At 69.5% G+C, this 56,239-nt stretch carries 52 protein-coding genes and 2 pseudogenes; 37 read left to right on the top strand and 17 right to left on the bottom strand.

Annotated features, from left to right (window positions below; genetic code table 11):
- Positions 1-299: 299 nt before the first annotated feature.
- From ACFVXE_RS14315 to ACFVXE_RS14290, 6 genes are all read left to right on the top strand, one after another.
- A complete protein-coding gene (locus ACFVXE_RS14315; RefSeq protein ID WP_389671434.1) occupies positions 300-1,103 on the top strand; it encodes a response regulator transcription factor in 804 nt (267 codons plus the stop codon).
- A gap of 187 nt (positions 1,104-1,290) precedes the next feature.
- On the top strand, positions 1,291-2,334 hold the full coding sequence (locus ACFVXE_RS14310; protein ID WP_389671433.1) for a LacI family DNA-binding transcriptional regulator: 1,044 nt from the start codon (positions 1,291-1,293) through the stop codon (positions 2,332-2,334).
- A 184-nt stretch (positions 2,335-2,518) separates the two neighbouring features.
- Positions 2,519-3,637: a S1C family serine protease gene (locus ACFVXE_RS14305; protein WP_389671432.1), complete on the top strand. Its 1,119-nt coding sequence runs from the start codon at positions 2,519-2,521 to the stop codon at positions 3,635-3,637.
- Positions 3,638-3,648: 11 nt separating this feature from the next.
- Positions 3,649-3,834 (top strand): hypothetical protein, encoded by a 186-nt coding sequence (locus tag ACFVXE_RS14300; protein ID WP_389671431.1) that lies wholly within the window; start codon positions 3,649-3,651, stop codon positions 3,832-3,834.
- 38 nt (positions 3,835-3,872) lie between these two features.
- Entirely contained in the window at positions 3,873-4,604 is a 732-nt protein-coding gene (locus tag ACFVXE_RS14295; protein WP_389671430.1) for a response regulator transcription factor, read from the top strand.
- Positions 4,601-6,034, top strand: a complete 1,434-nt coding sequence (locus ACFVXE_RS14290) for a sensor histidine kinase (protein WP_389671429.1) — start codon at positions 4,601-4,603, stop codon at positions 6,032-6,034. Before ACFVXE_RS14295 ends, ACFVXE_RS14290 begins: the two co-directional genes overlap by 4 nt.
- Before the next feature lie 14 nt (positions 6,035-6,048).
- On the opposite strand, the gene ACFVXE_RS14285 is transcribed toward ACFVXE_RS14290, so the two are convergent.
- The 3 genes from ACFVXE_RS14285 to ACFVXE_RS14275 all read right to left on the bottom strand — a co-directional run bounded on the left by ACFVXE_RS14285 (position 6,049) and on the right by ACFVXE_RS14275 (position 9,439).
- Entirely contained in the window at positions 6,049-6,942 is an 894-nt protein-coding gene (locus ACFVXE_RS14285) for a phosphatidylinositol-specific phospholipase C (protein WP_389671428.1), read from the bottom strand.
- Between the two features lie 124 nt (positions 6,943-7,066).
- Positions 7,067-7,495: a DUF302 domain-containing protein gene (locus ACFVXE_RS14280; protein WP_389671427.1), complete on the bottom strand. Its 429-nt coding sequence runs from the start codon at positions 7,493-7,495 to the stop codon at positions 7,067-7,069.
- Between the two features lie 96 nt (positions 7,496-7,591).
- Complete coding sequence (locus tag ACFVXE_RS14275; RefSeq protein ID WP_389671426.1) at positions 7,592-9,439, bottom strand: bifunctional metallophosphatase/5'-nucleotidase; 1,848 nt, start codon at positions 9,437-9,439, stop codon at positions 7,592-7,594.
- A gap of 326 nt (positions 9,440-9,765) precedes the next feature.
- Between ACFVXE_RS14275 and mshD the strand changes: the two genes are divergently transcribed.
- The 11 genes and pseudogenes from mshD (at position 9,766) to pstB (ending at position 21,876) form a co-directional block, all read left to right on the top strand.
- Entirely contained in the window at positions 9,766-10,689 is a 924-nt protein-coding gene (mshD, locus tag ACFVXE_RS14270) for a mycothiol synthase (protein WP_389671425.1), read from the top strand.
- A gap of 90 nt (positions 10,690-10,779) precedes the next feature.
- Entirely contained in the window at positions 10,780-11,187 is a 408-nt protein-coding gene (locus ACFVXE_RS14265) for a GntR family transcriptional regulator (protein ID WP_389671424.1), read from the top strand.
- Positions 11,184-12,096, top strand: a pseudogene (locus ACFVXE_RS14260) (ABC transporter ATP-binding protein). The gene ACFVXE_RS14265 and the pseudogene ACFVXE_RS14260 overlap by 4 nt, the downstream one beginning before the upstream one ends.
- Complete coding sequence (locus tag ACFVXE_RS14255; protein ID WP_389671423.1) at positions 12,093-13,058, top strand: hypothetical protein; 966 nt, start codon at positions 12,093-12,095, stop codon at positions 13,056-13,058. Before ACFVXE_RS14260 ends, ACFVXE_RS14255 begins: the two are co-directional and overlap by 4 nt.
- 271 nt (positions 13,059-13,329) lie before the next feature.
- Entirely contained in the window at positions 13,330-15,582 is a 2,253-nt protein-coding gene (locus ACFVXE_RS14250) for an RNA degradosome polyphosphate kinase (protein WP_389671422.1), read from the top strand.
- A complete protein-coding gene (locus tag ACFVXE_RS14245; RefSeq protein WP_389671421.1) occupies positions 15,569-16,600 on the top strand; it encodes a CHAD domain-containing protein in 1,032 nt (343 codons plus the stop codon). Before ACFVXE_RS14250 ends, ACFVXE_RS14245 begins: the two co-directional genes overlap by 14 nt.
- Complete coding sequence (locus ACFVXE_RS14240) at positions 16,597-17,007, top strand: NUDIX hydrolase (protein ID WP_389671420.1); 411 nt, start codon at positions 16,597-16,599, stop codon at positions 17,005-17,007. Before ACFVXE_RS14245 ends, ACFVXE_RS14240 begins: the two co-directional genes overlap by 4 nt.
- A 704-nt stretch (positions 17,008-17,711) precedes the next feature.
- Complete coding sequence (gene pstS / locus ACFVXE_RS14235; protein ID WP_389671419.1) at positions 17,712-18,851, top strand: phosphate ABC transporter substrate-binding protein PstS; 1,140 nt, start codon at positions 17,712-17,714, stop codon at positions 18,849-18,851.
- A gap of 140 nt (positions 18,852-18,991) precedes the next feature.
- Complete coding sequence (gene pstC, locus ACFVXE_RS14230) at positions 18,992-19,990, top strand: phosphate ABC transporter permease subunit PstC (protein ID WP_389671418.1); 999 nt, start codon at positions 18,992-18,994, stop codon at positions 19,988-19,990.
- Positions 19,987-21,072 (top strand): phosphate ABC transporter permease PstA, encoded by a 1,086-nt coding sequence (pstA, locus tag ACFVXE_RS14225; protein ID WP_389671417.1) that lies wholly within the window; start codon positions 19,987-19,989, stop codon positions 21,070-21,072. Before pstC ends, pstA begins: the two co-directional genes overlap by 4 nt.
- A gap of 27 nt (positions 21,073-21,099) precedes the next feature.
- Positions 21,100-21,876 (top strand): phosphate ABC transporter ATP-binding protein PstB, encoded by a 777-nt coding sequence (gene pstB, locus ACFVXE_RS14220; RefSeq protein ID WP_389671416.1) that lies wholly within the window; start codon positions 21,100-21,102, stop codon positions 21,874-21,876.
- 162 nt (positions 21,877-22,038) lie between these two features.
- On the opposite strand, the gene ACFVXE_RS14215 is transcribed toward pstB, so the two are convergent.
- Together ACFVXE_RS14215 and ACFVXE_RS14210 are read right to left on the bottom strand one after the other, a co-directional pair.
- Complete coding sequence (locus ACFVXE_RS14215; RefSeq protein WP_389671415.1) at positions 22,039-23,037, bottom strand: anion permease; 999 nt, start codon at positions 23,035-23,037, stop codon at positions 22,039-22,041.
- A 5-nt stretch (positions 23,038-23,042) separates the two neighbouring features.
- Positions 23,043-23,663 (bottom strand): DUF47 domain-containing protein, encoded by a 621-nt coding sequence (locus tag ACFVXE_RS14210; RefSeq protein ID WP_389671414.1) that lies wholly within the window; start codon positions 23,661-23,663, stop codon positions 23,043-23,045.
- A gap of 200 nt (positions 23,664-23,863) precedes the next feature.
- Between ACFVXE_RS14210 and ACFVXE_RS14205 the strand changes: the two genes are divergently transcribed.
- Complete coding sequence (locus ACFVXE_RS14205; RefSeq protein ID WP_389671413.1) at positions 23,864-24,229, top strand: metal-sensitive transcriptional regulator; 366 nt, start codon at positions 23,864-23,866, stop codon at positions 24,227-24,229.
- Between the two features lie 27 nt (positions 24,230-24,256).
- Here the strand turns inward: ACFVXE_RS14205 and ACFVXE_RS14200 are convergent, their stop codons facing one another.
- Both ACFVXE_RS14200 and ACFVXE_RS14195 read right to left on the bottom strand, forming a co-directional pair.
- The gene (locus ACFVXE_RS14200) at positions 24,257-24,451 is read right to left on the bottom strand and encodes a hypothetical protein (RefSeq protein WP_389671412.1); all 195 of its coding nucleotides are present in this window, start codon (positions 24,449-24,451) and stop codon (positions 24,257-24,259) included.
- Between the two features lie 99 nt (positions 24,452-24,550).
- The gene (locus tag ACFVXE_RS14195; RefSeq protein WP_389671411.1) at positions 24,551-25,489 is read right to left on the bottom strand and encodes a hypothetical protein; all 939 of its coding nucleotides are present in this window, start codon (positions 25,487-25,489) and stop codon (positions 24,551-24,553) included.
- Positions 25,490-25,620: 131 nt separating this feature from the next.
- Between ACFVXE_RS14195 and ACFVXE_RS14190 the strand changes: the two genes are divergently transcribed.
- Positions 25,621-25,815, top strand: coding sequence for a hypothetical protein (locus tag ACFVXE_RS14190; RefSeq protein WP_389671410.1), 195 nt, complete (start codon positions 25,621-25,623; stop codon positions 25,813-25,815).
- Positions 25,816-25,879: 64 nt separating this feature from the next.
- Positions 25,880-27,448: pseudogene (locus tag ACFVXE_RS14185) on the top strand (FAD-binding oxidoreductase); the annotation flags it as partial.
- Between the two features lie 76 nt (positions 27,449-27,524).
- Here ACFVXE_RS14185 and ACFVXE_RS14180 read toward each other — a convergent pair.
- From ACFVXE_RS14180 to ACFVXE_RS14150, 7 genes are all read right to left on the bottom strand, one after another.
- The gene (locus ACFVXE_RS14180; RefSeq protein ID WP_389671409.1) at positions 27,525-28,241 is read right to left on the bottom strand and encodes a phosphatase PAP2 family protein; all 717 of its coding nucleotides are present in this window, start codon (positions 28,239-28,241) and stop codon (positions 27,525-27,527) included.
- Positions 28,242-28,564: 323 nt separating this feature from the next.
- Entirely contained in the window at positions 28,565-29,566 is a 1,002-nt protein-coding gene (locus ACFVXE_RS14175) for an NlpC/P60 family protein (RefSeq protein WP_389671408.1), read from the bottom strand.
- Between the two features lie 101 nt (positions 29,567-29,667).
- Entirely contained in the window at positions 29,668-30,234 is a 567-nt protein-coding gene (locus ACFVXE_RS14170; RefSeq protein ID WP_389671407.1) for a hypothetical protein, read from the bottom strand.
- On the bottom strand, positions 30,231-32,513 hold the full coding sequence (locus tag ACFVXE_RS14165; RefSeq protein WP_389671406.1) for an alpha/beta hydrolase: 2,283 nt from the start codon (positions 32,511-32,513) through the stop codon (positions 30,231-30,233). The genes ACFVXE_RS14170 and ACFVXE_RS14165 overlap by 4 nt, the downstream gene beginning before the upstream one ends.
- Before the next feature lie 265 nt (positions 32,514-32,778).
- Positions 32,779-33,234 (bottom strand): hypothetical protein, encoded by a 456-nt coding sequence (locus ACFVXE_RS14160; RefSeq protein WP_389671405.1) that lies wholly within the window; start codon positions 33,232-33,234, stop codon positions 32,779-32,781.
- Positions 33,235-33,317: 83 nt separating this feature from the next.
- Entirely contained in the window at positions 33,318-35,117 is a 1,800-nt protein-coding gene (locus tag ACFVXE_RS14155) for an alpha/beta hydrolase (RefSeq protein ID WP_389671404.1), read from the bottom strand.
- Positions 35,114-35,503, bottom strand: coding sequence for a hypothetical protein (locus tag ACFVXE_RS14150; RefSeq protein ID WP_389671500.1), 390 nt, complete (start codon positions 35,501-35,503; stop codon positions 35,114-35,116). The genes ACFVXE_RS14155 and ACFVXE_RS14150 overlap by 4 nt, the downstream gene beginning before the upstream one ends.
- Positions 35,504-35,805: 302 nt before the next feature.
- On the opposite strand from ACFVXE_RS14150, the gene ACFVXE_RS14145 reads away from it, so the two are divergent.
- The 6 genes from ACFVXE_RS14145 (at position 35,806) to ACFVXE_RS14120 (ending at position 43,630) form a co-directional block, all read left to right on the top strand.
- Positions 35,806-36,819, top strand: coding sequence for a DUF1259 domain-containing protein (locus tag ACFVXE_RS14145; protein WP_389671403.1), 1,014 nt, complete (start codon positions 35,806-35,808; stop codon positions 36,817-36,819).
- Between the two features lie 241 nt (positions 36,820-37,060).
- Positions 37,061-38,266 carry a cytochrome P450 gene (locus ACFVXE_RS14140; protein ID WP_389671402.1) on the top strand — a complete coding sequence of 402 codons (1,206 nt, stop codon included), beginning with the start codon at positions 37,061-37,063 and terminating at the stop codon, positions 38,264-38,266.
- 697 nt (positions 38,267-38,963) lie between these two features.
- A complete protein-coding gene (locus tag ACFVXE_RS14135) occupies positions 38,964-40,022 on the top strand; it encodes a type III polyketide synthase (RefSeq protein ID WP_389671401.1) in 1,059 nt (352 codons plus the stop codon).
- Positions 40,023-40,390: 368 nt separating this feature from the next.
- Complete coding sequence (locus ACFVXE_RS14130) at positions 40,391-40,807, top strand: hypothetical protein (protein ID WP_389671400.1); 417 nt, start codon at positions 40,391-40,393, stop codon at positions 40,805-40,807.
- Between the two features lie 16 nt (positions 40,808-40,823).
- Positions 40,824-43,103, top strand: a complete 2,280-nt coding sequence (locus ACFVXE_RS14125; protein WP_389671399.1) for a hypothetical protein — start codon at positions 40,824-40,826, stop codon at positions 43,101-43,103.
- The gene (locus ACFVXE_RS14120; protein ID WP_389671398.1) at positions 43,103-43,630 is read left to right on the top strand and encodes a hypothetical protein; all 528 of its coding nucleotides are present in this window, start codon (positions 43,103-43,105) and stop codon (positions 43,628-43,630) included. The genes ACFVXE_RS14125 and ACFVXE_RS14120 overlap by 1 nt, the downstream gene beginning before the upstream one ends.
- Positions 43,631-43,656: 26 nt before the next feature.
- On the opposite strand, the gene ACFVXE_RS14115 is transcribed toward ACFVXE_RS14120, so the two are convergent.
- Positions 43,657-44,139, bottom strand: a complete 483-nt coding sequence (locus tag ACFVXE_RS14115; protein WP_389671397.1) for an ATP-binding protein — start codon at positions 44,137-44,139, stop codon at positions 43,657-43,659.
- Positions 44,140-44,342: 203 nt separating this feature from the next.
- On the opposite strand from ACFVXE_RS14115, the gene ACFVXE_RS14110 reads away from it, so the two are divergent.
- The 10 genes from ACFVXE_RS14110 to ACFVXE_RS14065 all read left to right on the top strand — a co-directional run bounded on the left by ACFVXE_RS14110 (position 44,343) and on the right by ACFVXE_RS14065 (position 54,159).
- On the top strand, positions 44,343-45,188 hold the full coding sequence (locus tag ACFVXE_RS14110) for a helix-turn-helix domain-containing protein (protein ID WP_389671396.1): 846 nt from the start codon (positions 44,343-44,345) through the stop codon (positions 45,186-45,188).
- Positions 45,189-45,199: 11 nt separating this feature from the next.
- On the top strand, positions 45,200-45,388 hold the full coding sequence (locus ACFVXE_RS14105) for a DUF397 domain-containing protein (RefSeq protein ID WP_389671395.1): 189 nt from the start codon (positions 45,200-45,202) through the stop codon (positions 45,386-45,388).
- Positions 45,381-45,626 carry a DUF397 domain-containing protein gene (locus ACFVXE_RS14100; protein ID WP_389671394.1) on the top strand — a complete coding sequence of 82 codons (246 nt, stop codon included), beginning with the start codon at positions 45,381-45,383 and terminating at the stop codon, positions 45,624-45,626. Before ACFVXE_RS14105 ends, ACFVXE_RS14100 begins: the two co-directional genes overlap by 8 nt.
- 335 nt (positions 45,627-45,961) lie before the next feature.
- Positions 45,962-46,618: a DUF402 domain-containing protein gene (locus ACFVXE_RS14095; protein WP_389671393.1), complete on the top strand. Its 657-nt coding sequence runs from the start codon at positions 45,962-45,964 to the stop codon at positions 46,616-46,618.
- Between the two features lie 303 nt (positions 46,619-46,921).
- Positions 46,922-47,236, top strand: coding sequence for a hypothetical protein (locus ACFVXE_RS14090; RefSeq protein ID WP_030924923.1), 315 nt, complete (start codon positions 46,922-46,924; stop codon positions 47,234-47,236).
- Between the two features lie 189 nt (positions 47,237-47,425).
- Complete coding sequence (locus tag ACFVXE_RS14085) at positions 47,426-48,313, top strand: hypothetical protein (RefSeq protein WP_389671392.1); 888 nt, start codon at positions 47,426-47,428, stop codon at positions 48,311-48,313.
- Complete coding sequence (locus ACFVXE_RS14080) at positions 48,303-49,670, top strand: hypothetical protein (protein ID WP_389671391.1); 1,368 nt, start codon at positions 48,303-48,305, stop codon at positions 49,668-49,670. The genes ACFVXE_RS14085 and ACFVXE_RS14080 overlap by 11 nt, the downstream gene beginning before the upstream one ends.
- Positions 49,667-51,217, top strand: a complete 1,551-nt coding sequence (locus ACFVXE_RS14075; protein ID WP_389671390.1) for an SCO6880 family protein — start codon at positions 49,667-49,669, stop codon at positions 51,215-51,217. The genes ACFVXE_RS14080 and ACFVXE_RS14075 overlap by 4 nt, the downstream gene beginning before the upstream one ends.
- Before the next feature lie 19 nt (positions 51,218-51,236).
- Positions 51,237-52,655 (top strand): ATP-binding protein, encoded by a 1,419-nt coding sequence (locus tag ACFVXE_RS14070; protein ID WP_389671389.1) that lies wholly within the window; start codon positions 51,237-51,239, stop codon positions 52,653-52,655.
- 1 nt (position 52,656) lies between these two features.
- Positions 52,657-54,159, top strand: a complete 1,503-nt coding sequence (locus tag ACFVXE_RS14065; protein ID WP_389671388.1) for a type IV secretory system conjugative DNA transfer family protein — start codon at positions 52,657-52,659, stop codon at positions 54,157-54,159.
- Positions 54,160-54,188: 29 nt separating this feature from the next.
- Here ACFVXE_RS14065 and ACFVXE_RS14060 read toward each other — a convergent pair whose 3' ends face one another.
- Positions 54,189-54,617: a DUF5959 family protein gene (locus ACFVXE_RS14060; protein ID WP_389671387.1), complete on the bottom strand. Its 429-nt coding sequence runs from the start codon at positions 54,615-54,617 to the stop codon at positions 54,189-54,191.
- A gap of 59 nt (positions 54,618-54,676) precedes the next feature.
- On the bottom strand, positions 54,677-55,261 hold the full coding sequence (locus ACFVXE_RS14055; RefSeq protein ID WP_389671386.1) for a GNAT family N-acetyltransferase: 585 nt from the start codon (positions 55,259-55,261) through the stop codon (positions 54,677-54,679).
- 84 nt (positions 55,262-55,345) lie between these two features.
- Here ACFVXE_RS14055 and ACFVXE_RS14050 point away from each other — a divergent pair, with 84 nt between their 5' ends.
- Positions 55,346-56,134 (top strand): GNAT family N-acetyltransferase, encoded by a 789-nt coding sequence (locus ACFVXE_RS14050; RefSeq protein WP_389671385.1) that lies wholly within the window; start codon positions 55,346-55,348, stop codon positions 56,132-56,134.
- Positions 56,135-56,239: the final 105 nt, after the last annotated feature.

Here is a 56,239-nt window from a genome sequence, read left to right as displayed (position 1 = left end):
GCTATTCTGCTGGGAAGAGGATCCGGGCAATGCAGCCCCCGGGTCCTTTTGTGCTTTCCGCGCGTTGTTACGACGACGTTTCGACAAGCTCAGCGGTCCCCGGGCGCGGGTCCGCACCGTAAAACCCGTATGACAGCCGTCGTACGGGAGCAGCACGAAAAAACATACGAAGAAGTGCCGCAGATCTCCCCCGGGCCCCACCCGGGAGTGCCCCTCTCGCAGGGAACGAGGAGGACCGACGTAATGGGCGAGCAAAACGTGCACGATCATCGACCGACGACCCGGGCAGGTGGGCGGCGATGAGTTCACTGCTGCTTCTCACGAATGCTCTTCAGCCCTCGACGGAGGTGCTTCCCGCCCTCGGCCTCCTGCTGCACAGCGTGCGGGTGGCCCCCGCCGAGGGACCCGCTCTCATCGACACCCCGGGTGCCGACATCATCCTGGTGGACGGCCGCCGCGACCTGCCGCAGGTGCGGTCGCTGTGCCAGCTGCTGCGGTCCACCGGACCGGGCTGTCCGCTGATCCTCGTCGTGACGGAGGGCGGTCTCGCGGCCGTCACCGCGGACTGGGGTATCGACGACGTGCTGCTGGACACGGCGGGACCGGCCGAGGTCGAGGCGCGACTGCGACTGGCCACCGGCCGTCAGCAGATCACCGCCGACGACTCCCCGATGGAGATCCGCAACGGTGACCTGTCGGTCGACGAGGCGACGTACAGCGCGAAGCTGAAGGGCCGGGTCCTCGACCTGACCTTCAAGGAGTTCGAGCTGCTCAAATACCTCGCGCAGCACCCGGGCCGGGTCTTCACCCGCGCCCAGCTGCTCCAGGAGGTCTGGGGCTACGACTACTTCGGCGGCACGCGGACGGTCGACGTCCACGTCCGGCGACTGCGCGCCAAGCTCGGCCCGGAGCACGAGTCGCTGATCGGTACGGTCCGCAACGTCGGCTACCGCTTCGTCGCGCCGGAGAAGGTGGAGCGGGCAGCCGCCGACGGAGCCAAGGCCGCCGCCGTGAAGACCGCGGAGGAGCCCCTCCCCCGCCGGGAGCACACCGAGGTGTCCGAGGCCGGTGAGGAAGCCCCGGTCCGGTCCGCCAAGAGGTAGCGGCCGGGCCGGTGGACCGGGCCGGACCGGGAGCGCGTTCCGGTGCGTGCGTGCGCGAGCCGGAGGGCCGGGACGACAGGGAGCGCCGGTGCCGGCCGGCAGGCCCCGCGGATGCGCCTGCCGGACCCTGTGAACCCGGCCCGATCCACCTGTCACCCGCCTGGTCCATCCGCGTAGACTGCCGCGCGTGGCCAAGGTGACGCGGGACGATGTGGCAAGACTGGCGGGGACCTCGACCGCGGTCGTCAGCTACGTCATCAACAACGGACCCAGGCCGGTCGCCCCGGCCACGCGCGAGCGGGTACTCGCCGCGATCAAGGAGCTGGGGTACCGGCCCGACCGGGTTGCCCAGGCGATGGCCTCGCGGCGGACCGACCTCATAGGAATGATCGTTCCGGACGCCCGGCAGCCGTTCTTCGCCGAGATGGCGCACGCGGTGGAACAGGCCGCGGCGGAGCGCGGAAAAATGGTCCTCGTCGGCAATTCCGACTACCGCGACGAACGCGAGGTCCACTATCTCCGGGCCTTTCTCGGCATGCGTGTCTCCGGGCTGATCCTGGTCAGCCAGGGCCCCAGCGAGCGGGCCGCGGCAGAGGTGGAGGCGTGGGACGCGCGTGTCGTGCTCCTGCACGAGCGGCCCGAGGCGATCGACGACGTCGCGGTCGTCACCGACGACATCGGCGGTGCGCAGCTCGCCACCCGGCACCTCCTCGAACACGGCAACGAGTACGTCGCGTGCCTCGGCGGCATGGAGTCGACACCGGCGGTCGGCGACCCGGTCGCCGACCACGTCGAGGGCTGGCGGCGGGCGATGCACGAGTCCGGGCGGTCGACGGAGGGCCGGCTCTTCCAGGCCCCCTACAACCGTTACGACGCCTACCAGGTGGCGCTCGGGCTGCTCGCCGGACCGGACCGGCCTCCGGCGATCTTCTGCGCGACGGACGACCAGGCCATCGGGGTGCTGCGGGCCGCCCGCGAACTGCGGATCGACGTGCCCGGGGAGCTCGCGGTGGCGGGCTTCGACGACGTGAAGGAAGCGGGACTGACCGACCCGCCGTTGACGACGGTCTTCTCGGACCGCCCGGCGATGGCACGGGCCGCGGTGGACCTGGTGCTCGACGACTCGCTGCGTGTCTCGGGCTCGCGGCGGGAGCGGCTGAAGCAGTTCCCGTCGGCGCTCGTGGTGCGGCGCTCGTGCGGGTGCGGGGAGCCGACCGCCCCGAGGCGGTAGGACGGCGTCCACGCGCCCCGGGGGTGTCCGCGCTCCGCACGGGTCGGGCGCGTACGGCGCTCCCCGGCAGCCCTTGGACCGACCGGCGATCTTCGGTCGCTCTTATTTCGGGCATACATGGTTCTGCCGGGCTTCTCAGGGCGTGCTCAGGCTCCTCTCATGTTCGGTCGACACAGTCGTAGACATGACTGAGAGCCAGCGCCCGAGCGGCGAGTACCCGATGTACCCCTCGTACGGCAACGGCGACGCGGCCTACCCGCCGCCGCCCGCGTACCAGCCCGCGCAGCCGGTCGTCACCGGCCCCGGAACGGCTGTGTGGCCCGGCAACGGCGGACACGGCGGCGGGGGCTACGGCGACTTCGGTCACGGTCTCCCGCAGCCCGCCCCCCAGCCGTCCGGGCGCCGGGCACGCCGGGCCGGCCGGCCGGTCGCCCTCCTGGCGGCCGTGGCCGTCGCGGCGGCGGTCGTCGGCGGTATCACGGCCACCGCCATCGGCCAGTTCACCGACGGCGGCTCCGGTTCCTCCGCCGGTGGCACGGTCAGCGGCACCACCGTCTCGCAGAGCAGCGCGGGCACCGTGGCCGGTGTCGCTCAGGCGGTGTCGCCGACGATCGTGGAGATCGGCGCGAGCTCGACGGCGGGCGAGTCGACCGGTTCCGGTGTGATCATCACGTCCGACGGCGAGATCGTCACCAACAACCATGTCGTCGCAGGCGCCTCGTCGATCAAGGTGACGCTCAGCACCGGCAGGACGTACACCGCGAAGGTCCTCGGCACCGACGCCGACAAGGACCTCGCGCTGATCAAGCTGGAGGGTGCGAGCGGGCTGAAGACGGCCACGCTCGGCGACTCCTCCGCGGTCAGGGTCGGCGACCAGGTCGTCGCGATCGGTTCGCCCGAGGGTCTCACCGGCACCGTCACCAGCGGAATCGTCTCCGCGCTGAACCGGGACGTCACCGTCGCCAAGGAGGGCGACAGCGGCCAGGACCAGGGTCAGGGGCAGCAGGGCGGCGGCGACTGGCCGTTCCAGTTCGGCGGGCAGCAGTTCAACGGCGACACCGGCGACTCCACCACCACGTACAAGGCCCTCCAGACCGACGCCTCGCTCAACCCCGGTAACTCCGGCGGTGCGCTGATCAACATGAACGGCGAGATCATCGGCATCAACTCCGCGATGTACTCCGCGAGTTCCTCCAGCGAATCGGGCAGCGCCGGCGCGGGCAGCGTCGGGCTCGGCTTCGCCATCCCGGTGAACACGCTCAAGGCCGACCTGGACACGCTGCGGGCCGGCGACGGCTCCTGAGGAGAACAGCCATGAATCACCCCTGCGACATCCCCACCGGCCCGGCCGATCTCGCGCTGCCGCTGCTGCTCGCGGCGGAGTCCGCCGCCGCGGCACGGCGCTCGCCGGAGATCCGTGCACCCGGCCACGCCTCCCACCCCGCCACCGGCCGGCAACGCCGCGCCGCCCGCCGCCGTGCCACGGCCGTGCGAGGCTGAGAGCACCCACGGCAGCAGAGAGAAGAGGACGACCAGCGATGAGCCCCGCCGAAGACGATCCGCAGCGCATCCTGATCGTCGACGACGAGCCGGCCGTGCGCGAGGCCCTGCAGCGCAGTCTCGCGTTCGAGGGGTACGGCACGGAGGTCGCCGTCGACGGACTCGACGCGCTGACCAGGTCGGAGTCGTACGCCCCCGACCTGATCGTCCTCGACATCCAGATGCCGCGGATGGACGGCCTGACCGCCGCCCGCCGCCTCCGGGCCACCGGCACCACCACGCCCATCCTGATGCTCACCGCCCGCGACACGGTCGGCGACCGCGTCACCGGACTCGATGCCGGGGCCGACGACTACCTGGTCAAGCCCTTCGAGCTGGACGAGCTCTTCGCCCGCATCCGGGCCCTGCTGCGCCGCAGCTCCTACGCGGCCGCGGCGGGCGGCGGCGTCCCCGACGACAATGTGCTCTCCTTCGCCGACCTGCGGATGGACCTCGCCACCCGCGAGGTCACCCGCGGCTCGCGCCGTGTCGAACTGACCCGGACCGAGTTCACCCTGCTGGAGATGTTCCTGGCCCACCCGCGGCAGGTGCTGACCCGCGAGCAGATCCTGAAGGCGGTCTGGGGCTTCGACTTCGAACCGAGCTCCAACTCCCTGGACGTGTACGTGATGTACCTGCGCCGCAAGACGGAAGCGGGCGGCGAACCGCGGCTCGTGCACACGGTCCGGGGGGTCGGCTACGCCCTCCGCACCGGCGGCGGTGACGGATGACCGGGACCCTGCGCCGGCTCCGCGCCCTGCCGCTGCGCACCCGGCTCGCGCTGCTGGTGACGATGGCGGTCGCGGTCGCCGTCGCTGCGGTCGCCGCGGCCTGCTGGTTCGTGACGCGGGCGCAGCTGAAGCAGCAGCTGGACGCCTCGCTGCACGGTTCCAAGGTCGACGGGGCCTATCTGACCAGCCTGTACTCCTACTGCCGGGGCACCACGCAGCTGCCGCCCCCGCCCTTCACGGACCCGTACATCGTGCAGCTCATCGATTCCCAGGGCACGGTGTGCATCGCACCCAAGTCGCAGTCGTCGGCGCTCCCGGTGACGCCTGCCGATCTCGCGGTGACCGAGCGGCAGCAGGAATACGCGCTGCACTCGGCCACGGCCAAGAACGGCACGAAGATGCGCGTCTACACCTACCCGCTGGAGCAGCCCGGGCAGCCTCCCGGCCGGACGACCAGCCAGATCGCCGTCTCCATCGCCCGCCCGCTGAGCGAGGTCGACAACCCGCTCTCCACCCTCGCCTGGGTCCTCCTCACCCTCTCCGGCGTCGGCGTCGTCGGGGCGGGTATCGCCGGTCTCTGGGTCGCCCGCACCGGTCTGCGCCCCGTCGACGAGCTCACCGAGACCGTCGAGCACGTCGCCCGTACCGAGGACCTCTCGCTCCGCATCCCGGTCGAGGGTGAGGACGAGATCGCCCGGCTCTCCCGCTCCTTCAACTCGATGACCGCCTCCCTCGCCAGCTCCCGCGACCGGCAGGCCCAGCTGATCGCGGACGCCGGGCACGAGCTGCGGACCCCGCTGACCTCGCTGCGGACGAACGTGGAACTCCTCGCCCGCAGCGAGGAGACCGGCCGGCCCATCCCGCCCGACGACCGCAGGGCGCTGATGAAGTCCGTCACCGCGCAGATGACCGAACTGGCGTCGCTCATCGGCGACCTCCAGGAACTCGCCCGCCCGGACGCGGCCCAGCCGGGCCCGCTCCAGGTCGTCGGCCTGCACGACATCGCCTCCGTGGCGCTGGAGCGGGCCAGGCTCCGCGGCCCCGAGCTGACCATCACCGCGGACCTCGAACCCTGGTACGTCCGGACCGAGCCGGCCGCGCTGGAACGGGCGGTCGTCAACGTCCTCGACAACGCGGTGAAGTTCAGCCCGCAGCGCGGCACGATCGCCGTGGCCCTGCGCGGCGGCGAACTGACCGTGGTGGACCAGGGCCCGGGCATCCCGGCCGAGGAGCTCCCGCACGTCTTCGAGCGCTTCTGGCGCTCCCCGTCCGCCCGCCAGCTGCCGGGCTCGGGCCTCGGCCTGTCGATCGTGGCGCGCACCGTCCAGCAGGCAGGCGGCGAGATCGTGCTGCGTCCGGCGCCGGCCGGTGGCACGGAGGCCTCGATCCGGCTGCCGGGGGCTCCGCAGCCGCCCCCGGCCGCTTCCTGAGCCGTTTCCGGCGGTCAGGTCCCGGGGTTGTGCCGGATCAGTGAGGCGACCAGGTCGGGCCGGGTGGCGGGAAAGTCCAGCGGGACGATCCCGAGCCCGGTCCAGCCGGACGCCTCGGGGCCGTCGAGGAAGGACTGCACCTGCGGGTTGAGCCGGTCCGCGTTCCACCGGGGCGGCATCAGGGCCGCGGTGGACACGTAGTTCATGAAGAGCTTCCCTGGCTGCTGCACCGACCTGCGGAACTGGGCCTCGATCTTCGGGTACTTCCCGAACGGCTCCGCCATGTAGTCGTCCTGGATGTCGAAGAGCGCGGGGTCGGCGTAACGGACCCCGGGCAGGCCACCGTTGTCGGCGAGCAGCACCACCTTGCCGCGGGCCTCGCCCAGCGTGGGCAGGGCCGGGTCGATCCGGAACAGCGGCCGCCAGCCCTTGGTGTCGAGATAGAGGTCGAAGATCCGCCGGAACTCGGCGTCGCTCTCCTCCGAGTACTCCTGCTTGACCCGCATCAGCACGGTCTCGGTGGGGTGCGCCGCCAGGAAGTCCCAGCAGGCGCCGAGCACGTCGCCGAACATCAGGTTCTGGTACGAGGCCCCGTGATGGATCGCGAATGAGTCGCCGGTGACGCGGCACCGCACGTCGAGGAACCTGATGCCGCTGCCGAGCTGCTCGGCGATCGTGGTGTTCTGGCACTCGGTCCACGGGCCGCCGTAGCGGGCGCCGGAGTCGTGCGAACCGGGGATGGTCAGCCGCTGCACAGGGGTGGCGCCGGCGATTCCCGCCATCCAGTCCTGGGTGGTGAACGCCTGGTGGTCCGCAGCGGTTGCGGGGCCCGCGCCGGCCGACGCGGTGAAGGAGACGGCGAGTGCGCCGGCCAGAAAGGCTCTGCGGGTGGTGGTTCCGTCACGCATGCGGGTGCCTCCGTCGGCTGTGTGGGGTCAGCCCTCGGAGTATGACCGGTACACGTCATCACGGGACAGGGGGCGCGGGCCCCGGATGCACCGGTCCGGAAGCATCGCGACGGGTCCGGTGCCCTCAGCCCTCGGAAGCGGGCCCGGTGGCCTGGCGCACCGCGGCCACCGTGCTCGCCTCGAGCGCCGCGACACCGGCGTCGCTCGCCGGCCCGAGCCCGTGACGGCCGGCGAGCCACGAGGCGTCGTTGCAGGTCACCCAGGTCTTGCCGGCGGCGTCCTGCCAGGCCAGCGCCTTGATCGGCAGGTCGATGCCGGCGGTCTGCCGGTCCTGCATCAGATGCGTGCCACCCTCGGGCTTGCCGAAGATGAGCAGCTCGGTCGGCCGGAGTTCCAGACCGGCCCGGGCGGCGTGGTCCGCATGGTCGATCCGCGCGAACACCTGGTAGCCCGCACCGGTGACCGCGTCCCGGAGCCGGTCGATCGTCTCGCGGACGGGCCGGTTGCCGGCGACGGTGACCAGGCCGGCCTCTGCCTCTGCGTCTGCAGTCATGCGTCAGACCCTAGGCGAGACCCGGGCCGGAACACCCCAACGACAGCGGGGTGGTGAGCCATCCGGCCCACCACCCCGTCTGCCCTGCGCGTGAAGTTACTGGACGACCGTGATCCGGTCCGTCACCGGCGGGGCCAGCGGCGCGGCCGCCGTGGAGTGCGCCGCCAGGTACGCGTTGAAGAGATCCAGGTCGGAGGCGCCGACCAGCTTGTTGGTGCCCTGGCCGAGCGCCGCGAAGCCGTCGCCGCCGCCCGCGAGGAACTCGTTCATCGCGACGCGGTACGTCTTGGCCGGGTCGATCGCCGCACCGTCCAGCTTGATCGTGTCGACGACGACGCGGGCCGCGCCGCTCTTCGTCATGTCAAGGGTGTACGTGAGCCCCCTGGACGCCTGAAGGATCTTCGGCGAGGCCTCGTTGGCGCCGCTGACCTGCTGCTGGAGCGCGGCGATCAGCTGAGCGCCGGTCAGGTCGACGACGTTCATCATGTTGGTGAAGGGCTGCACGGCGAAGGACTCCCCGTACGTCACCACCCCGTCGCCCTCACTGCCGGTCGACGTGTACACCAGGTCCGCCCGGATACCGCCCGGGTTCATGAACGCGACGACCGCCCCGCCCTTGTCCGCGGGGGCCAGGCCCTCCAGCTGCGCGTCGGCGATCAGGTCGCCGAGCGGCTTCTCCGGAGCCGTGGAGCCGCGGCCGTTGATGTCGGCGGAGATGTAGCCCTGCGGCTTGCTCGCGATGGGCGCGGCGAGGGTGTTCCAGCGGGCGATCAGGGCCGTCATGTCCGAGGCCTTCTCCTGGTCCCGCGTGACGACGTGGTTCGCCGACTTCGGGTTCGCGGCGCCCGCCGACTTCACCGAGGTGCGCACGATGTCATCGGTGCGACGGTCGTAGGTCAGCGTGGTGTCCGTGTAGAGCTTGCCGAACGACGCCGCCGACGTGACCAGGCGCGGGTTGCCCGCCGGGTCCGGCACGGTGCACACGTACGCCTGGTGCGTGTGGCCCGTGACCAGCGCGTCGACCTTCGGGCTGATGCCCTTGGCGATGTCCACGATCGGTCCGGAGATGCCGTCACCGGCGCCGGGGCTGTCGCAGTTGTAGTTGTACGAGGCGGAGGCGGGGGCGCCGCCCTCGTGGATGAGCGCGACGATGGACTTCACGCCCTGCCGGTCGAGCTCCTTGGCGTACTTGTTGACCGTCTCGATCTCGTCGTGGAACTTCAGGCCCTTGACACCGTTGGCGGTGACGATGTCCGGCGTGCCCTCCAGGGTCACCCCGATGAAGCCGATCTTGACGCCGTTCTTCTTCCACACCGTGTACGGCTTGAGGATCGGCTTGCCGGTCTTCTCGCTCGTCACATTGGCCGCGAGATACGGGAAGTCGGCACCCTCGAACTTCTTCCCCTTCTCGTAGCACCCCTCGACCGGGTGGCAGCCGCCGTTCTGGAGGCGCGCCAGCTCGGTGGCACCCTCGTCGAACTCGTGGTTGCCCACGGACGTCACATCGAGGTGGATCTTGTTGAGTGCCTCGATGGTCGGCTCGTCGTGGAAGAGGCCGGACAGCAGCGGGCTCGCCCCCACCATGTCGCCACCGGCAGCAGTGATGGAGTACGGGTGCCCCTTGCGCGCGGTACGCAGCGAGGACGCGAGGTACTCGATACCACCGGCCGGAACCGACTTCGTCGTACCGTCGGCCTGCGTCTCGGTGACCGTGCCTGCCGAACCGGCCGGAGGCTCCAGGTTGCCGTGCAGGTCGTTGAAGGACAGCAGCTGGACGTCGACGGTGCGCGCGGACTGGTGGTGGCCATGACCGTGGTCATGGCCGGGTCCGCGGTCGCGGGCGTCGGCCGGCATCGCGGCGACGAGCGCTCCGACGGTGGCCAGCCCGGCCGCCGCGGCGAGCACCCGCCGTGACGCGCGGTTCTTCTGCGGTGTCGCTGACATCGGTCCCCTTGTGAGTTCAGCGGGAGGTTTCGGCCCGCAGCCTATGGTCAACGCGCGTAGCGCGACAGGTGTTTGGAGTTACGAACCGGTTGCCTTGTGGTCAGTAAGGGGCCTAATCGGAGCACTGAACCCATTAACCGTACAGAAGCGGCAGAATCGTCGTAGTCGACCGGCTCGCAGGGCCCTTACGCCAGGGAGACCGGCCCGCGCCGGGAGCCGGACCGCGCCGCGAAACGACGTCGTGGAACCGCCGCACTCCGCCGATCGACTCTCGCGACACTCCGCACCGCCCCAACCTCGCCGCCGCCCGCCGTACGCTCGTACGCATGACGACTGATGTACCCCTCCCCGCTCCGGGACGCGAGATCCTGACGCTCGACGTGCTCTCCGCCGACCAGGCCGCGGACGTCCTCGATCTGCTCGACGAAGCGACCCGCGCCGACGGCAGGCCCGCGGTCTCCGAGCAGGGGCGTCTGCAGCTGCGCGGCGGGCGCCGGGAAGGCGTACGCCACCTCCTGCTCACCAGCTCGGGGACGCTCGTCGGATACGCGCAGCTGGAGGACACCGACCCCGTCGAGGCGCCGGCCGCCGAGCTGGTCGTGCACCCCTCGCACCGCGGCCAGGGGCACGGGCGGGCCCTCGGGGCCGCGCTCCTTGCCGCGACCGGGAAGCGGCTGCGGGTCTGGGCGCACGGCGGGAAGTCCGCGGCGCGCCATCTCGCGCAGGTGCTGGGCCTCTCCCTCTTCCGTGAACTGCGTCAGCTGCGCCGCACGCTGAGCCCTCTCGACATCGAGGAGCCCGTACTGCCGCCGGGCGTCACCATCCGCACCTTCGTGCCCGGCCAGGACGACGCCGCCTGGCTGACCGTGAACAGTGCCGCGTTCGCCCACCACCCCGAGCAGGGCTCGCTGACCCAGCGCGACCTGGACGACCGCAAGGCCGAGCCCTGGTTCGACCCGAAGGGCTTCTTCCTGGCCGAGCGCGACGGCGAGCTGATCGGCTTCCACTGGACCAAGGTGCACGCCGAGGAGCAGCTCGGCGAGGTGTACGTCGTCGGCATCCGGCCCGATGCGCAGGGCGGCGGCCTCGGCAAGGCGCTCACCGCGATCGGGCTGCGCCATCTCGCCGCCGAAGGGGTGCCGACCGCGATGCTCTACGTCGACGCGGACAACAAGGCGGCCCTGACGGTGTACGAGCGGATGGGCTTCGCCACCCACGAGGTCGACCTGATGTACCGCACGGAGTCCTGAGCCCGCACAACTCACCCCGGGGCGGCGTCTCTTGACGCCGCCCCTTCTTTGCGACACCCTTTCACTACTCAATTAGTGAAAGGGGTGAACATGGCAGAGTCCGCAGCGGTCGAGTTCCGCATCGACCGGCGCAGCGGCGTCGCCACGTACCTCCAGATCGTCCAGCAGACCAAACAGGCGCTCCGCCTCGGACTTCTGGAACCGGGCGACCGGCTGCCCACCGCACGCGAGGTCGTCGAGGCCACCGCGATCAACCCGAACACGGTGCTCAAGGCCTACCGCGAGCTGGAACGCGAGGGCCTGGTCGAGGCCCGGCGCGGGCTCGGCACGTTCGTGCGCCGGACGCTCGGGTCGACCGCCGCCAACGACACGCCCCTGCGCGGGGAACTCACCGATTGGGCCCGCCGGGCCCGCGAGACGGGACTGGAACGCGACGACATCGCCGCGCTCTTCAGCGCCGTACTGGACAGCACGTTCAAGGGGGACGACCGCACATGACAGGCGCTGCGATCGAGGCGAGCGGCCTCGGTATGAAATACCGAGGCCGGAGGCGGTGGCTGGGCACTGCGCGACTGCTCGTTCCGGCTGCCCGCGGGGCGGGTGTGCGCGCTCGTCGGGCCGAACGGCGCCGGCACGTCCACCCTCCTCGCCCTCGCCGCAGGCTTCCTCCGGCCGGCCGAGGGCACCCTGCGGATCCTCGGCTCCACACCTGCGGAAGCCCGGCCCAGGATGGCCTACGTGACCCAGGGCAAGCCGCTGTACCCGCAGTTGACGGTCGCCGAGACGCTCTCCGTGGGCGCCGACCTGAACCCCGCCACCTGGGACCAGGAGACCGCCGAGCGCGTCATCGGGGACCTCCCGGCGGATGCCCGGGTGCGTACCCTCTCCGGCGGCCAGCGCACCCGCATCGCGCTCGCCCTCGCACTCGGCAAGCGGGCCGAACTGCTGCTGCTCGACGAGCCGATGGCCGACCTCGACCCACTCGTCCGGCACCGGCTGATGGGCCTCCTGATGGCGGAGGCGGCCGAGCACGACACCACCATCGTGATGTCGTCGCACGTCCTCGGCGAGCTGGAGGGCGTCTGCGACTACCTGCTGCTCGTCGACGGCGGCCGGATCCGCCTCGGCGGCGAGACGGAGGACATCCTCTCCTCGCACACCCTGCTCACCGGTCCGGTACGGGACCTGGCACCGCACACCGTCATCGAGTCCCGCACGACGGGGCGCCGGCTGACCGCACTGGTACGGAAGGAAGGTCCGGTGGACGACTCGGGCTGGGAGATCGCGGAACCGTCGCTGGAGGAGCTGCTGCTGGCGCATCTGCGGTCACCGCAGGCACCGGAGCTGCTGACTCCGAGCGCGGCGCACGCCGCCACCGCGCCCGGCGAGGCGGTGGCGGCGCGATGAGCACCCTCGGTCTCCGCGGCCCCGCCCGGGTCGCCGTACGCCGGCACCACCGCACCCTGTGGACCACCGGTGCCCTCGCGGGCGCCGGCGTCGTCGCCGTGGCCGGCACCTACCTGTGGATGAGCTCCGTCTCCGACACGTTCGCGGGCACCGGCTGCTCGGTCGAGCACACCGTCAGCGGCTGCGGCGTCGCCGTCCGCCACGTCCTCAGCAGCGAGCTCGTCTTCAGTCGCCTGCTCAAGTACGCGAGCCTGGTGATGCTGCTCCTGCCCGCCCTCATCGGCATGTTCGTCGCAGGCCCGATGTTCGGCCGGGAGCTGGAGAGCGGCACGTACAGGCTGGCCTGGGCCCAGTCGGTGTCCCCGGCTCGCTGGCTCGCCGCCAACCTCGCGGTGCCCGCCGCGCTGTCCCTGGCCGGGATGTCCGTCCTGTCCGCCGTCTACGCGTGGGCGCGGGCCCGGGCGGACCACACCCACTACCCGTCGGCGTGGTACGACCGGGAGGTCTACGGCTCGATGGGTACCGTCCCCGCCGGTTACGCCCTCTGCATGCTGGCCTTCGGCGCCCTCGCCGGGCTGGTGCTGCGGCGCACCGTCACCGCGATGTTCGTGACAGTGATCGGGTACGGCGCACTGGTGATCGCCCTGAACACCGTACGCAACGATCTGTGGCCGACCCGTACGGGCACGTCCGAGGCCGGAAGCGGTCTCCGGCTCCCCCACGGGGCCTCCGACGCCGGGCAGGGCTGGCTGACCAGCGGCGGCGAACGGCTTCCCGCCGGTGTGTGCCCCGACTCGGCCTCCGACTGCCTGGCCGGGAAGGGCATCACCCTCCGCTACCTCGACTACCACCCCGCATCGCACTTCTGGCCGCTCCAGCTGGTCGAGACCGGCATCCTGCTCGTCCTCGCCGCCGCCGCCGTCGCCCTCGCCTTCCGCGTGCTGCGCCGGCACCACGGCTGATCCGGCCCGATGCGCCGGGGTCCGGGCCGCAGGGAGGGCGACCCGGACCCCGCACAGGCGCCCCGCCGCCGCAACTCCGCACCCGCACACCGCTTCCTGCACGTCATGTCACCGTTACCGGCCATTCAGACGCGCTTGCAACCCTCTCAGGATGCAGCCAGCTGTGCCGACCCCCCGCAACGGGAGAAATCCCGGCAGAGACCCCGGGTTTTCCGCGATCTCCGAACCCTCCGACGCGCCCCAGGAGCGTTCCAGGCGGAACAATAGGGCCATGAGCCAGCAGCCCAGCTCCGAGGTCCCGGTCCAGCCCGTCGTGCAGCCGTCGATCGGCTCACTGGCCGCGCACCGGCCGCACGCCGTCATGTCCCCCTCCGTCGACAACGGGCTCTCCACGGCCGCTGACCTGGATCCCGACCTCGACGCCGACGCGGACGCCTACGAACCCGACGTCGACGGCGACGAGCTTCCCCAGGGCCGGTTCCTGGACCGGGAGCGCAGCTGGCTCGCGTTCAACGAACGAGTGCTGGAGCTGGCCGAGGACCCGGCCACGCCCCTCCTCGAACGGGCGAATTTCCTCGCGATCTTCGCCTCTAACCTGGACGAGTTCTTCATGGTCCGGGTGGCCGGTCTCAAGCGCCGGATCGCCACCGGCGTCGCCACCCGCTCCGCCTCCGGTCTGCAGCCCCGCGAGGTCCTCGACCTGATCTGGACCCGGTCGCGCGAGCTCATGGCCCGGCACGCCGCCTGCTACCAGCAGGACGTCGCTCCCGCACTTTCCGACGAATCCATCCAGCTGATCCGCTGGCCGGACCTGACCGAGAAGGAACAGGCCCGCCTGTTCACCTTCTTCCGGCAGCGGGTCTTCCCCGTCCTGACACCGCTGGCCGTCGACCCGGCGCACCCGTTCCCGTACATCTCCGGCCTCTCGCTCAACCTCGCGGTCGTCGTACGCAACCCGGTCAGCGGCCACCGCCACTTCGCCCGCGTCAAGGTGCCCCCGCTGCTGACCCGGTTCCTGGAGGCGTCGCCGCAGCGGTACGTCCCCATCGAGGACGTCATCGCGGCCCACCTGGAAGAGCTCTTCCCGGGCATGGAGGTCCTCGCCCACCACATGTTCCGTGTCACCAGGAACGAGGACCTCGAAGTCGAGGAGGACGACGCGGAGAACCTGCTCCAGGCCCTGGAGAAGGAGCTCATGCGCCGCCGCTTCGGCCCCCCGGTGCGCCTGGAGGTCGAGGAGTCCATCGACCCGTACGTACTGGACCTGCTGGTCCGCGAGCTGAAGGTGTCCGACGCCGAGGTCTACCCGCTGCCCGGACCGCTCGACCTCACCGGGCTCTTCGGCATAGCGTCGCTGGACCGGCCGGAGCTGAAGTTCCCCAAGTTCATCGCGGGCACCCACCGCGATCTCGCCGAGGTCGAATCCGCCTCCGCCCCCGACATCTTCGCCGCGCTGCGCGAACGCGATGTGCTGCTGCACCACCCGTACGACTCGTTCTCCACCTCCGTCCAGGCGTTCCTGGAGCAGGCGGCGAGCGACCCCGACGTACTCGCGATCAAGCAGACGCTGTACCGGACCTCGGGCGACTCGCCGATAGTCGACGCACTGATCGACGCCGCCGAATCCGGCAAGCAGGTCCTCGTGCTCGTCGAGATCAAGGCCCGCTTCGACGAGCAGGCCAACATCAAGTGGGCACGGAAGCTGGAGGAGGCGGGCTGTCACGTGGTCTACGGACTCGTCGGCCTCAAGACCCACTGCAAGCTCTCCCTGGTCGTCCGTCAGGAGGGCGACACGCTGCGCCGCTACTCGCACGTCGGCACCGGCAACTACCACCCCAAGACCGCACGGCTGTACGAGGACCTCGGGCTGCTGACCGCGGACCCGCAGGTCGGGGCCGACCTCTCCGACCTCTTCAACCGGCTCTCCGGTTACTCCCGCCGCGAGACGTACCGCCGCCTGCTGGTCGCTCCCAGGTCCCTGCGCGACGGGCTGATCTCCCGCATCAACAAGGAGATCGCGCACCAGCGGGCCGGGCGCCCCGCCTACGTACGGTTCAAGGTCAACTCGATGGTCGACGAGGCGATCATCGACGCCTGCTACCGGGCCGCCCAGGCCGGCGTGCCGGTGGACATCTGGGTACGCGGGATCTGCGCGATCCGCCCCGGCGTCGCCGGCCTCTCCGAGAACATCCGGGTCCGCTCGATACTGGGGCGTTTCCTCGAACACTCCCGGGTCTTCTCGTTCGGCAACGGCGGCGAACCCGAAGTGTGGTTCGGCAGCGCCGACATGATGCACCGTAACCTCGACCGCCGGATCGAGGCACTGGTCCGGGTCACCGACCCCGCCCACCGCGCCGCCCTCAGCCGGCTCCTGGAGACCGGGATGGCCGACACCACTGCCTCCTGGCACCTCGGTCCCGACGGGAACTGGACCCGGCACGCCACCGACACGGACGGCCAGCCGCTGCGGCACGTACAGGAAATGCTCATTGACGCCCGGAGGCGCCGGCGTGCGACGCCCTGACCACCAGACGACGACCCGGACCGACGTGTCCGCAGGCGCGGTCCTCGCCCCCTACCTGCAGGAGCAGGCTGCGGAGTTCCTCCGCAGCCTGCGGCTGCACCACGAGAACAGCGCCCCCACGGACGCCGGGACACACGCCGCCGAGAAAGCCGCCGGCGCACTGCGCCGCTCGGCCCGCCGCATCAGCGGCACCCTGCACACCTTCCGGTCGTCACTCGAACCGGCCTGGTCGGAACAGCTCCGTACGGAACTGGCCTGGCTCTCCGGCACGCTGGCCCGCGAACACGCGTACGCGACCCGGCTGACCCGGCTCCTCGAAGCGCTGCACGCCCTGTCCGGCACCTCGCTGCCCTCGCCCCCGGCACCGAGAACCGCCGCCACCGGCACCGGCACCGGCACCACCGTGCCCGACACCGACCACGCCGGGCGGCGCGCGGCGCTCGGCGTCGGCGCGGCGCGCGCCGGGGCGCTGCTGGAACGGCAGCTGACCCTCGCCAGGACCCGCGCCCACTCGGCGGCGCTCCAGGCACTCGGCTCGTCCCGGTTCCACGCGGTGGCCGACTCGGTCGCCCTGCTCGCCTCCGACGTCCCGCTCTCCGCCGCGGCCGCCGCCCCGGCCGTCGAGATGCTGCACGGCCCCGCGGACCGCGCCGAACAGCGGCTGCTCGGCGCGGTGGCCGCGCTCCCGTCCGACGAGACGACCGAGCCGTACAACGAGGCGCAGGACGCGCCCTGGCACCAGACCCGCCTGCTGCTGCGACTGCACCGGTACGCCCACGAAGTGGTACGCGGCACTCCCGACCCGGTCCTGACCGCCCCCGGGCACGCGCTCGACCTGCACCGGGACGCGGCGGAGGCCGCCACGGCCGCGGCGTCGGCGGCCCGCACCCCCCGCATCGCGCCGGCCACCGCCTACGCGCTGGGGATGCTCCACGCCGACCAGCGGCACGAGGTGGAGGCGGCCCGCGGAGTCTTCCGGGAGACCTGGCCGTACGCCGCGGCCGTGACCGCGCCATGAGCGGCACCACCGTACGGGCCGCGGGATGCGTGCTGTGGCGCCGGACGGAACCCTCCGGCGAGCTGGAGATCTGCCTGGTCCACCGGCCGCGCTACGACGACTGGTCGCACCCCAAGGGCAAGCTGAAGCGCGGCGAGACAGCGATCGACGCGGCGCTGCGCGAAGTCCTGGAGGAGACCGGCCACCACTGTGTGCCGGGCGCCCGGCTGCCCACGGTCCGGTACCTCGCGAACGGCCGCCCCAAGGAAGTCACGTACTGGGTGGCCGAGGCGACGGACGGCGCGTTCGTGCCGGGCGACGAGGTGGACCGCATCCTCTGGCTCCCCCTGGACGCGGCCCGCACGCACCTCACCCAGCCGCGCGACCGCGCCCTCCTGGCCGGCGTGTGTCCTGGCGGCCCTTCGTAGTCCCGCCCCGGTCCGGGGTGGCCGGTTCCGTCCTCAATCGCCGACGGGCTCGAGAGTGGTCGCCCGGCAACGGGGTGAGGGGCGCCTTCGCCGGTCGGTGGGGTGGGTGCGGCCCCTCCGGGGCGTCTCCTCGGGACCGGCGCGGAAGCCCGCACCGCGACGGAACCCGGCACGTACGCCGGCCCCTGCGGGGACTCCCCTGCACGGCCCCACCCACACCTCGACCGCGCCCTCGGCCAGGTGGCACTCACCGCACCCGCGAGACGGCCGGTCCGGGGCCGTGCAGGGGAGTCCCCGCAGGGTGACGAACAAAGACCCGGGCTCCCCTCACGGACCCGCCGCACGTTCGTCGCCCGAGGAGACACCCCGGAGGGGCCCCGGACCACCACCCACCGGACAGGGGCGACGGCACCACGACGACCGGGTGGACACCCCCAGCCCGTCCGGCGCTTGAGGACAAAACCGGCCACCCCGGAACACGAGACCCCCCGGACCGGGAGGGGAAACGTGCCCTCCACCACCCCCGGAACCAGGCCGCCCGCCACGGTTCACCTTCCGTTCACCCCGCCCCGCAAACCACTTCACCTGATCTGCCTAATTTCGGCTGTGCACGGTGCGCGGCGAAACGCCGCAGCACCCCACACATCGCACGCCGTCGTAGAACGAAACTGACCTCGGCGGCTCCTGGAAGGAAAACCCCGAAAGTGAAGCTTCAGCGCAAGAACCGGCTTCGTGCCACCGCGCTCGGTGCCCTCGCCGTCTCCAGCGCCCTGGTCCTCACGGCGTGCGGTTCGGACAACAACAGTGGTGGCGACACGGGCGGCAGCGGCGAGAAGACGACCGCCGCCGCGTCGAACATCAAGTGTGACGACGCCAAGGGCCAGCTCCTCGCCTCCGGCTCCAGCGCGCAGAAGAACGCCATGGACCTGTGGGTCAAGAACTACATGGCCGGCTGCAAGGGCGTGGAGATCAACTACAAGTCGTCCTCCTCCGGTGAGGGCATCATCGCCTTCAACCAGGGCACCGTCGGCTTCGCCGGCTCCGACTCGGCGCTGAAGCCCGAAGAGGTCACCGACTCGAAGAAGATCTGCAAGACCGGGCAGGGCATCAACCTCCCGATGGTCGGCGGCCCCATCGCCATCGGCTTCCACCTCGACGGTGTCGACAGCCTGACGCTGGACGGCCCGACGCTCGCCAAGATCTTCGACAGCAAGATCAAGAAGTGGAACGACCCGGCGATCGCGAAGCTGAACACGGGCGTCAAGCTGCCGGACAAGGCCATCCAGGCCTTCCACCGCTCCGAGGACTCCGGCACCACGCAGAACCTCGGCAAGTACCTCGCCGCCACCGCCCCGAACGACTGGAAGTACGAGCCCGAGAAGAAGTGGCCGGCCCCCGGTGGCCAGGCCGCGTCGCAGTCCTCCGGTGTCGCCGCGCAGGTGAAGCAGGTCGACGGCTCGATCGGTTACTTCGAGCTCTCGTACGCCTCGTCGCAGTCCATCTCCACGGTCGACATCAACACCGGTGGCTCCGCCCCGGTCAAGGCTTCCTCGGAGAACGCCTCCAAGGCCATCGCCGCCGCCAAGGTCACGGGCACCGGCAAGGACCTGGCGCTCACCCTCGACTACACCACCAAGGCCGAGGGTGCGTACCCGATCGTCCTGGTGACGTACGAGGTCGTCTGCGACACGGGCAACAAGGCCGAGACGCTTCCCACGGTCAAGTCCTTCCTGAACTACACCGCCGGTGACGAGGGTCAGAAGCTCCTCACCGACGCCGGCTACGCGCCGATCCCGGCCGAGATCAACGCCAAGGTCCGCGAGACCATCGGCTCCCTCTCGTAACCAGAAGCACCACCCGTAACACCAGCAGCATCCGGCGGGCCGGCCCGAAACATCCCTACGGACCGGCCCGCCACCCCGACCCATCCGGTGCACCGCCGCCAGGGGAACCCCCGGGTTCCCCCACACAGACCGGAAAGACCATGGCTTCCACCACACCGATAGACATGCCACCGGCACCGCCGGTGCAGCGCAAGCGCGCCAGGCCGAAGGCCGTCGGACGCGCGGGCGACAAGATCTTCCTGGGCCTCTCGCGGGGTTCGGGCATTCTGCTGCTCGTGATCATGGCGTCGATCGCCGTGTTCCTCGCGTACCGCGCAACCCTCGCCGTCTCCAAGGACCAGGGCAACTTCTTCACCACGCTGGACTGGAACCCGGTCGGCGACAAGCCGGTCTTCGGTATCGCGGTCCTGCTCTTCGGCACGGTCGTCAGCTCGATCATCGCGATGGTCATCGCGGTTCCGATCGCTGTCGGCATCGCCCTCTTCATCTCCCACTACGCGCCGCGCAAGCTGGCCGCGCCCCTCGCGTACGTCGTCGACCTGCTGGCCGCAGTGCCCAGCATCGTGTACGGCATCTGGGGCGCCCTCTTCCTGGTCCCGTACCTGGAGGGCCTGAACCTCTGGCTCGACCAGTTCTTCGGCTGGACGTACGTCTTCGAGAAGACCGAGGTGGGCGTCGCCCGCTCGCTCTTCACCGTGGGCATCCTGCTCGCGATCATGATCCTGCCGATCGTGACGAGCGTCAGCCGCGAAGTCTTCCTCCAGGTTCCGCGGATGAACGAGGAAGCCGCCCTCGCGCTCGGCGCCACCCGCTGGGAGGTCATCCGCCTCTCGGTCCTGCCGTTCGGCCGCTCCGGCGTGATCTCCGCGTCGATGCTGGGCCTGGGCCGCGCACTCGGCGAGACGATGGCCGTCGCCACCGTCCTGTCGCCGAGCTTCCTCATCTCGGCGCATGTGCTCAACCCGGGCGGCGGAACGTTCGCCCAGAACATCGCGGCGAAGTTCGACGAGGCCGACCAGTTCGGGCGTGACGCCCTGATCGCCTCCGGTCTCGTCCTCTTCGTCCTCACCCTGCTGGTCAACGGCGCGGCCCGGCTCATCATCGCCCGCCGCAAGGAGTACTCGGGGGCCAACGCATGAGCCAGGCAGCCAAGACCGGCATACAGCAGCGCCCCACCTCGACGGCGGCCGCTTCCCGGAACAGCCTCAGCAGCCGGGCGCTCCCGCGCTGGGCCCCGGTCGCCTTCGCGGCCGGCGCACTCGTCCTCGGCGTCGGCATCGGCGCGGCGGCGGGCTGGCAGAGCCACATCCAGTGGGGCCTGTTCTCCGCCCTGCTCTTCGTCGTCATCTCGTACGTCACGACCTCGGTCGTCGAGAACCGGCGGCAGGCCAAGGACCGGCTCGCCACCAGCGTCGTCTGGGTGTGCTTCCTCCTCGCCGTCGTTCCGCTGGCCTCGCTGATCTGGACGACGGTCAGCCGCGGCGCCGAGGTCCTCGACGGTTACTTCCTCACCCACTCCATGGCCGGTGTGCTCGGCACCGAGCCGGGCGGCGGGGTCTACCACGCACTGATCGGCACGCTGGAGCAGGTCGGCCTCGCCACCTTGATCTCCGCCCCGATCGGCCTGCTGACCGCCGTCTACCTGGTGGAGTACGGAAAGGGCGCGCTGGCCAGGACCGTGACGTTCTTCGTGGACGTGATGACCGGCATCCCGTCGATCGTGGCCGGCCTCTTCATCCTGTCGATCATGCTGATGGCAAAGCTCCAGCCGTCCGGTCTGATGGGTTCGCTGGCGCTCACGATCCTGATGATCCCGGTCGTGGTCCGCTCCACCGAGGAGATGCTCAAGCTCGTCCCGAACGAGCTCCGCGAGGCATCGCTCGCCCTCGGCGTCCCCAAGTGGCGCACCATCCTGAAGGTGGTCCTGCCCACCGCGATCGGCGGCATCACCACGGGTGTGATGCTCGCGATCGCCCGGATCGCCGGCGAGACCGCGCCGATCATGCTGCTGGTCTTCGGCAGCCAGCTGATCAACACCAATCCCTTCGAAGGCGCACAGTCGTCGCTCCCCTTCTACATCTGGGAGCAGTTCAAGATCGGCAGCGAGCCGTCGTACGACCGCGCCTGGGGCGCCGCTCTGGTCCTGATCGCCTTCGTCATGATCCTCAATCTGGTGGCCCGCGGCATCGCCCGCTGGAAGGCCCCGCAGACCGGCCGCTGACGCGGCACGAAAGAAGCAGTGATTCAGATGGCCAAGCGCATCGACGTCAGCGGCCTGTCCGCCTTCTACGGCTCCCACCTCGCCATCGAGGACATCTCGATGACCGTGGAGCCCCGCTCCGTGACCGCCTTCATCGGCCCGTCCGGCTGCGGAAAGTCCACCTTCCTGCGCACCCTGAACCGCATGCACGAGGTCACCCCCGGTGGCCGCGTCGAGGGCAAGGTGCTGCTGGACGACGAGAACCTGTACGGGGCCAACGTCGACCCGGTCACCGTGCGCCGCACGGTCGGCATGGTCTTCCAGCGCCCGAACCCGTTCCCGACCATGTCGATCTTCGACAACGTCGCGGCGGGCCTGAAGCTGAACGGTTCGTACAGGAAGAGCCAGCTGGCGGACGTCGTCGAGAAGTCCCTCCGCGGCGCCAACCTCTGGAACGAGGTCAAGGACCGCCTGAACAAGCCGGGCTCCGGCCTCTCCGGCGGCCAGCAGCAGCGCCTGTGCATCGCCCGCGCCATCGCGGTCGAGCCGGACGTGCTGCTGATGGACGAGCCGTGCTCCGCGCTGGACCCGATCTCGACCCTCGCCATCGAGGACCTGATCGGCGAGCTGAAGGAACGCTTCACGATCGTCATCGTGACGCACAACATGCAGCAGGCGGCGCGCGTCTCGGACCGCACGGCGTTCTTCAACCTCGCGGCGGTCGGCAAGCCCGGCAAGCTCGTGGAGATCGACGAGACGGAGCGGATCTTCTCCAACCCGTCGGTCCAGGCGACGGAGGACTACATCTCCGGACGCTTCGGGTGATCTGAGACGGCCTTGGGGTGCTGCATGGCGGTGCCACCCTCAAGGCGAAAGGGTCCGCCCCCGCTCCTCACGAGGGAGCGGGGGCGGACCCGTTTCAGCTTCGGACCATCGTGGTCCGCGGACGGAGCGCGCCGCCGGGAGGACCCGGCTGCGGCCGGTCGGTCACCCGAACAGCAGGACGACGATCCCGTAACTCGCGGCGGCGACCAGCGCCGCGGCCGGCATCGTGATGAACCACCCGAGGATGATGTTCTTCGCGACCCCCCACCGCACCGCGTTCACCCGCTTCGTGGCACCCACACCCATGATTGCCGAGGTGATCACATGGGTCGTGGAGATGGGCGCGTGGAACAGGTAGGCCGAACCGAACATGATCGACGCGCCGGTGGTCTCCGCCGCAAAGCCCTGCGGCGGGTCCAGCTCGATGATCTTCCGGCCGAGCGTCCGCATGATCCGCCAGCCACCCGCGTACGTACCCAGCGAGAGCATCAGCGCGCAGACGAGCTTCACCCAGACCGGGATCGGGTCGTTGGGGCCCTCGACATCGGCGATGACCAGCGCCATCACCACGATGCCCATCGTCTTCTGCGCGTCCTGCAGACCGTGACCGAGCGCCATGCCGGCCGCGGAGACCGTCTGCGCGATCCGGAAGCCGCGCTTCGCCTTGTGCGGGTTGGCCTTCCGGAACATCCACATGATCGCGACCATCACCAGGTAGCCGACGATCAGGCCGACGACCGGCGAGACGAACATCGGGATGACGATCTTGTCGAGCACCCCGTCCCAGTGCACCAACGTCCCGCCGGCCAGCGCCGCTCCGACCATGCCGCCGAACAGCGCGTGCGACGACGAGGAGGGCAGCCCGAAGTACCAGGTGACGAGGTTCCAGATGATCGCGCCGACCAGGGCGGCGAAGAGGATTCCCATCCCCTTCTGCCCCTCGGGCGTCGCGATCAGGCCTTCACTGACGGTCTTGGCGACCCCCTGGCCCAGGAAGGCACCGGCGAGGTTCATCACCGCGGCCATCGCCAGGGCCGCACGCGGGGTCAGCGCCCGGGTGGAGACCGAGGTGGCGATGGCGTTCGCCGAGTCGTGGAAGCCGTTCGTGTATGTGAAGCCGAGCGCGACACCGATGGTCACGATCAGCGCAAAGGTGTCCACGTGGTTCAGGACTCCTTGACCGCGATGGTCTCCACCGTGTTGGCGACGTGCTCGAACGCATCGGCCGCCTCTTCCAGCACATCCACGATCTGCTTGAGCTTCAGGACCTCGATGGCGTCGTACTTGCCGTTGAAGAGCTGGGCGAGCAGCTTGCGATGGATCTGGTCGGCCTGGTTCTCCAGGCGGTTGACCTCGATCCAGTACTCGGTGAGGTTGTCCATCGTCCGCAGGTTCGGCATCGCCTCGGCGGTCAGTTCGGCCGCTCGCGCCAGCACCTCGATCTGCTGCTCGACACCCTTGGGGAGTTCCTCGACCTGGTACAGCACGACCAGGTCGACGGCCTCCTCCATGAAGTCCATGATGTCGTCGAGCGACGATGCGAGGTTGTAGATGTCCTCGCGGTCGAACGGCGTGATGAACGAGGAGTTCAGCTGGTGGAAGATCGCGTGGGTGGCATCGTCCCCCGCGTGCTCCGCTGCCCGCATACGCTCCGCGATCTCGACTCGGGAGGCAGTGTCCGCCCCGAGCAGTTCCATGAGGAGTTTCGAGCCCGTGACGATGTTGTCCGCGGATGCGGAGAACATGTCGTAGAAGCTCGTCTCCCTGGGGGTCAGACGAAAGCGCACGTGGGGTCCTCGGGATGCTTTGGATTCGGTCAGGCTGATGCTAGGCGCATCATCCGGCCACGGCTAACCGGCATTCTTCAGTGTCGCGCATCGAACACGGTGATCAGCACGGGCCCCCGGTCACGTTTCAGCTGAATTCGTTAGGATATACCCACCAGGGGTATATGAGCGGCAAAGCAGAGGGAAAACGGGAGGCAGTAATGACCACCATCGAGACCACCGGGGCGGCGGAATCCGCGAACGTGACGGATCCCGCACAGGTAGTCACCGACCACGACCGCGGCATACACGGCTACCACCACCAGAAGGCCGACCACGTCAAGCGGCTGCGCCGGATCGAGGGCCAGATCCGAGGGTTGCAGCGGATGGTCGACGAGGACGTCTACTGCATCGACATACTCACCCAGGTCTCGGCTTCGACCAAGGCCCTGCAGTCGTTCGCCCTTCAGCTCCTGGAGGAGCACCTGCGCCACTGCGTCGCCGACGCGGCGGTCAAGGGCGGAGACGAGATCGACGCGAAGGTCGAGGAAGCGACGAAGGCGATCGCCCGGCTGCTCCGTACCTGAGACGGCACCACCCGACGCGCACTCGCGTCATCCCCGGTGCTCGCCCTGCCGGGGGACGGTGGTGCGTTCGGTGCCGACCTCGACGTTGAGCACCTCGTCGATACGGTCCGCACTGAGCCGTTCACCGATCGCGGCCGACGCCGCGATCATCAGCTCACCGCACAGCTCGATCTCGGCGAGGGCCACATGGTCCTGAACGGTCCGAGCGCTGAGCGTCACCACGTACGTCACCTCTCACTGCCGTCGCCGACTTCCTAGCGTAGGGAGCGGAGCACGCGCCGCGCATGGCACGGACGGACCATTTTCGGCCGCGCCGGATGCCTACGCACCCCGTCCGTCGCCCCCGCCGCCGCCTTCTCCGGCCTGCTGGATCTTGCCGGTGTAGATGTCCCGGTCGTCCGGGAGCCGCACGTCCACCGGCACCCCGAATCCGGACAGCAGCGTCGTCGACACCACCTCGACCGCCGGTCCCGCGTTGGCGAAGCTGAACCGGTGCCGCACCTTCCGCAGCCGCCCCGCCTCGTCCAGATACGCGTCGAACGGCACCGCGTCCGTACGGAACCCCTTCGCCGCCGCGGCCAGCGCGCCACGTGACTGCGGTGAGGCGGCCCGCGCCGCCCGCCCGAGATCCGCCGTCCCCCGGTAGTGCCGCACCGTCACCCCGGCGAGCTCGCTCTTCCCCACATACGTCACCTCGCGCGCACCGCGCAGCAGCTCAGCGGCGGCCATCGGGTCGGTGACGCCTCCGGTGACGAGGTTGCCGTCGGCCAGCGTCGTCGTGTCGACCCTGACCCACTTGTCGTCAGGGACCCCCGCACCACGGTTCTTCATGTAGAGCGCGCCGGGGGCGAGGAGTTCGGTGATGGGGAGGTGCTCGGCCTCTCCCCTGGCGTCCTTCGGCAGCACGACGGTGAGCCGGCCGAGCTGGGTGCGGAAGTCGTACCTCCCCCGGCCGGTGATCGTCACCCGCGTCCCCCCGGCCGCGGTCTCCATCGACGTCCGCACCTCGGCGCTCCCGTCGACGGCCTCCCGGCCCCCGGCCTCCGTGCCGGCGAGCACCGCGGCCGCCCGGTGGATCAGCTCGACACCGTCGGACCGGTCCCGCTCGTCGGCGACCGCCCGGTCCCCGCCACCACCGATGGCGAACCCACCGGGACCGCCACTGCCCGAGCATCCGGCGGCCGCCGCCATCACGCCCACCACGGCGAGGGCGCACGCCGCGCGCGCCCCGCCTCCGGACCTCTGCTGCTGCACCACCATCGCCTGCCAACCCCCAACGACGTACCGCTTGCCCGAGCCCCACCCGCTTCGCATAACGACCACCCGTGTCCCCCGTCACGCCGTCGCCACGGGCCTCACGGCCAAGTGGCCGCGACCAGTACCGTGGACGGGTGTACGACCGACACACCGCCGAGGTCCCCGCGGCCGCGCCTCCGACGCCGCCGACACCCCCCACCCACGAGCCCTTCACCATCGAACGCGGCTCGTTCTGCATCGCCCGCTGCGGCTGCGGCTGGACCGGCCCGGCCCGCCGCTCCCGCGATCGCGCCCGCACCGACGCCGAAGATCACCGAGCCGCTCCGTGATCGCCGCTCACCCCGTCCGGCCGCACGCGCCGGTCGCCCCGCGAGTCCACGACCCGGAGGTCCGATGAACCTGCCGAACCGGCGCGCCCTGCTCACCGCGGGCGCGGCAGCGGCCCTCGCGGGCGCCACGACGTCCGCCTGCAGCGGTACCGGCTCCGGCAGCGGAGACAGCGCCTCCGCCACGACCACCGCCACCGCCGCCCCACCGAAACCCTCGTCCGCCACCACCGGCGCGGCGGACTGGTCCGCTCTGGCCAAGAGCCTCGACGGCACGCTCGTACGCCCCCAGGACGCGACATATCCGACAGCTCGTCAGCTCTACAACACCCGGTTCGACGGACAGAAACCTGCCGCCGTCGCCTACGTCCGGCACGAGGCCGACATCCGCGAGTGCCTGGCCTTCGCCCGCCGCAGCTCCACCCCCCTCTCGATCCGCAGCGGCGGCCACTCGTACGCCGGCTGGTCGAGCGGCAACGGCCGGCTGGTCATCGACGTGTCGTCACTCTCCCGGGTCGGCCGGGACGGCACCATCGGCGCGGGCGCCAAGCTCGTCGACGTCTACCGGGGGCTCGCCCCGCACGGTCTGACGATCCCCGGCGGCTCCTGCCCCACGGTCGGCATCTCCGGCCTGACCCTCGGCGGCGGCCACGGTGTCGCTGCCCGCGCGTACGGCCTGACCTGCGACAGCCTCACCGCTGCCACGCTCGTCACGGCCGACGGGAAGACCGTCACCGCCGACGCCACGCACCACCCCGAGCTGTTCTGGGCACTGCGCGGCGCCGGCAACGGCAACTTCGGCGTGGTCACCGAGCTGAAGTTCCGCACCCGTCCCACCCCGCAGACCGTCACCGCGTACATGTCGTGGCCGTGGTCGCGCGCCCGGTCCGTCGTCACGGCCTGGCAGGAGTGGGGCCCGGACCAGCCGGACGAGATCTGGTCCTCCCTACATCTGGCCGCGGGACCCGGCGGCGGCTCCCCGACGGTGACGGTCGCCGCGTTCAGCCTCGGGACCTACGGCGACCTGCAGAACGCCGTCGACCGCCTCGCCGACCGGATCGGCGCACCGGCCTCCTCGGTCTCGCTGCGCCGCCGCACCTACGAGGAGGCGATGCTCGTCTACGCGGGCTGCTCCGGCATCACCGACGCGCAGTGCCATCTGCCCGGCACGACACCGGGCCGTACCGAACAGGGCACGCTGCAGCGCGAGACGTACGCCGCCGCGTCCGACTTCTTCGACCACTCCCTGTCCGCGGCGGGCATCAGCGCTCTGCTCGACCGGACCGAGGCGTTCACCCGGATCAGCCCCGATCCGAGCGGTGGCGGCGGATCGGTCGCGCTCACCGCACTCGGCGGGGCGATCAACCGGGTCGCCCCGGAGGCGACGGCGTTCGTCCATCGCCGTTCCCGGATGCTCGCCCAGTACATCGCCTCCTGGCGCCCCGGCACCGCGGGCACGGCCCAGCAGGACTGGCTCAAAACCACCCACGCGGCGCTGCGGCGCGACGCGTCCGGTGCGGCCTACCAGAACTACACCGATCCGACGCTGACCGACTGGCGGCAGGCGTACTACGGCACGGCGGCCGACCGGCTGACCCGGGTGAAGAAGCAGTACGACCCCGACGTCTTCTACACGGCCCGGCTGGCGCTTTACTGGGGGGGGCGGGGGGGGCCCCCCCGCCCCCCGGGCCCCCGCCCCACCACTGCCGCGCCTATGCGGCCAGGTCCTTCTCGCCGCCGCCCGATCGCGGGCGCGGCTCCGGGATCCCGACCGCGCGCCCCTCCGCGGCCGCCACCGCGGGCCGCCGCGACCGTACGAGCGCGCCGACCCGCTCCGACCGCGCGACCGCCGCGACGACCGGGGTCAGCAACGCCGTCGCGAGCGGCGCGAGCAGCAGCGCGGAGGCCGTGCCGAGCGCGAATCCGCCGATGACGTCGGTCGGGTAGTGGACACCCATGTAGATCCGGCAGAAACCTTCCGCGAGCGCGAGTCCGATCGCGGCCAGCCCGAATTTCCGGTTGACCACGAAGAGCCCCACGGCGAGGGCCATCGCCATCGTGGCGTGGTCGCTGACGAAGGAGAAGTCGTTCTTGCCCGCCACCAGGACGTCCAGCCCCTGGTGGTCACGGAACGGACGCGGCCGTTCCACGAAGCCCCGGATCGGGATGTTGACGATCAGTGCGATCCCGGCGGCGAGCGGCGCCCAGATGATTCCGGTGACCGCGGTCACCGAGTCCTCGGCCGTGCCGCGCCGGCGCACGCTCCACCAGCACCACAGGACCACGAGGACCATGCCGAGCATGATCCCGTACTCGCCGACGAACTCCATGACCTGGTCGAACCAGGTCGGAGCGGACCTGGCGAGCCCATTGATGTCGTAGAGCAGGCTGACGTCGGGGTTCGACCCATCCAGTGCGAGTCCAGCCATCTGCTCCGGCCCCTTGCCTTGTCTGCTGCTGCGGCGGCGCACGCCCGTGTGCGCCGCTGATGACGAACCCCCGTGTTCGGTTCGGTCACTGCTTCTCCCACTGCCCCGTCCGCTGACGCGACCGCGGCCACGTGGAGTACGTGACTGTGCCGGCCAGCGCCGCATGGTCAGTGCGCATGCTGTCCCAGTCCAGGGAACGACACGGCCCGTGCGTACGTTCCACTCTCCACCGAATGATCACCATGACGTTACCGAAGAGTGACTCATCGTCGCAGCTCAGGGCCCGGGCTTCACGGAGAGTTCCAGCCACCGCCGACGGCTCGTCATGCCTCCGGCAGGGCGGTCGGAAGGGCCGCGGCGCCGTCCTTCGTCACCCGGGTCGCGCCGAAGTAGTCGGGCGTGTCGATCTTGTCGAAGCGAATCACCGCCCCGGTGTACGGAGCGTTGATCATGTATCCGCCGCCGACGTACAGCCCGACGTGATGGATCGCCCGGGAGTTCGTCAGATCGTCCGAGAAGAACACCAGGTCCCCGGGGAGCAGCTCGTCGCGCGAGGGGTGCGGGCCGGCGTTGTACTGGTCGTTCGCGACGCGCGGCAGCTCGATGTCGACCGTCCGGTACGCGGCCTGCGTCAGCCCGGAACAGTCGAACCGCCCGCCCTGCGCGGCCGTGCCGTTCCCGCCCCACAGGTACTTCGTACCGAGCTTCTTCTGCGCGAAGTAGATCGCCCCTGCCGCCTGCCGCGAGGGCTCGATCCGCCCGACCGGCCGGGCGAAGCTCTTCTCCAGGGAACGGATGATCTGGACGTAGTTCTGCGTCTCCGAGATCTGCGGGACGCCGCCCGCCCTGATCACCCGGTAGGCACCGGCGTTGTAGGCGGCGAGCATGTTGTCCGTCGGGTCCCCCGGCACCTTCTTGACGTATCCGGCGAGTTCGCAGTCGTAGCTGGCGGCCGAGGGAATGGCGTCGGACGGGTCCCAGACGTCCCGGTCCCCGTCGTTGTCCCCGTCGATACCGTGCCCGGCCCAGGTGCCGGGGATGAACTGCGCGATGCCCTGCGCGGCGGCGTTGCTCTGCGCCCTGGGGTTCCAGCCGCTCTCCTGGTAGAGCTGGGCGGCGAGGAGCGCGGGGTTGATGGCGGGGCAGAGGTTGCCCCATTTCTGCACGAGCGACTGGAACTTCGCCGGCACGGCTCCCTTGGCCAGTCCGACGGCACCGGCGCTGCCGAGACCGGCGGCAGCGGAGTACGTGCCGACGACGAGCAGCGCCACGAAGCACATGGCCGCCCCGATGCCGACCCCACCGACCACCCAGAATTTCCGCACTCCTCAACCATCCCCCATCGGGGACGCGTTCAAGGCCGGTTTCGCGGGTGTGTACGAGTCGTTCGGGTCACCGGGCCCGCCGGCCATTCACTGACGTGTGCTCAGGATCCTGGCTGGGACCAGTAGTCGGACCGCACATTGGGCCGCGGCAGCGGGTACACGCCCTCGTACGCCGGACCGTTCGGCTCGGAGGTGGAATCGGCGACCTTCGACTCCTTCACGCACGGACTGTCCGACTCGAAGAACGCCTGCCCCTCGCCGCGGAAGCTCACGCTGATGCCGAACCCGTCGGCCGTCCGTGCGTAGACGGCCGGGAACACCTCGTCGTTGTTGATCGCCTTGATCCGGTAGTCGTTCGCCCGCCAGAACTTCTCGGCGCGGTCCAGGAAGTCCTTCCGGCGCGAGGCCGCCACCACGGTCATCACCGTGCGCCTGCGCGTCACGTCACAGGTGCCCGTGGTCGTCGGCCCGTGCGCCCACTGCACCTCGGGCTCGATGGCCTTCAGCACCGCGTCGAGCATGCCGTCGGACCGCTCGGCGGCCTGCTGCATGTCCATGCGCCCCTTCTTCCCTCCGGTGTCCTCGCGCACCTGCTGCCCGCTCATGCAGCCGGTCACCGAGAGGCCGAGCAGCAGACCCACCGCAACGATCCGGAACCGTCGCCTCATCGCTGTGCCTCCATCTTGAGCCGGTCGGCGTGTCCCGACACGATCAGGGCGATGCTGTCCGCCGAGACGGCGTCCCTCACCGGATCGAAGTAGAGAGAGTGGGCATCGAAACTCAGACCTGAACCACTGATCACGGGTGGCCCGTCCCCCACGGGGAAGCGCCTGGCCCCGAAGGCCTTGCTCGCTGGGTCCTTCCCGAACCAGAGGTCGTCGTCACCCGGGTCGGCCAGATCCCCGGCGAAGTATGCACCGGCGGGACCGAGCGCCAGCATCCCCAGGGTGCCCACGGCCGCCTGCACCTTGGACGGCAGTTTCGTCACCGGGTCGTTCGCCGCGGCTCCGACGAAGACGTGACCGGCACCTACCCCCAGGTCCACGGCCTGATCCACGCCCACCCCCGGACTGCCGACCAGGATGATGTCGTCGACCCCCGGGATCCCGCCCACGTGCTGCGTCGCGGCGCCCACCGTCCGCGAGCCGTAGGAGTGCCCGATGGCCGTCATATGCGGATCCTTGTTCTGATTGGTGGCCACCAGCCCGCCCATGAACTCGTCGTACGCCACGCCGCCCTTCTCCGCCCGTCCGGTACCCATGACCGCCAGACTCCCGAACCCGTCCGGTGTCTGCGGCGCGTCGTAACCGAGCCAGACGATCGCCGCGGTGGACCGTTCGTACCCCTGGGCGCCGATGGCCGTGTCACGGGCCCGCTTGAGGTCGTTCTTCGCGAACTCCTCGTCCAGGGAGGTGTTCAGACCCGGCACGTACGCGGACACGTTCTTCGACGTGTCCGGGTTCCCGTACGAGACGATCGCCCGCCCGTTCCCCTCGTCGGAGATGCCGAGCAGATACATCGGCGGCTGCTTGCCGTTCTCCCTCAGCTGCCGGTCGATCTCCCGCAGCCCGGCCAGCTGCTTCTGCGACTTCGCGTCGTCCTGTCCCGACAACTTCCCGATCAGCTGCTTCAGGTTCTCGCGGTTGGCAGCGTCCCTGGTCGTCGCCGGAATCCCGTCGAGGTTGCCGATCCTGTCCGGTGACAGCGCGAGGTACTGGTCACGCTGATCCTGCGCCAGCCCGTCCCACCATGCCTTGCGCCCGGCCGGGGTGGCGTCGACCGGGATCCGGGCGTTGAGGTGGTCGCGCTGGTCCGCCCGCACGGCAGCCCCGACCCGGGAACCGGAACCCGGCAGCCCGGCACCGACACCGCCGGCCCCCGTGGACGCCTTGATGAGCTCCCCCGCCGCGCCGGCTCGGTCGCCCCGCGACCACTTGTCGCCTGCGCTCTGCGCGTGCTGGACGACCTGGTCACCGAGGTTCCTGCCGTTGGTGACGGGATGGAGGACGGTGTCGGCGGCGCCGCTGACATCGCCCCAGAGGCCGTCGCCGACGAGTCCGGTGAAGAAGTTCCCGTCCGATGCACGGGCGGCGGCGCTCGAACCGGAGGTCCCGGCCCCGTGGGTGCCTTCGCCGGATGTTCCGGTGCCGCCGGTCGTTCCGGTGCCGCTTGTTGTTCCGGTGCTGCCGGTCGTTCCGGTGCCGCCGCCCCCGCTCGATCCCGATGCGGTGGATCCGCCGGATCCTCCTGATGCGCCCGCACCGCCGGAGTCCGCGCCGCCGGCCGATGCACCGCCGGCCACGGTCGACCCCCCGGAGGCCGTTCCTCCGGACTCCGCGCCTGCGGCGCCACCACCGCCGTCGGTGTCATGACCCGCCACCGCGCCGCCGCCCGTGGTCGGGCAGGCGCTGCCGGTCAACTGACAGATGGCGCTCCGTATCTCACCGGTCAGTTGCCCGCCGATCTGCGTCGCCATGAGCGCCCCGACCAACGCCACGACCACCAGGACCGCACCCAGGTACTCCATCGCGGTCTGCCCGCCGTCCCGGCGGGCCCTGATGACCCGGACCAGAATGAACGGCTGCTGCACAGCCCGCTGTTCGGGTTCGAGCCGGAACCAGGCACGCGAACTCCGCCGCACCAACAGGACGATGGCGACGGCGGGCACCACCAGCTGGGACACACCCTGCACCCCGTCGTCCCCACCCAGCGTGGCCAGCGCGGCGAGGACGAGCCAGATGTGTACGGCCAGAAGTCCACGCCGGATCCAGACGCCGCCGGTCCACATGGACAGCGACAACACGAAGCCGACGATGCCCGGTAACGCCGCGTAGAGCAGCATCCCGAGTAATCGGCCGTCCACCGCATCAACCGAGGACGCCGTCGACAGCACGTCGATCGCGCCGACGAGCGTGATCACAAAGAGGACGCGGACGAGGATCAGCACTGCGTGCAGCGCGCTCGGCAGCGGCTGCCGGCCCAGGCGGACGGGGACATCGTCCGCGTCAGGGCCACCCGGAACCGCTAATCCTCGTATGCCAGACACAGCGAGTCCCCTACCTTGTGAGTGGGTGCAGTGAGCAGTGACAGGTCGGCCACTGCGCGTATGCGACCACAGCAACACCTGGCAGAGCATGGGCCCCAGGGCCCAAACCAAGGCTCAAAGTGCCGGATACACGTAGGGGTTCAGATCACTCCGTCCTGACCGGTCGTCAGGATGCTTCGGCAGACCAGAAGTCGGAGTGGACGTTGGGACGGGGAATGAGATCCGCCCCCTCGTAACTGGGCCCGTTCGGCTGAGTTGTTGACTCGGCCACTGCAGACTTCTGTACACATGGACTGTCAACCTCGAAGAACGCCTGCCCCGACCCTCCGATGATCAGAGTGACCCCGAAGCCGTCTTTCGTCTGTGCGAAGATCGCAGGAAAATCAGCATCGTTGTTGATCGCTTTAATCCGGTAGCCGCTTTTCTTCCAGAAGCGATCCACGAGACCCAAAAAGCCGCCTCGGCGCTCGGCCGAAACAATCGTCATCACCGTGCGCCTTCGAGTTACGTCGCAACTGCCGGTGGTTGTCGGACCGTGAGTCCACTGCACCCTCGGCTCAATCTCACTAAGCACTGCATCGAGGACGCCATCTGCATATTCTGCTGCTCCTTGCATATCCATTTTGCTTCTTCTCCCGTCACTTGCACAGCCAGACACTGTCAGGCACATCAGAATCGACATCAGTGCGACGCGAACCAAAAGCCTCACCGATACTCCTCCGCTTTAAGGTTTCGGGAGCGTCCTGCAGAAATTAAAGCGATGTTAGCCGCCGAAACCGCATCTCTCTCTGGATCGAAATATTGAGAATGGGCATCGATAGATAACCCACTGGTACTGACTACATGCGGACCCTCGCCAACCGGGAAACGTCTTGCCCAAAATTCTCGACTAGCCGGATCCTTGCCGAACCAAAGGTCGTCGTCTCCATAGTCGGCAAGGTCTCCAACGGCATAGGCGGCAGTGGGCCCTCCGGCAATCAACCCAACAACTCCGGCGATTGACTGCCGCTTGGAGGGAAGCTTGGTCACGACGTCATTGTCAGCCGCCCCGACAAAGACGTGTTCTTTCCCGACACCAAGATCCTCGGCACGGTCTACACCAACGCCAGGACTACCAACTAGCACGATGTCGTCGACGCCAGGGATCCCACCGCCGTGCTGCGTGGCAGCACCGACGGTACGCGATCCATACGAATGCCCAATGGCCGTCAAATGCGGGTTCTCATTCTCATTCGTGGCGACTAGACCACCCATGAAACCATTGAATGCACTCCCACCCTTATCAGCCCTGCCATCACCCATTACCGCCAGGCCCCCCAATCCGTCTGGTGCCTGCGGTGCGTCGTAACCGAGCCAAACGATGGCCGCACTACTATGGTCGATATTGCGGGCCCCGATGGCGGTATCACGAGCTCGCCTGAGGTCGCTCTCCGCAAATTCTCGATCCAACGATGTATTCAAACCAGGAACATACGTAGCCACATTTCTTGATGTATCCGGATTCCCGAACGAGACAATCGCTCGACCATTCCCTTCGTCACCGACTCCAAGTAGATACATTGGCGGCTCACCGGGTTTGGGTACCAAATGCAGTTGCCGGTCGATCTCTCGCAGCCCCGCCAGCTGCGTCTCCGCCTTCTCACCCTCCTGTCCGTCCAGCTTCCCGATCAGCAGTTGAAGGTTGTCCCGGTTGGCGGCGTCCCGTACCAAGGCCGGAATCCCGTCCAGGTTGCCGATCTGGTCCGGGTAGACCGCGAGGTATTCCTCCCGCTGTTCCTGCGTCAGCCCGGCCCACCACGCCTTGCGTTCTGCGGGGCTGGCATCGTGCGGGATGGCGTCCTTCAGGTACGCGCCTGCGGCGTTCCGTACCGCTGACGCGTCCGCCGCGGCGTCCGTCCATGCTGCGTCGGGGACCTTCAGGCCGGGCTCGGCCTTCAGCTTCCGCAGGATCCGGGCGTACTGCCAGTCGACCTCCGCCGCCGTCCGCACGGCCTGGACCACGCGGTCGGCGATGGCCTGCGCCTTGGCCACGTTCGGGTTGGGTGCGACGAGTCCCGAGGGCGGCAGCAGGCCCGGCACGCCTCCCCCGGTCGCCTTACCGCCCGGCAGCGGTTTCCCGTCGACCAGCCCCTCACCGGCCTCCGGGTAGGTCACCGAGCCGTCCGCGTGCACCGTGAACTTCAGGGCGGCCGCGTCGTCCAGCGCCTCCTGCAGGGCTCGTTGCTGGGTTCTGATCTCATGGGCCAGGCTGTTCAGCGTCGTCCGGAGCAGTCCGCACTCCGTGTACACGTACTGGAAGTTCCGGCTGAGTTGCCGCAGCCGGCCGACCGCCGCATCGGCTGCCTCGCCCTGCTGCGTGCCGCTCAGCGCGTTCAGCAGTTGCTTGCCGACGCGGTCGCGGCCCGCGTCGGCCAGGTTGCCGGCCCGGCCCCACCCGTCGGCGGCACCTTCCAGCTCGGCGCACTTCAGGTCGCGTAACTGAGCCCAGGTGAGCGTCGAAGTCATCGCCCACCGCCCCGTGCCGCGACCGGCGCGAAGGACGCCTTCACGGCCTCGTTCGTCGCGTGCTGAGCCCGTGCGACGTCCCGCAGGTGCCCGGCGAGAGACCCGCACTCATCCCGCGCGGCCTCGAAACGCCGCTGCCACGACTCGCGCACGGCGCCCAGCTCGGCCAGCGCGGCCAGTCCCGCGTTCCCGGCCACGACGCCCTCGTGCGCGGTGTCCAGCTCGGCCCTCACCGGCCCGAGCAGCGTATGCAGCGCCTCTGCCCCACCCGCGGCCCGCACCCAGGGGCCATCGCTGTGCCGCAGGTCGTGCCCGCCACCACCGGTTCCGCCGGTTCCTCCCGCCCCGCCCAGATCGCTCAGCCGCTGCCGGCCCACCACGGACATGCCGCCCACCCCGCTCCTTGATCGTGGAGCGGCACTCTCCCAAAGACGGCGCACCCGACATGCCCACCGCATCCGGCGGCGGGAAGGATGAACGGCCCTGTATTCCAAGGCCGCACGCCCGCCACCGCCCCTCGCGGGATTCACCCGATCGGTGGGTGTCAGGAGCACGGACCGACCACGTGTGAGCCGTTCGGGGGCGCGCCAGGACGACATGCTTAGACCACATGGCCCGGCAAGTGGTGACGCCTCCACTTTTCTGGTAGTTGCGCATGGTTTCATCTCGCCATGGAGGCGATCAGGTGATGACCGGAGACCGACAGCAGGACACATCCACCCGAGCGGCCACGTCACGGCGGCGCGTACTCACCGCGGCGGCACTGGCCCCGGTACTGGCCGGGGCCGGAACCGGCCCCGCCGCAGCCCGCGCCCTGCCCACCGGCCCGGCCGGTGCGCGCGTGCGACGGCCGGTGAAGCCGGTGCCCACCAGGGCATCGGACTGGGCGGCGGTGGCGAAGGCACTGGGACGCGGCGGCAACATGCTGCGCGGAACGACCTACCACACAGGCTTCCCCCGCGGAGATCTCCATGTGGTCTCCGACGGCGTGACCGTCACGCCGGGGCTCGCGCTCGGAACCCACGTGGCCTTCGTGCGCTACGCCGACGGCACCACGATGGCGATGGGCGATGTGGTGGTCACCGAGCACGAACTGCAGCACGTGATCGACGCCTGGCAGGCGCACGGGATCATGCAGACCGCCCTCCACAAGCATCTGCTCTCCCAGCGCCCCGACATCTGGTGGACCCACGTCCACGCGCACGGCCGCGACGCCGTCGCGCTGGCCCGCGGCCTGCGTGCGGGGTTCGACCGCACCGGGACTCCGCCGCCGGCGCCGCCCCGCCCGGCGGTCCACGTCGACCTGGACACCGCCCGGATCGATGCCGCGCTGGGCGTCAAGGGTTCCACCGAGGACGGGCTCTACAAGTGCATCTTCGTCCGCCGGGAGACCATCCACGACGGGTATCTGGTGCTGCCTCCGGGTCTGGGATCGACCAGCGCCTTCAACTTCCAGCCGCTGGGTGGCGGCCGGGCGGCGCTCAGCGGCGACTGCGCCATGCTCGCCGGTGAGGTCCAGGAGGTGCTGAGCGCCCTGCGGCGCGGCGGGATCAAGCTCGTCGAGCTGCACAACCACCACCTGACGGACGACCCGCGCCTGTTCTTCACCCACTTCTGGGCCGTGGGCGACGCCGTCGAGCTGGCCCGGGCGCTGCGCCCGGCCGTGGCCGCCACCAACGTGGTGCCGGCCACCACGGGCTGAAAGGGGCCCCTTCCCCGGGACCCGCGTACGCCACCGGCACCGTCGGGCGGCCTACGCACACGATGCCGGCGCACCCTGCCCCTTTTCCGGGCCGGGGCGCGCCGGCATCACCGGAGCGGGCGCTTCATATGGACCAATTGCCCGGAGCGGCGCGTCTCCCGGCGGACGATCGGGTACCTCTGACCTGTTCATCCCGGAACGTCCGGGAATCAGAGAACAGATCCCATACCTGGAGCTCCGTATGGAACCCGTGTCTCCCCCGCGGAACTGCCCGTTCGACTATGCCGAGGCCCTCGAATTCGATCCGCTGCTGAGGCAGTTGCAGACCGAGGGACCCGTTGCCCGCATCCGACTGCCCCACGGCGACGGGGAGGCATGGCTCGTCACCGGCTACGACGACGTTCGTACGGTGACCACCGACCGGCGCTTCAGCCGCAGCGCCATCATCGGCCGGAACTTCCCGCGCATGACCCCCGAGCCCATCGTTCAGGACGAAGCCATCAACGTGATGGACCCGCCGGGCAGCAGTCGCCTGCGCAGCCTCATCTCCAAGGGCTTCGCTCCGCGCCACATGGAGCGCATGCGGGCCCGGACCCAGCATGTGGTGGACGATCTGCTGGACCGGATGGAGGAGCACGGCTCCCCTGCCGACCTCTTCGAGCACCTCGCTGCTCCGCTGCCCCTGACCACCATCTGCGAGGTCCTCGACATTCCGGAGGGCGAACGCGCACAACTGCGCACGCACGCCCGGACCATGATGGACACCGGCATCGACAACCGGGACGCCGCGGTACGGGCGAAGGCGGATCTCCGTGCCTACTTCGCGACGTTGACGGCGCAGCGGCGGCAGAATCCGGGCGAGGACCTGATCAGCGCGCTGGCCACCGCCCGCGACGGGGACGAGCTCCTCAACGATCAGGAACTGACCGTCATGGCCATGGTCCTGCTCATCACGGGCCAGGACACCACGACGTACCAGATCGGGAACATCGCGTACGCGCTGCTCACCCGCCCCCGGGAGCTGGCCATGCTGCGTGATCACCCCGAGATGCTCCCGCAGGCCATCGAGGAACTGCTGCGCTTCATCCCCTTCCGCAAGGGCGTCGGCATCCCCCGCGTCGCCACCGAGGACGTGGAACTGAGCGGGGTGAAGATCAGGGCGGGGGAGATCGTGCACGTCTCCTATCTGACCGCCAACCGGGACGGCCGGAAGTTCGACCGCCCCGACGAGCTGGATCTGGAGCGCAGCGGTCCGTCCCACATGACCTTCGGCTGGGGCGGCCACCACTGCCTCGGCGCGCCACTGGCCGCCGCCGAGCTCCAGATCGCGCTCGGAACCCTCCTGGAGCGTTTCCCGGACCTGGAGCTGGCCAAGCCCGCCGACGAGGTGCGCTGGAACAAGACATCGATCTGGCGCTATCCGCTCGCGCTGCCCGTCACCTGGTGACGTAGTCACCCCCGGCACGGCGCCGGGCAGGCGTCCGGCCGGGCCCGTACACGTACACACCGCATGTACGGGCGGACCGCCTACCCGGCCGGGCCGCCGTGCGCAGTGCGGGGGCCGCCGAAGAGGTGAAAGTGGCGCCCCGGCGGAAACGGGCCGGCCACCGGCGGCTCCCACGGATCGTGGAGCACGCCGGCCCGGGCCGCAGCCCGGTGAACGCTTCCGACGGCGGTCGGATACGGGTACCGGACGCGTCGACCTACCCGGAACACCGGGCGTGGGCCCCGCCCTCCGGGGCCCACGCACCGTAGTCGCAGAGAGGGCTCTCTTCAGCCCCCTGTCTGTCCCTGTCGGCCGTAGGCAGCGGTCGATCCGCCCCGTCGTGACAGCGCGTTCTGTCGACATGCAGCCCGCATCCGCCTGCCGTAGCGTGATGCCGAGAGCCAACCGAGAGCGTGGCGGAGAAGCACCCTGCCCATACGGCGAAATCCCAGTCCATACGTGTGAGAAAACATCCTTATTCTCGGTTGGCCGGCCCGCGCCCATTCCTGGGGCATCGATCTCGGCGCCACCACCACTGACGCTCCGTTCCGCGGGCAACCGCGCGTACGCGGCCTCGGTGACTGCCGCCGGGCCGCCGAATGCCCCGTATCCGTTCGGGGCGCGGCCGTATGGACCATCGTCCGCTAGGAGGAGATCCATGGCGGTACTCTGCAAGCCGGCCATCGCGGTTCCCGAGTACGTCATCACCAACGACGAAACTCTGGAACTGGCACAACGGTTGCACGGCGACCATCCGCAACTCAGCCTCGTCCTCCGTCTGATCGAACACACGGGGGTGCAGAAAAGGCACCTGATCCAGCCGATCGAAAAGGTCCTGCAGCACCCGGGGTTCGATGAGCGCAGCAGGATTTATGAGGCGCAGACCAAGGACCGGGTCCCGGCGGTCGTCCGCCAGGCACTCGACCAGGCGGAAGTCGAAGCGTCGCAGATCGACCTGATCATCTACGTCTCGTGCACCGGCTTCATGATGCCCCCGCCGACCGCATGGCTCATCGACACGATGGGCTTCCGGCCTCAGACGCGGCAGATGCCGATCGCCCAACTCGGTTGCGCCGCAGGCGGTGCCGCCATCAACAGGGCCCACGACTTCTGCACGGCGTACCCCGACGCGAACGTACTGGTGGTCGCCTGCGAGTTCTGCTCGCTCTGCTACCAGCCGACCGACCTGGGTGTGGGATCGCTGCTCTCCAACGGCCTGTTCGGCGACGGGATCGCGGCCGTCGTCGTACGGGGCAGCGGTGGCACCGGAATCCGCCTGGAACGCAACGGTTCGTACATCATCCCCGGGACCGAGGAGTGGATCTCGTACGCGGTCCGGTCCACGGGCTTCCACTTCCAGCTCGACAAGCGCGTGCCCGGCACCATGGAGCCACTCGCCCCGGCGCTGTCCGCCATGGCGGAGCAGCACGATTGGAACGCCAGCAAGCTGGACTTCTACATCATCCACGCCGGCGGACCACGCATCCTGGACGACCTGAGCCGCTTCCTCGACGTGCCGCCCGAGGCGTTCCGCTTCAGCCGGGCCACGCTCACCGAATACGGCAACATAGCGAGCGCGGTGGTGCTCGACGCCTTGTCCCGCATGTTCGACGAGGCATCGGCCCTCCACGGGCACCGCGGCCTGATAGCGGGGTTCGGTCCCGGCATCACCGCCGAAATGGCCCTGGGGTCCTGGACCTCGGAACCCGAGACATGAGCCGCGCGGCAACGCGGTACCCGCACTCTCCACCCTGACCAGGGAACCCGTACCCCACAGCAGCCCCCGGCCCCCGGTCCTCAGGCGATATCCACAGCCTGAGGACCGGGGGCCGCCTGCGTGCCCGTCCGGTGCCGGGGATCTGCGCTCTCCTCGCCCGGGTCCGACGGCTGACCCGCGCGACCTGCGGCTGGACGCGGCACCACGGGCGCCCCGTTCTGCACATGACACGGCTGCAATACTGATCTTTCTGTTCATCCGCCGCCGCCACCGCGCGACAGCCGGACCTGCTGAGGCGACAGCCCTGCCCAGGCTCTCCCGTGGAGCGCGGACACAGGGAGACGGCAACCACGTGGGGAGACCATGAGATGGCATGGGACGAGTGGGAAGAGCTGAAGGCCGAGGCGCTCGCCCGACGGCAGAACCACATGCGGCTGAACAGCGCCGGCGGCGGTGACGCACCCGATCTCAAGACGAACGCCCCGGGCAGGAAAGCGGCGATCAAGGCGCTGCGGGAGGACATCCGCCCCGGTACCGACAAGGCGGGCGCCCATGCCGACGAGTCCTCGGACTCCGCCGTAAGGGAGTTCTCCGGCTGGGACACCGGATCCGGCCTCAAGGCCGCTCTGGAGGAGTGGGGGCTCCAGGTCAAACACCTCAAGGGGCGCCTGGAAGGCGACCAGTCGGCGCTGGCGCAGACCGGACACGACTTCCAGTACGTCGACTTCGACGTGCGGAACCGGATGACACAGGTCGGCACCGGGCACGACCGGCACGGGGCCTAGGGATCGGGGGACACGCATGCTCACCTACCAGGACGCCGTCACCATCGAAATCGGTGTGCTGACCACGGCGGCGGCCGACTGGGACGGCATGGCGGACGGCTTCGACGAGCTCGAAGGCCTGTACAAGTCGAAGGTGGAGAGCCTCGCGAACGACGGCAGTTGGGTCGGCGCCGCCGCCGGGGCGGCCTCTCCTCGCTTCTCCAGCACGCGCAAGCAGTTCGCCGACGCGCAGGTGGAGGCGAGGGCCATCGCCTCGATCCTGCGGGACGCCCATGAGCAGTTCTCCCGGCTGACCGGCCACGTGAAAGATCTCGTCGGGCAGGCGGAGAAGAACGACATGGCCGTCAACGCCCAGGGAGAGGCGGTCTACGACTTCGGGAAGCTCACACCTCTGCGGCACGACGAGGAGTACCCGGCGTACGTCTCGAAGGCCAAGGAGGCGGAAGCCGCCTGGACCAGAAAGATCAGGAACGCCGTACAGGCGGTGGATGACGCCGACCAAGGCGTCAAACTCGCTCTCCACGAAGCGGCGGGCATCAAGGACCTCTTCCAGCGCATGGTGGACGGCGCCCTGGGCCAGGAACACGGATTCAACGGCGGTGCGGTCGGCGACATCGAGGTGTACGAGGCCCGTGAGGCCAAGCGGTATGCGGACGAGATCCTGGCCGGCCGGAAGCCCGGCGATCTGCGGGAGTGGGAGCGCCTGATGCGCGACAACTCCGGCGACAAGGTCTTCAGCCGGACGTTCCTGGACTCGCTCGGCCCCGACCGGACGCTGAAACTGTCCAACCGGATCGACGACCTGGCGTACTTCGACGACACCGCGCACAAGAGCGCCTACCTGCAGATCAACGGCGGCCTGTCCGACTCACTGGCCACCGCGACACGCGTCCCGGAGTTCAAGGGCGCGAGCGGTGAGCACCTGCGCTACGGGACCGACGCGTACGACGCGGCATTCGGCAAGTGGTCGCGGACCGGGGACGCACAGTTCTACGACAGGTGGCGCGAGGCGCTGCACGAACACGGCGACGACAGGTACGACCTCGAAGCGGCGGGCGACAAGGTCAACACCGTCGCCAAAGGGCACGACCAGCAGGTGCGCGGCTACCAGAGCCTGGCCACGCTGATGCAGCAGGGTCACGGGTACTCGCCGCAGTTCGTCGCGGACGTCACCGACGACATGATCGCGATGGAGAAGAAGGACCCGGACATCTGGGACCTGTACGGCCACTTCAGCGGCAAGGACCAGGACGGCTGGTTCGCGAACGACCCCGTCGACGGCACCCTGGGCGTGCTGTCCCGGGACCCGGAGGGCGCGGCCGGATATCTCGACCCGGGCACGGCCGCCGGCAAGGACCGGCTCGACTATCTCCTGGGCAACGGCGACGGGAGCCGCGACTGGGACCTGACCAACACCACCCGCTGGCAGGGACCCGGCGGCAACGTCGAGGTGGACGCGGGCGACATCCAGGACACCGACAGCCGCAAGGGCCTCGGCGATGCACTGACCGCGGCCGCCACCGGCATCGACCCGTCCGGATCCGCACCACAGGGCCCCACGTCGCACACGGCGGCCAACGACCGCGTCTTCGTGAGCGCGCTGGACGTCCTGTCCGGCCAGGGTGACGACATGCCGGCGTCGCTGCGCGACGACATGGCGAAGATCATGACCAATCACGGTCATGAGGTGTATGTGGCGATGAGCGACCCGAGCGAGCTCCGGCAGCCGGACCACGGCCCCAAGCTGGACGTCGACCAGGTCATGGAGCTGACGAAGCAGGTCTCCAGGAGCCAGGAGTCCTACGGCATGCTCCACGAAGGCATGAACCATGCCATCGTCGACGACTTCCACGACCGCTCCAGGAAGCCGGAGGACACACTGAACTCGGCCGGCTACGCGGTCGGCTTCATGGAGGAGGCCCGGTACAACGCGCTCAAGGGCGACCAGCACGACTACACCTGGGACAAGGCGTGGAGCTATCACGGTTCGGGTGCGCTGCTCAACTTCATTCCCGTCGTCGGTGATGTCGCCCAACGCGGTGCCGACGTGGTCACCAGCGCCTGGATCATGGACGAACAGCAGCACCAGGCCGACCAGTTGACCAGCGACAACCAGGCGACGTACGACACCCGGCGAAATCAGCTGAACACGCTCGCCCAGCAGTGGCACTCGGTCAACTCGGACTGGGCGTACAGCCATACCGGGTACTCGTACGAGGACGGAATGTACAAACAGATCGCCGCGGCGGCCAACCACGGCAATGACATGGCGGACGGCATAGCAGGAGATCAGTAGTGAAGAAGCTGAAACATTGGGCTGTCGCCCTGGCATGTGTGGCCACCATGGGAACGGCATCGGGCTGCGGCAGTTCGCTCTCCGTCCCGGACAAGTTCTGCCAGGTCCCGGTGAAGAGATCCGCGCTGTCCCCGCTCGTCCCGGAAGGCGACGCCCTCGCGCAGAAGTACTCGGAGTCCCAGGCGCAGCCCGGGGCCGCCTGCATCCTGAGCGTGGATGACCACCAGGTTCTCTCCGTCAATCTGCTGCGCTGGGACCATGCTCCGGACCCGGTGAACTGGAAAGCCGTGGCCTCCCCGTACAAGCACGCCGCCAAGCGGGACGTGTCGTTCCCCGGCGGCGCGGTGATCGGAAGCGATCAAGCCGTGGTCCAGGCGAACTGCGACTCTCCGTCCGCATACATGTCGTTCACCTTCTTCTTCCGAGGCGCACGCGTCGAGGAGTCCGCCGGGGGCTACAAGAAGCTCCAGCACTTCATCGACGACTTCGTACCCCGCGAGACGAAGAAGTTCGACTGCACCGGATAGCGGGCCCGGACTCGGCTCCGTGCTTGTCACGTGGGACCGGCTCCCGCGTCCTGGACGCCGTATCCAAGGGCCTCGTCCGGTCTCCACGCACACTCCACCCAGAGCAGCTTCCCGCCGTGCCCCGGCATCCCGCCGCGCAACGGGTACGCGCCCCAGCTGTCCGCCCAGAGGGTGACGAGATGCAGCCCCCGCCCGCACTCGGCAAGCGACGCAGGAGCCATACCGCTGCCCTGGAACGGTGGCGGGATGTCGGGGTTGGTGTCCCAGACGCTGAGCCTGATCCGGTGCCGGCCGGCGTCGCGGAGTCGCAGTGAGTACGGCCCCGAGGAGTGCCGGTAAGCGTTGGTGACGAGTTCACTCGCCAACAACTCAGCGGTGTCGATCAGATCGCCCATCCCGTGCACCCGGAGTACGGAGCGGAGGGTGGCTCGGGCGATACCCGGAGCGCGGGGATCCTGTGGGAGTTGAAGGGTGTAGGCCCAGGGCGGCGTTACGGTGGCCAGAACCACGGAAGTCTCCGATCACGGAGGGAAGTTGGATCGTGCGTTACTCGTTGCCCGGTGACGAGGCCGCTCCGTCGAGCGGGGTACTTCCGGGCGTGTGGCCGAGCCCTAACGTAACCATTTCCAGCTAACGCGTTAACCGATTCCCGAGAAATCCATAAACTGACACCCGTGTGGGTGACCAGCCGCTCAAGGAGGCGAACACACCTGTGAGAGCAACCCCGACGGGTCGTCAACTCCGACTGGGTACAGAGCTGCGCAAGCTCCGCGAACGCGCAGGCCTCACCGCCACCCAGGCCGGTCAGCTGCTCGGCGTGAAGCAGAACCAGATCAGCAACATGGAGGCGGGCCGCGTGGGCGTGAGCCCGGAGCGGGTCCACACTCTGGCCTGTCATTACGACTGCTCGGACAGGGATCTCGTCGCATCACTGAGCGACATGACGGGCGACCGCACACGCGGCTGGTGGGAGGAGTACCGGGAAATCCTGCCCACACCGCTGCTCGACCTGGCCGAGGTCGAACACCACGCGCATCAGCTCCGTACCGCCGTTACCGTCCATATCCCAGGCCTCCTGCAGACAGCGGAATACGCACGCGAAGTCTTCCGCCAGGATGTGCCGGAGCTGCCTCCGCCCGACATCGAGCACCGCATCTCGTTCCGCATCAAGCGTCAGGCAGTCCTGTTCCGGAAATCACCGACGCCGCACCACGCAGTCATCCACGAGGCAGCACTACGCATGCAGTTCGGCGGCGCGGAAGTGACCCGTCAGCAACTCGGACACCTGCTGGACATGAGTGATCGTGAGCACGTCACCATCCGGGTGATCCCGTTCTCCGCGGGAACCTACGCCGGATCCGGACAGTCGATCTACTACTTCCTCGGGCCGGTACCCCAGCTCGACACCGTCAATCTCGACCAGTCGCACGGCCCCGTCTTCCTCGACGCCGCAGCCCAGTTGGAGAAGTACCGCGTGCTCCTCGGCCGAATGGAATCGACCGCACTCAGTCGCGACAAGTCCCGAGACTTCATCCACAACGTCGCCCGCAGCCTGTGAAGGAGCCCGAGATGGCCGACCCCGTCTGGCAGAAGTCCTCCTACTGCGCCCAGGGAAACTCCTGCGTACACGTAGCCGCCCAGGACTCCACGGTCCACGTCACCGAGAGCAGCGACCCCAGCGGAGCGATACTCCGCACCACCCCCGCTGCCTGGGCCGCCCTCCTCCGTACCGTCAAGGTCGGCACCGGCCGTGGCTGACCGCCATGTACCCGAAGATCTGACCTGGGTCCGTGCCGTCCCCGAGGGTGAAGACGGGCCCGGCCCCTGGATCGAGATCTCCTTCGGCCCCGGCGAGCTCGTCCGGCTCCGCGAGACCAGCGACCCGGCCACCGTCGTCACGACCACCCGGACGAAGTGGGATGCCTTCACCAAGGGCGTCATGGCCGGCGAGTTCGACCACTTCGCGGAGCTCGGCGACGAAGGCCCGCGCGAATGAGCGGGAGACCGGTGCGTTCGGCCGGCCGTGGAGAGCTCCGCTCTCCGCGATGGGTGCCGTAGTTCTCGTACGCCCCCCTGCTTGCCCTCGGCTCGTCCACGCCGGAACCGGGGCCGGCCGGACCGACCCTGCGAAAGCCGCCGTCGACCTGCCCGTAAACCTTCTCCGGCCGATGCCGGAACAGTCGCCACGGGCCGCGACGTACCGGTCCTGCGGGGCCCGGTCCCGCCGGAACCGGAACCCGGCGCGCTTGGAGTCCCCGGCCTGAATTGGTTCCTGACCAGGCGAAACAGGGAACATTTCCCTCACAGGGCTCCGACCGCAAGGAGTGATTCATGAACCGACTCGCCTACATGATCAACACCCTGAACGACGAACCAGGCCGGATTCTGCGCTGGAACTTCTTCATAGGCGGGCACCTGAGCGCCTCGGTGCCCGTCCGCCTCGTCGAGCGCACGGAAGCGGGCCAGCTGGTGTGGATGGAGACCGGCGCGCCCATGTGGCGTACGGAGCTCCCGAAAGGAGCGCATCTTCGCGACATCGCCCCCGACGAACGCCCCGCGGGCGGATACCCCGTGGTCCCTGGCCGGTGGCCGATGGGCAGCGCACTGTTCTACCAGCCGACCGACGCCGCCCACTCCGTGCTCTGGCTCTTCGGCCGCAGAGGGAAGTTCCGTGGCTGGTACGTGAATCTGGAGCGCCGCTTCCACCACGGCGACGACATCGACATCGCCGACCACGAGCTCGACATCAACGTGGCGCCGGACCGGTCCTGGCAGTGGAAGGACGAGCAGTCCTTCGCCGAGAAGACCGGCCACCCGGTCTACTGGTCGGCCGACGAAGCGGCGGCCATCCGCGCGGAGGGCGCCCGAGTCGCACGGCTCGCCGAGGCCGGAACGTTTCCCTTCGACGGCTCCTGGTGCGACTTCCGGCCGCCGAAGACGTGGACGACACCGCCCCGGCCGACGAGCCCCTGCCGCTCCATCCTCTGACTGCCCCTCAGCCCGCCTGCGCTGATGCGTGTGGTTGCGAGCGCGACGTGAACACCGGCCAGGGTGGCGCAATGCCGATCATTGCCCGTGGTTACACCTCGTGATACACAGAGTAACCATACGTATTCGGTCATACGCCGATTCGATCCGCAGGTCAGGGCGGTCGGGCCGGTCAAACGTGCGAGATGCCATGAAAGAGAGCCGCCAAGAAGTCGTGCTCGGGCGGTTTCATCAGCGAAGATGGAGAGCGACCCATGCCGTGTGGCAGGGGCAGTGAACTACCCAACAGGGGCGGTGACTTACATGGTCCTGGCAGCTGACACTGATAAGGGCGGTATCAGCACCATCATCAACGGCATCGCGCCCAAGTGGGGGCCGTTCGGAGCCCTGGGCGACGAAGCCAAGGTGATGATCGAGGTCGTCATGGCCGTCGCCATCCTGCTCTGTTTCGGCATCGCCATCTGGGGAGCGGCCAAGCAGCGCATCGGCGCGACGGCGCTGCGCGACACGTTCAGCGCAGAGCAGGGCAAGGGCCTGATCGTCGCGGGTCTGACCGGTGTCTTCATCATCGGATCCCTCGGGACCCTGTTCACCATCGTCTACGGGATGGCGATCTAACCGCCCGTCAGCCGGTCCGGAGCCCCGTCCCCGCCTCCGGCCCGCCCTCCCACACCATCCGTCCGTCGTGCCCACCGGCAGAGGTTGCGTCTCCCTGATGTCGAGTCACCACACCGCGCCCGCGCGGGAACCAGCACGGCTACCGTCGTACTACGCGGATACGCACACGGTTGAGGGGGCCCACGCGGCATGAGTCACGGCGACGATCACGGCTACGGCAGCGATTCGGGCTCGGGCCGTACAGACGATGGATACAGCACCCTCGGCGGTACGCGCCAGACCCGTACCAGATTCCCCGACGGATCGGGTGGCGACGGCTACGGCGGCAGCCGCCGCCCGGCCCGTAGCTCCCGGTCGCTGGTCATGGTCGTCGGTGTGGTCGTCCTGCTCGTCGCGGCTATCGCGTTCGCGAACATGGGCGGGGGCGGCGGCGACGGCGGCTCCTCCGACAGCAGTGGGGGCGGCAGCAAGGCGGAGGCCGGGGCAGCGCCGACTGCGGCGACCGGCACGAAGCCGGTGACGGGGAAGAACGGGACGATCGCGTCGGGGTTCGCGCACGACCAGCAGGGGGCGCAGAGCGCGGCGGCGAACTACTCGGTGGCTCTTGACTCCGTCGACATGTTCGACGCAAGTCGTCGCCGCCAAATCGTGAACGCCGTCTACGCACCCAACGTCGCAGCGGCCCGCCAGGGCAACCTGGACAAGGTGTACTCCGGCGAAGCATTCCTCGCCAGTATCGGCCTCAACCCTGACGGCACTGCACCGAGTGGCTTGACGTTCATCTCGCGCTCCAACCCCGTCGGCACCAAGGTCGTGAAGTTCAGCGGCACAACCGCGAGCGTCTCCGTTTGGTACTCGGCCCTTTTCGGACTGGCTGGTGAAGGCTCCAAGAACCCGGTGTCCGAGAGTTGGTTCACCAACACCTTCGAGTTGACGTGGATCAATAGCGACTGGAAGGTCACCGACTTCACGCAGAAGGACGGCCCCGTACCTGTTGGCCGTGACCAGGCTGCCTCCCCCGCCGAGGAGATGGCCGACGCCGTGAAACAGTTCGGAGGCTTCACGTATGCCCGGTAAACGATCTCGCCGTGCCCTCGCTCTGGCAGCTACCGCGTCGAGCCTGCAAGTCGCCATCGTCCTGCTGGCGAGCCGCGCGTTCGCAGCGCCTTCGCCAAGCCCCTCGCCAAGCAAGAGCAACAACGCCTGTGACCTCATTCGCGGCCCGGCCAGGAGCTACTGCGAAAACGGCGACGCCGGCGCCCCCAAGACCTCCCCCGACGACGTCGCCAACGCCCTGGACCCCCTGTCCTCCCTCGCCCGTGGCTGCGCCGACGCCGCCGCCTGGATCGTCGGCAAGCTCAGCGACGCGGTCAAAGGCACCGCGAACGTCGATTTCACCAACCCCAAGTTCCTCCAGCAGTACGCGGTCGTCTTCGCCGCCTCCACCGTGCTCACGCTCGTCCTCTGGCTCCTCGCCGTGGCCAAGCGCGCCATCCGCGGTGTTCCGGTCGCCACCGCGATCTCCGAGGCCGTCGGCTTCCTCTGGCTGACCGTCCTCGCCTCCGCGTTCACCCCGCTCATCCTGTACACGGTCGTCTCGGCCACCGATGGGGTCACCGACGTCATCGCGTCCGCCTCCGGCGGGCAGACCGACGTCTTCTTCGGTTCCTTCGCCAAGGCGCTCGACAAGGGCTCCGACATCGGCGGCGGGCCGATCATGCTGATCGTCGTCTCGCTCGTGTCGATCCTCGCCGCGGGCGTGCTCTGGCTGGAGCTCGTGATCCGGGCCGCCCTGCTCTACGTCGGCGCGCTCCTCGGAGTCGTGGTCTACTCCGGGCTGGTCGACAAGAACATGTGGGGCCATGTCCGCCGCTGGGCGGGCATCATGATCGCCGTGATCATGGTGAAACCTGTCATCGTCATCGTGCTCGGGCTGGCCGGCGCGCTCTCGTCCGACGGGGGACCCAACGCGTTCTCCGCCGTGGTCTCCGGTCTGGCCATCATCCTGCTCGCCATCTTCGCCTCGGCGATGATCTACCGCTTCGTACCCGGCTTCGGCGACGAGATCCAGGGTGCCCGCACCAACCGTAAGCAGGCCACCGACGGCGCCCAGGCCGCCGCGCTGATCAGTTCCCCCGCCGCCCTCGTCTCCCAGGGCATCAAGACCCACAGCAGCCGCAGCGGCGGCGACGGCGGGCAGGGCGGCGGCAACAGCGGCGGCAGGCCCGCCAACCCGGTCAGCGGCGGAGTGGCCGCGCACAGCTCCCGCAACTCCGGTGGGAGCGGCGTCGGCGGCGGATCTGTCCCCTCCGCCGCACCTCCGCCCCGCAGCGGATCGGGTCCCACCTCCGGCACCCCGCACAGCAGCCGCTCCACCCGAGGCAGCGGTACAGGCAATTCAGGTAACAACAGCACAGGAGGTGGAGGGCGTTGACGACCCAGTCCCATCCGGTCACGCCCCGCCGTACGTATCTCATCGGCCGGGCCCGGCCGAACGCGATCGTCGGCAAGAACCGCGAGACCGGCGAGATCGCACTGATCATCGTCGGCGCGTTCCTCGGCATGATGAGCGGACTGATCGTCCCCGTCCTGTCCCTGCGGATCGTGCTGCTCACGGGCTTCCCGCTGTTGGCGCTGGCGATCGTGTACGTCCCGTACAAGCACCGCACCTTCTACAAGTGGTTCGAGATCAACCGCAGCTTCAAGCGGTCCGTGCGCCGCGGCGCCGCCTACCGGTCGACCGCCATGGAGGCGGGCGTGCGCGGGGACGGGCATGAGGTCGAGGTCGGACCGCCGCCCGGCATCGGCCGGATCAACTGGCTCGCCGCGCCCTTCGGCCCGGACGAGATCGCCGTACTGCTGCACGCCGACCGCCGCACGGTGACCGCGGCCATCGAGATCGAGGGCCCCGGCGTCGGGCTGCGCGACAGCGAGGACCAGGAGGCGCTGGTCGACCGGTTCGGCACGCTCCTCAAGCATGTGGCCAACGGCGACGGGTTCGTGACCCGCATCCAGATGCTGGCCCGCACTCTGCCCGCCGACCCCGACGCCCACGCCAAGGACGTCGCCCAGCGCGGCGACAAGGCGGCCCCGGGCTGGCTGCAGGACTCGTACGACCAGCTCCAGTCGATGGTCTCCACCTCCAGCGAACAGCACCGCGCCTACCTCGTCGCATGCATGCACTTCAACCGGGAGCTGGCCGCCGAGGCCAACGCCATGGCGCGCGCCGCCCGCCCCCAGGCCGGCCGCAAGCTCGACCGGGACGCCGGACTCGCCGTCGTCATGGCCCGTGAACTCACCGACATCTGCGCCCGTCTCGCCGAGGCCGACATCCGGGTGCGCCAGCCGCTCGGCCAGAGCCGGCTCGCCTCCCTCGTCCACTCGATGTACGACCCCGACCACCCCATCGACCACATCCAGGCGATGACGAAGCGCAACGCCTGGCCCGCCGAACTCGACGCGGTCGAGCCGACCTTCCTCCAGGCCAAGACCCGCGAGTCGTCGACGCGCGCCCCCTGGTGCCACGCCACGGCCTGGGTGAAGGAATGGCCGATGACGCCCGTCGGCGTCAACTTCCTTGCCCCGCTGCTCGTCCACACCCCGGACGTCATCCGCACGGTCGCGGTCTGCATGGACCTCGAACCCACCGAGGTCGCCATCGAGCGCATGCTCACGGAGAAGACCAACGACGAGGCGGAGGCGAGCCGTCAGGCCAAGATGAACCGGACCGTCGACCCGCGTGACATCGCCGCCCACGGCAGGCTGGACCAGCGGGGTGAAGATCTTGCGAGCGGCGCGGCCGGAGTGAACCTCGTGGGGTACATCACCGTGTCGTCGCGTTCACCCGAGTCCCTAGCCCGTGACAAGCGGACGATCCGGGCCTCGGCCGGCAAGTCGTATCTGAAACTGGAATGGTGCGACCGCGAACACCACCGCGCCTTCGTGAACACCCTGCCGTTCGCCACCGGCATCCGTCGCTAACCGAGAGGGCAGTCACGCCATGCGAGATCCGCTGTCCGCGTTGTCGGATGCCTTCACCTCCTTCCTCTTCGGGAAGGTGGAGACGACCAGACTGCCCGTACGCACCTCGACCGGACAGGCGCAGGCCGTCTACCTGCCCACCGCGGCACCCGGCCTCGGCGACTCCGGCGTGATCATCGGCCGCGAGGTGTACTCCGGCAAGGGCTACATCTACGACCCCTTCCAGCTGTACGGGCAGCAGCTCCCCGCCCCGCACTGGCTGGTGCTCGGCGAGTCCGGCAACGGCAAGTCCGCGCTGGAGAAGACGTACGTGCTCCGCCAGCTCCGGTTCCGTGACCGCCAGGTCGTCGTCCTCGACGCCCAGGGCGAGGACGGTGTCGGCGAATGGAACCTCATCGCCCAGGAGCTCGGCCTCACGCCGATCCGCCTCGACCCGACCTCCGCGATGAACGGCGGCATCCGGCTCAACCCGCTGGACCCCTCGATCACCACGACCGGCCAGCTCGCCCTGCTCCGTACCATCATCGAAGTCGCCATGGGGCACGGCCTGGACGAACGTTCCGGCTTCGCACTCAAGGTCGCGCACGCCTACGTCAACCTGACGATCACCGACCGGCAGCCGGTACTGATCGACATCGTCGAGCAACTGCGGCACCCGGAACCCGAGTCCGCCGAGGCGATGAACGTCGACATAGACGACGTACGGGCCTGGGGACTCGACGTCGCCCTCGTCCTGGACCGGCTCGTCGACGGTGACCTGCGCGGCATGTTCGACGGCCCGACCTCGGCCGGCATCGACCTGGACGCGCCGCTGATCGTCTTCGACCTGTCGCACATCGACCGGAACTCGATCGCGATGCCGATCCTGATGGCGATCGTCGGCGTCTGGCTGGAACACACCTGGATCAGGCCCGACCGGAAGAAACGCATCTTCCTGGTGGAAGAGGCCTGGCACATCATCAACTCGCCCTTCGTCGCCCAGCTCTTCCAGCGGCTGCTGAAGTTCGGCCGACGGCTGGGGCTGTCCTTCGTCGCCGTCGTCCACCACCTCAGCGACGTGGTCGACGGCGCCGCGGCACGCGAGGCCGCGGCGATCCTCAAGATGGCGTCCACCCGGACGATCTACGCGCAGAAGGCCGACGAGGCCAGAGCGACCGGCCGGGTGCTGGGCCTGCCCAGGTGGGCGGTGGAGATCATTCCGACACTGACCCCCGGCATCGCGGTATGGGACGTCAACGGAAACGTCCAGGTCGTCAAACACCTGATCACCGAGGCGGAACGACCCCTGGTCTTCACCGACCGCGCCATGACCGAGTCGTCAGCCGTCGATCTCCTGCCGGAGGACGTACGGGCCGCGGAGCTGGAGACCGAGCAGCGCGCGGCACGCATCGAGCACCAGCAACGACTGAACGAGTCGTCCGAGTCAACGGTGGCATGACATGGCAGGGCGCACAGAGCAGCAGGCCGGGCCGGGCACCGGCGGCATCCCGGACGGTCTGCTGATCGGTCTCCTGAGCTTCCTGCTCGGGCTGACCGTCCTGGCCTGGACGGCCACCGGGCTGTCCGCGCTGTTCGCACACGGCGCCTGGCCGAAGAACGTCACCTTCGTCGAGACCCCGCTCGCCATGCGCCGGCTGGCCGCGGCCCCGCACGACATCCCGGCCGCCTGGCCCCGCACACCGGCGGACGAGCTCTCCGGATACGGGCTGTTCTGGGGCCTGTTCATCGGCGAGCTCATGGTCCTCATGGTTCTGACGGTGTTCGTGATGGGCGTGGTGACGCGCTGGCGTGCGGTACGGGCACAGCAGCGGGAGCAACGCGCCGAAGAGCGGTACGCGCGACACACCGGACACCCGGCACACGCGGAGCCGGCACGAACGGACGCCGGCGTTGCCGCGCCGGCCCCCGCCACCGTGGCCATGGCCGTCCCGGCACCGGCGCCCGCGCCCGCGCCCGCCGAATACGTCGACCTGGCCGAGACCCTTCCTTCTCCTTCTCCGGCCGCGACCACGCTTCCCTCGCCGCGCACGCCCCTCGTCGTCTACGGACCGGCCGCCAGCCGCCGCCCCAGGGCCGTCCAGGCGATCCGGGAGGCCGACGGTCCCGCTCTCGTCATCAGCTCCGACCCCACCGTCTGGGCCGAGACGAAGGACGCCCGCGCCAAACTCGGCCCGGTCCTCGTCTACGACCCCGGCCACCTCTGCGACACCCCGGCCCGCCTCCACTGGTCCCCCACCGCCGGCTGCGAACAGACCGATACGGCCGCCGCCCGCGCCGCGGCGCTCCTCGCCCCGGTACGGCCGCAGGCCCGTATCGACGCGATGACGGCCGAGACCGCGGAGACCCTGCTCCAGTGCTGGCTGCACGCTGCGGCCATAGACGGCCGCCCGTTCCGCCAGGTCCACCGCTGGGCCCTCGGCGGCAACGCCCACGAACCCGTGCGCCTGCTCCGTACCCATCCCAAGGCGGCCTCCGGACTCGCCGGGCTGCTGGAGTCCGCCCTGACCGGCCACCCCGAACGCCGGGAGATGGCCCAGGAGCTGACGGTCCGGGCGTTCGCCGCACTCTCCTCGGTGCACATCCGGGACGCCTGCACTCCGAACCGATCCGATTCACTGGCACTGGCATCTTTTGCCGACGAGGGGGGCACCCTTTATGTGGTCGGTGAACCCATCGAGGATCCTCGCTCCGCCCCCGGTGCGATGCCGCTGCTCACCGCCCTCGCCTCAGACGTGGTCGAGCACGGCCGCCGCATGGCCGCACGGTCAACCGACGGTCGGCTCGACCCACCAATGACCCTCGTCCTCGACGACGTCGCGGCCGTGGCACCGCTGCCCCAGCTCCCGGAGCTGCTCTCGAACGGCCAGGAGCACGGACTGCCGACGCTGGTCCTGCTCCGCTCCGAGGAACAGGCCCGCGCCCGCTGGTCGTCCCCCCTCTGAGCCCCCTCGTCCGTCGGCGACGGCCTGCCTCACTGCTCCGACAGCATCGGAACCCAGTGCGCTGTCACCTGATGCAGACGCTGCCGGTGATCCTCGATCCAGTCGTCCGGAGGGACGAGCGGCACGCGCACGATGACCATGGACCCCTCGTCCTCGACGACCACCTCCGGGCAGTCGCGCTCGCCGCTGAGCTGGACGGAGAAGGACGGCCCCCGGTCCCACTCCATCCAGGCGGCGTTCTCGCCGGCGTCGAGCCTGTTCAGCGCATCGCCCCAGCTCTTCAGCTTCGAGACCGACAGCACCAGGTCGATACGGCCGGACACGAAGGGCGTCCCGACGACGATCTCGGCAGCCAGTCCGGCCGCCCATCCGGGCTGGCGTCCCAGGACGTTGACAGCGACGCTGTTCCCTTCGTCATCGGCAAGGAAGACCAGCTCCCCCGGTGCGACATCGGCCATGGGTGTCCTTCCACCGGCGCGTACAGAGGGACCATCTCCCGGCCGGGGAGGAGCGCCCATCAGCTGGTCGGGGCCGTGGGCATCACGGCGGGCCGGACGATCTCGTACTCCAGCTCCAGAGCATTCGGGTCGTCCGGCACGGAGAGGGTCTCCCCGGTCGGCGTGAACCCGAACCGGCGGTAGAAGGCAGCGGCTCGCGGGTTGTTCTCGTGCACATAGAGACGCACGCGCCGGATCCGCGGCTCGCCCAGCGACCACGCCCAGTCGACCCCGGCCTGGAACAGCTGCTCGGCAAGCCCGGCTCCACGTGCCTCGGGCCGTACGAAGACGCCGACCACATGGGCCTGGTCGACCTTGGCGGGCTCACCGAAGCGCAGATCCCCGTCCGGTCGCTCGACGAGCACACTGATCGTGCCGGCCCAGCTCCCGTCGGGCGCCTCGGCGACGAACTGACGCTTCTCCCCGTCGCTGTCCTCCGCCCCGCCGGCCGCCCGCCCCTGCCAGAAGCTGTCGGGCTGGGCCATCCCCTGCTCATACGTCTCCAGGAAAGCCACGGGTGCCACAGGGTCCTGCAGAGCGGCGAGCCGGATGTCCTTGACCAGCGGCCATTCCTCGGCACGTACGGGGCGAATCACATAGTCCATGCACCCGATCCTGTCCTGCGCTCCGTTCGCAAGCAATCCAATTCGTATGCCCGTGCGGTGCACAGGCTCGTACTGTGTACTCCCGTGACAGACACGAAAGGCCTGCTCGCGGCCTACGACGAGCAGATGCGCGGTGTATCGCCCCGCCCGCCGGCAGGGGTCGTCCATGAACAGGACGGTCCCCTCGTCCGCACCGTCGGCCAGTTCCGCGGCTTCATCAGCGCCCCACGTGACGTGGGCGTGCGAGGTGCCGAGCTCGACGAACTGATCGCGCGTCAGCGTGACCACTTCGCCGCCCGGGGAGAGTCGGTCGAATGGAAGACGCGGGGCCACGACCTCCCCGCCGACCTCCCCGAACGTCTGTGCGCAGCGGGCTTCGTTCCGGAGGACGAGGAGACCATCCTCATCGGTCTCACCGAGGACGTGGCGTCACCGCCCGTACTCCCGGACGGCGTTGCGCTCCGCCGGGTCACCCAACCCGCGGACATGCACCGCATCGCTGCGATGGAATCGGCGATCTGGGGCGAGGACCTGAGCATGATCGGCGACGACTTGGCGGGCCGGGTCACGGTTGCCCCCGACGACATCGTCGTCCTGGTCGCCGAAGCAGGCGACGAACTCGTCTCCGCGGCCTGGCTGGTCTTCAAGGAAGGCACCGAATTCGCCGGTCTGTGGGGTGGTTCCACGCTCCCCGACTGGCGAGGACGCGGCATCTACCGTGCGCTGGTCTCCGCCCGTGCCGAAATCGCGGCGGCGCGCGGAGTCAGCTATCTGCAAGTGGACGCATCCGACGACAGCGCACCTATCCTGCGCCGTCTCGGCTTTCACGCAGTGACCACGACGACCCCGTACATCTGGTCACCATCGCACTGAACAACTCCCCTGAACGCAGAAAAGCCCCGCACCAGAGGTGCGGGGCTTTCCCGGAATAATTGTTCGGCGGCGTCCTACTCTCCCACAGGGTCCCCCCTGCAGTAC

Origin of the sequence: Streptomyces sp. NPDC058231, assembly GCF_042882275.1 — a bacterium.
Taxonomy (GTDB): Bacteria; Actinomycetota; Actinomycetes; order Streptomycetales; family Streptomycetaceae; genus Streptomyces.
The sequence above is the reverse complement of the archived record's forward strand: the minus strand, read 5'-3'. Positions and strand labels throughout refer to the sequence as shown.

What these genes read in the sequence shown, in the direction of transcription:
- ACFVXE_RS14145 (WP_389671403.1), top strand. Translation starts at nt 35,806, where the DNA reads ATGACCGGAGACCGACAGCAGGACACATCCACCCGAGCGGCCACGTCA.
- ACFVXE_RS14085 (WP_389671392.1), top strand. Translation starts at nt 47,426, where the DNA reads ATGAGTCACGGCGACGATCACGGCTACGGCAGCGATTCGGGCTCGGGC.
- ACFVXE_RS14300 (WP_389671431.1), top strand. Translation starts at nt 3,649, where the DNA reads ATGAATCACCCCTGCGACATCCCCACCGGCCCGGCCGATCTCGCGCTG.
- ACFVXE_RS14130 (WP_389671400.1), top strand. Translation starts at nt 40,391, where the DNA reads ATGGCATGGGACGAGTGGGAAGAGCTGAAGGCCGAGGCGCTCGCCCGA.
- pstA (WP_389671417.1), top strand. Translation starts at nt 19,987, where the DNA reads ATGAGCCAGGCAGCCAAGACCGGCATACAGCAGCGCCCCACCTCGACG.
- pstC (WP_389671418.1), top strand. Translation starts at nt 18,992, where the DNA reads ATGGCTTCCACCACACCGATAGACATGCCACCGGCACCGCCGGTGCAG.
- ACFVXE_RS14170 (WP_389671407.1), bottom strand. Translation starts at nt 30,234, where the DNA reads ATGAGGCGACGGTTCCGGATCGTTGCGGTGGGTCTGCTGCTCGGCCTC.
- ACFVXE_RS14305 (WP_389671432.1), top strand. Translation starts at nt 2,519, where the DNA reads ATGACTGAGAGCCAGCGCCCGAGCGGCGAGTACCCGATGTACCCCTCG.
- ACFVXE_RS14275 (WP_389671426.1), bottom strand. Translation starts at nt 9,439, where the DNA reads ATGTCAGCGACACCGCAGAAGAACCGCGCGTCACGGCGGGTGCTCGCC.
- ACFVXE_RS14140 (WP_389671402.1), top strand. Translation starts at nt 37,061, where the DNA reads ATGGAACCCGTGTCTCCCCCGCGGAACTGCCCGTTCGACTATGCCGAG.
- ACFVXE_RS14205 (WP_389671413.1), top strand. Translation starts at nt 23,864, where the DNA reads ATGACCACCATCGAGACCACCGGGGCGGCGGAATCCGCGAACGTGACG.
- ACFVXE_RS14135 (WP_389671401.1), top strand. Translation starts at nt 38,964, where the DNA reads ATGGCGGTACTCTGCAAGCCGGCCATCGCGGTTCCCGAGTACGTCATC.
- ACFVXE_RS14090 (WP_030924923.1), top strand. Translation starts at nt 46,922, where the DNA reads ATGGTCCTGGCAGCTGACACTGATAAGGGCGGTATCAGCACCATCATC.
- mshD (WP_389671425.1), top strand. Translation starts at nt 9,766, where the DNA reads ATGACGACTGATGTACCCCTCCCCGCTCCGGGACGCGAGATCCTGACG.
- ACFVXE_RS14070 (WP_389671389.1), top strand. Translation starts at nt 51,237, where the DNA reads ATGCGAGATCCGCTGTCCGCGTTGTCGGATGCCTTCACCTCCTTCCTC.
- ACFVXE_RS14095 (WP_389671393.1), top strand. Translation starts at nt 45,962, where the DNA reads ATGAACCGACTCGCCTACATGATCAACACCCTGAACGACGAACCAGGC.
- ACFVXE_RS14240 (WP_389671420.1), top strand. Translation starts at nt 16,597, where the DNA reads ATGAGCGGCACCACCGTACGGGCCGCGGGATGCGTGCTGTGGCGCCGG.
- ACFVXE_RS14290 (WP_389671429.1), top strand. Translation starts at nt 4,601, where the DNA reads ATGACCGGGACCCTGCGCCGGCTCCGCGCCCTGCCGCTGCGCACCCGG.
- ACFVXE_RS14160 (WP_389671405.1), bottom strand. Translation starts at nt 33,234, where the DNA reads ATGGATATGCAAGGAGCAGCAGAATATGCAGATGGCGTCCTCGATGCA.
- ACFVXE_RS14155 (WP_389671404.1), bottom strand. Translation starts at nt 35,117, where the DNA reads ATGACTTCGACGCTCACCTGGGCTCAGTTACGCGACCTGAAGTGCGCC.
- ACFVXE_RS14055 (WP_389671386.1), bottom strand. Translation starts at nt 55,261, where the DNA reads ATGGACTATGTGATTCGCCCCGTACGTGCCGAGGAATGGCCGCTGGTC.
- ACFVXE_RS14285 (WP_389671428.1), bottom strand. Translation starts at nt 6,942, where the DNA reads ATGCGTGACGGAACCACCACCCGCAGAGCCTTTCTGGCCGGCGCACTC.
- ACFVXE_RS14180 (WP_389671409.1), bottom strand. Translation starts at nt 28,241, where the DNA reads ATGGCTGGACTCGCACTGGATGGGTCGAACCCCGACGTCAGCCTGCTC.
- ACFVXE_RS14065 (WP_389671388.1), top strand. Translation starts at nt 52,657, where the DNA reads ATGGCAGGGCGCACAGAGCAGCAGGCCGGGCCGGGCACCGGCGGCATC.
- ACFVXE_RS14125 (WP_389671399.1), top strand. Translation starts at nt 40,824, where the DNA reads ATGCTCACCTACCAGGACGCCGTCACCATCGAAATCGGTGTGCTGACC.
- pstB (WP_389671416.1), top strand. Translation starts at nt 21,100, where the DNA reads ATGGCCAAGCGCATCGACGTCAGCGGCCTGTCCGCCTTCTACGGCTCC.
- ACFVXE_RS14250 (WP_389671422.1), top strand. Translation starts at nt 13,330, where the DNA reads ATGAGCCAGCAGCCCAGCTCCGAGGTCCCGGTCCAGCCCGTCGTGCAG.
- ACFVXE_RS14280 (WP_389671427.1), bottom strand. Translation starts at nt 7,495, where the DNA reads ATGACTGCAGACGCAGAGGCAGAGGCCGGCCTGGTCACCGTCGCCGGC.
- ACFVXE_RS14195 (WP_389671411.1), bottom strand. Translation starts at nt 25,489, where the DNA reads ATGGTGGTGCAGCAGCAGAGGTCCGGAGGCGGGGCGCGCGCGGCGTGC.
- ACFVXE_RS14315 (WP_389671434.1), top strand. Translation starts at nt 300, where the DNA reads ATGAGTTCACTGCTGCTTCTCACGAATGCTCTTCAGCCCTCGACGGAG.
- ACFVXE_RS14265 (WP_389671424.1), top strand. Translation starts at nt 10,780, where the DNA reads ATGGCAGAGTCCGCAGCGGTCGAGTTCCGCATCGACCGGCGCAGCGGC.
- ACFVXE_RS14150 (WP_389671500.1), bottom strand. Translation starts at nt 35,503, where the DNA reads ATGTCCGTGGTGGGCCGGCAGCGGCTGAGCGATCTGGGCGGGGCGGGA.
- ACFVXE_RS14295 (WP_389671430.1), top strand. Translation starts at nt 3,873, where the DNA reads ATGAGCCCCGCCGAAGACGATCCGCAGCGCATCCTGATCGTCGACGAC.
- ACFVXE_RS14080 (WP_389671391.1), top strand. Translation starts at nt 48,303, where the DNA reads ATGCCCGGTAAACGATCTCGCCGTGCCCTCGCTCTGGCAGCTACCGCG.
- ACFVXE_RS14060 (WP_389671387.1), bottom strand. Translation starts at nt 54,617, where the DNA reads ATGGCCGATGTCGCACCGGGGGAGCTGGTCTTCCTTGCCGATGACGAA.
- ACFVXE_RS14105 (WP_389671395.1), top strand. Translation starts at nt 45,200, where the DNA reads ATGGCCGACCCCGTCTGGCAGAAGTCCTCCTACTGCGCCCAGGGAAAC.
- ACFVXE_RS14255 (WP_389671423.1), top strand. Translation starts at nt 12,093, where the DNA reads ATGAGCACCCTCGGTCTCCGCGGCCCCGCCCGGGTCGCCGTACGCCGG.